This window comes from Serratia sp. CY32780 (assembly GCF_052169135.1).
GTDB classification, from domain to species: Bacteria; Pseudomonadota; Gammaproteobacteria; order Enterobacterales; family Enterobacteriaceae; genus Serratia; species Serratia sarumanii.
On record NZ_JBJNLI010000001.1, the window covers coordinates 1231363 to 1287971 of the forward strand.

At 60.5% G+C, this 56609-nt stretch carries 53 protein-coding genes and 1 pseudogene (2 of these 54 only partly in view); 23 read left to right on the forward strand and 31 right to left on the reverse strand.

The window, feature by feature from the left end:
- A protein-coding gene (locus ACJ8HH_RS06075; protein WP_033653892.1) for an MFS transporter crosses the window boundary here: on the reverse strand, window positions 1–1043 show its 5' portion. The gene continues 262 nt to the left of window position 1, outside the view; the window shows 1043 of its 1305 coding nt (coding positions 1–1043); it begins with the start codon at window positions 1041–1043; the stop codon falls past the left edge of the window.
- Between the two features lie 207 nt (window positions 1044–1250).
- Window positions 1251–2870 carry a phosphoenolpyruvate carboxykinase (ATP) gene (gene pckA / locus ACJ8HH_RS06080; protein WP_033653893.1) on the reverse strand — a complete coding sequence of 540 codons (1620 nt, stop codon included), beginning with the start codon at window positions 2868–2870 and terminating at the stop codon, window positions 1251–1253.
- Between the two features lie 431 nt (window positions 2871–3301).
- Between pckA and ACJ8HH_RS06085 the strand changes: the two genes are divergently transcribed.
- Entirely contained in the window at window positions 3302–4645 is a 1344-nt protein-coding gene (locus ACJ8HH_RS06085) for a 2-hydroxycarboxylate transporter family protein (RefSeq protein ID WP_033638272.1), read from the forward strand.
- A 47-nt stretch (window positions 4646–4692) separates the two neighbouring features.
- Window positions 4693–4905: pseudogene (locus tag ACJ8HH_RS06090) on the forward strand (M10 family metallopeptidase C-terminal domain-containing protein); the annotation flags it as partial.
- Window positions 4906–5178: 273 nt separating this feature from the next.
- On the opposite strand, the gene ACJ8HH_RS06095 reads toward ACJ8HH_RS06090, so the two are convergent.
- A complete protein-coding gene (locus tag ACJ8HH_RS06095) occupies window positions 5179–5388 on the reverse strand; it encodes a hypothetical protein (RefSeq protein ID WP_004931526.1) in 210 nt (69 codons plus the stop codon).
- Between the two features lie 157 nt (window positions 5389–5545).
- Between ACJ8HH_RS06095 and ACJ8HH_RS06100 the strand changes: the two genes are divergently transcribed.
- Window positions 5546–5698 (forward strand): hypothetical protein, encoded by a 153-nt coding sequence (locus ACJ8HH_RS06100; protein ID WP_162846222.1) that lies wholly within the window; start codon window positions 5546–5548, stop codon window positions 5696–5698.
- 38 nt (window positions 5699–5736) lie between these two features.
- Here the strand turns inward: ACJ8HH_RS06100 and yniD are convergent, their stop codons facing one another.
- Window positions 5737–5829 (reverse strand): small membrane protein YniD, encoded by a 93-nt coding sequence (gene yniD, locus ACJ8HH_RS06105; RefSeq protein ID WP_223307179.1) that lies wholly within the window; start codon window positions 5827–5829, stop codon window positions 5737–5739.
- 338 nt (window positions 5830–6167) lie between these two features.
- On the opposite strand from yniD, the gene ACJ8HH_RS06110 reads away from it, so the two are divergent.
- Both ACJ8HH_RS06110 and ACJ8HH_RS06115 read left to right on the forward strand, forming a co-directional pair.
- The gene (locus ACJ8HH_RS06110; RefSeq protein ID WP_033638276.1) at window positions 6168–6560 is read left to right on the forward strand and encodes an ASCH domain-containing protein; all 393 of its coding nucleotides are present in this window, start codon (window positions 6168–6170) and stop codon (window positions 6558–6560) included.
- Between the two features lie 4 nt (window positions 6561–6564).
- The gene (locus tag ACJ8HH_RS06115; protein WP_033646337.1) at window positions 6565–7164 is read left to right on the forward strand and encodes a hypothetical protein; all 600 of its coding nucleotides are present in this window, start codon (window positions 6565–6567) and stop codon (window positions 7162–7164) included.
- Window positions 7165–7219: 55 nt separating this feature from the next.
- Here ACJ8HH_RS06115 and ACJ8HH_RS06120 read toward each other — a convergent pair whose 3' ends face one another.
- The 10 genes from ACJ8HH_RS06120 to yebS form a co-directional block, all read right to left on the reverse strand.
- Window positions 7220–7459, reverse strand: coding sequence for a DUF1480 family protein (locus tag ACJ8HH_RS06120; RefSeq protein ID WP_004931517.1), 240 nt, complete (start codon window positions 7457–7459; stop codon window positions 7220–7222).
- A 135-nt stretch (window positions 7460–7594) separates the two neighbouring features.
- Window positions 7595–8530 carry a Csu type fimbrial protein gene (locus ACJ8HH_RS06125; RefSeq protein WP_033638278.1) on the reverse strand — a complete coding sequence of 312 codons (936 nt, stop codon included), beginning with the start codon at window positions 8528–8530 and terminating at the stop codon, window positions 7595–7597.
- 20 nt (window positions 8531–8550) lie between these two features.
- Window positions 8551–10971, reverse strand: a complete 2421-nt coding sequence (locus tag ACJ8HH_RS06130) for a fimbria/pilus outer membrane usher protein (RefSeq protein ID WP_197766187.1) — start codon at window positions 10969–10971, stop codon at window positions 8551–8553.
- A 67-nt stretch (window positions 10972–11038) separates the two neighbouring features.
- The gene (locus ACJ8HH_RS06135) at window positions 11039–11803 is read right to left on the reverse strand and encodes a fimbrial biogenesis chaperone (protein WP_033638279.1); all 765 of its coding nucleotides are present in this window, start codon (window positions 11801–11803) and stop codon (window positions 11039–11041) included.
- A 24-nt stretch (window positions 11804–11827) separates the two neighbouring features.
- Window positions 11828–12376, reverse strand: a complete 549-nt coding sequence (locus ACJ8HH_RS06140; RefSeq protein WP_195892014.1) for a Csu type fimbrial protein — start codon at window positions 12374–12376, stop codon at window positions 11828–11830.
- Window positions 12377–12381: 5 nt separating this feature from the next.
- The gene (locus ACJ8HH_RS06145; RefSeq protein WP_071883799.1) at window positions 12382–12885 is read right to left on the reverse strand and encodes a Csu type fimbrial protein; all 504 of its coding nucleotides are present in this window, start codon (window positions 12883–12885) and stop codon (window positions 12382–12384) included.
- Window positions 12886–12887: 2 nt separating this feature from the next.
- Entirely contained in the window at window positions 12888–13427 is a 540-nt protein-coding gene (locus tag ACJ8HH_RS06150; RefSeq protein ID WP_033638282.1) for a Csu type fimbrial protein, read from the reverse strand.
- Window positions 13428–13701: 274 nt separating this feature from the next.
- The gene (gene rsmF, locus ACJ8HH_RS06155) at window positions 13702–15138 is read right to left on the reverse strand and encodes a 16S rRNA (cytosine(1407)-C(5))-methyltransferase RsmF (protein WP_442520220.1); all 1437 of its coding nucleotides are present in this window, start codon (window positions 15136–15138) and stop codon (window positions 13702–13704) included.
- Window positions 15139–15240: 102 nt separating this feature from the next.
- Window positions 15241–17871 (reverse strand): PqiB family protein, encoded by a 2631-nt coding sequence (locus ACJ8HH_RS06160; RefSeq protein WP_048322070.1) that lies wholly within the window; start codon window positions 17869–17871, stop codon window positions 15241–15243.
- Window positions 17840–19087, reverse strand: a complete 1248-nt coding sequence (yebS, locus tag ACJ8HH_RS06165) for a membrane integrity lipid transport subunit YebS (protein WP_077039038.1) — start codon at window positions 19085–19087, stop codon at window positions 17840–17842. Before yebS ends, ACJ8HH_RS06160 begins: the two co-directional genes overlap by 32 nt.
- A gap of 255 nt (window positions 19088–19342) precedes the next feature.
- Between yebS and ACJ8HH_RS06170 the strand changes: the two genes are divergently transcribed.
- The 5 genes from ACJ8HH_RS06170 (at window position 19343) to ACJ8HH_RS06190 (ending at window position 24849) form a co-directional block, all read left to right on the forward strand.
- Window positions 19343–19840 (forward strand): GAF domain-containing protein, encoded by a 498-nt coding sequence (locus tag ACJ8HH_RS06170; protein WP_033638286.1) that lies wholly within the window; start codon window positions 19343–19345, stop codon window positions 19838–19840.
- 96 nt (window positions 19841–19936) lie between these two features.
- Complete coding sequence (gene proQ / locus ACJ8HH_RS06175) at window positions 19937–20647, forward strand: RNA chaperone ProQ (RefSeq protein ID WP_033638287.1); 711 nt, start codon at window positions 19937–19939, stop codon at window positions 20645–20647.
- A 19-nt stretch (window positions 20648–20666) separates the two neighbouring features.
- Window positions 20667–22715, forward strand: coding sequence for a carboxy terminal-processing peptidase (prc, locus tag ACJ8HH_RS06180; protein WP_033638289.1), 2049 nt, complete (start codon window positions 20667–20669; stop codon window positions 22713–22715).
- Between the two features lie 310 nt (window positions 22716–23025).
- Window positions 23026–23904, forward strand: coding sequence for a protease HtpX (gene htpX / locus ACJ8HH_RS06185; protein WP_033638291.1), 879 nt, complete (start codon window positions 23026–23028; stop codon window positions 23902–23904).
- 237 nt (window positions 23905–24141) lie between these two features.
- The gene (locus ACJ8HH_RS06190; protein WP_049196132.1) at window positions 24142–24849 is read left to right on the forward strand and encodes a hypothetical protein; all 708 of its coding nucleotides are present in this window, start codon (window positions 24142–24144) and stop codon (window positions 24847–24849) included.
- 100 nt (window positions 24850–24949) lie between these two features.
- Here the strand turns inward: ACJ8HH_RS06190 and ACJ8HH_RS06195 are convergent, their stop codons facing one another.
- Window positions 24950–26344 carry an MFS transporter gene (locus tag ACJ8HH_RS06195; protein WP_033646331.1) on the reverse strand — a complete coding sequence of 465 codons (1395 nt, stop codon included), beginning with the start codon at window positions 26342–26344 and terminating at the stop codon, window positions 24950–24952.
- A 231-nt stretch (window positions 26345–26575) separates the two neighbouring features.
- Between ACJ8HH_RS06195 and kdgR the strand changes: the two genes are divergently transcribed.
- On the forward strand, window positions 26576–27367 hold the full coding sequence (gene kdgR / locus ACJ8HH_RS06200) for a DNA-binding transcriptional regulator KdgR (protein WP_089187163.1): 792 nt from the start codon (window positions 26576–26578) through the stop codon (window positions 27365–27367).
- 46 nt (window positions 27368–27413) lie between these two features.
- Here kdgR and ACJ8HH_RS06205 read toward each other — a convergent pair whose 3' ends face one another.
- From ACJ8HH_RS06205 to phnR, 5 genes are all read right to left on the reverse strand, one after another.
- Window positions 27414–28217, reverse strand: coding sequence for an ABC transporter permease (locus ACJ8HH_RS06205; RefSeq protein WP_033653903.1), 804 nt, complete (start codon window positions 28215–28217; stop codon window positions 27414–27416).
- Between the two features lie 2 nt (window positions 28218–28219).
- Window positions 28220–29083: a 2-aminoethylphosphonate ABC transporter permease subunit gene (phnU, locus tag ACJ8HH_RS06210; RefSeq protein WP_060427719.1), complete on the reverse strand. Its 864-nt coding sequence runs from the start codon at window positions 29081–29083 to the stop codon at window positions 28220–28222.
- A 1-nt stretch (window position 29084) separates the two neighbouring features.
- Window positions 29085–30215, reverse strand: a complete 1131-nt coding sequence (gene phnT, locus ACJ8HH_RS06215; RefSeq protein WP_370739128.1) for a 2-aminoethylphosphonate ABC transport system ATP-binding subunit PhnT — start codon at window positions 30213–30215, stop codon at window positions 29085–29087.
- Between the two features lie 2 nt (window positions 30216–30217).
- Window positions 30218–31228, reverse strand: a complete 1011-nt coding sequence (locus tag ACJ8HH_RS06220; RefSeq protein WP_197766189.1) for a 2-aminoethylphosphonate ABC transporter substrate-binding protein — start codon at window positions 31226–31228, stop codon at window positions 30218–30220.
- Window positions 31229–31403: 175 nt separating this feature from the next.
- Window positions 31404–32123 (reverse strand): phosphonate utilization transcriptional regulator PhnR, encoded by a 720-nt coding sequence (gene phnR / locus ACJ8HH_RS06225; RefSeq protein ID WP_047567850.1) that lies wholly within the window; start codon window positions 32121–32123, stop codon window positions 31404–31406.
- 155 nt (window positions 32124–32278) lie between these two features.
- Here phnR and phnW point away from each other — a divergent pair, with 155 nt between their 5' ends.
- Together phnW and phnX are read left to right on the forward strand one after the other, a co-directional pair.
- Window positions 32279–33382: a 2-aminoethylphosphonate--pyruvate transaminase gene (phnW, locus tag ACJ8HH_RS06230; protein ID WP_033653908.1), complete on the forward strand. Its 1104-nt coding sequence runs from the start codon at window positions 32279–32281 to the stop codon at window positions 33380–33382.
- 9 nt (window positions 33383–33391) lie between these two features.
- Complete coding sequence (gene phnX, locus ACJ8HH_RS06235) at window positions 33392–34201, forward strand: phosphonoacetaldehyde hydrolase (RefSeq protein WP_033653909.1); 810 nt, start codon at window positions 33392–33394, stop codon at window positions 34199–34201.
- Between the two features lie 63 nt (window positions 34202–34264).
- On the opposite strand, the gene ACJ8HH_RS06240 is transcribed toward phnX, so the two are convergent.
- The 4 genes from ACJ8HH_RS06240 to ACJ8HH_RS06255 all read right to left on the reverse strand — a co-directional run bounded on the left by ACJ8HH_RS06240 (window position 34265) and on the right by ACJ8HH_RS06255 (window position 38821).
- Window positions 34265–35656 (reverse strand): L-cystine transporter, encoded by a 1392-nt coding sequence (locus tag ACJ8HH_RS06240; RefSeq protein ID WP_033653910.1) that lies wholly within the window; start codon window positions 35654–35656, stop codon window positions 34265–34267.
- A gap of 181 nt (window positions 35657–35837) precedes the next feature.
- On the reverse strand, window positions 35838–36386 hold the full coding sequence (locus ACJ8HH_RS06245; RefSeq protein ID WP_049212644.1) for a metal-dependent hydrolase: 549 nt from the start codon (window positions 36384–36386) through the stop codon (window positions 35838–35840).
- A 424-nt stretch (window positions 36387–36810) separates the two neighbouring features.
- Window positions 36811–37476, reverse strand: coding sequence for a hexitol phosphatase HxpB (hxpB, locus tag ACJ8HH_RS06250; RefSeq protein ID WP_033638306.1), 666 nt, complete (start codon window positions 37474–37476; stop codon window positions 36811–36813).
- Between the two features lie 64 nt (window positions 37477–37540).
- Window positions 37541–38821, reverse strand: a complete 1281-nt coding sequence (locus ACJ8HH_RS06255; protein WP_060426241.1) for an HdeD family acid-resistance protein — start codon at window positions 38819–38821, stop codon at window positions 37541–37543.
- Window positions 38822–39006: 185 nt separating this feature from the next.
- Here ACJ8HH_RS06255 and ACJ8HH_RS06260 point away from each other — a divergent pair, with 185 nt between their 5' ends.
- Window positions 39007–39567: a YniB family protein gene (locus tag ACJ8HH_RS06260; protein WP_033638308.1), complete on the forward strand. Its 561-nt coding sequence runs from the start codon at window positions 39007–39009 to the stop codon at window positions 39565–39567.
- Between the two features lie 35 nt (window positions 39568–39602).
- Here ACJ8HH_RS06260 and ACJ8HH_RS06265 read toward each other — a convergent pair whose 3' ends face one another.
- From ACJ8HH_RS06265 to ghoS, 6 genes are all read right to left on the reverse strand, one after another.
- Complete coding sequence (locus ACJ8HH_RS06265; protein WP_033642864.1) at window positions 39603–40472, reverse strand: fructosamine kinase family protein; 870 nt, start codon at window positions 40470–40472, stop codon at window positions 39603–39605.
- Window positions 40473–40711: 239 nt separating this feature from the next.
- Window positions 40712–41566: a metal ABC transporter permease gene (locus ACJ8HH_RS06270; RefSeq protein ID WP_033638310.1), complete on the reverse strand. Its 855-nt coding sequence runs from the start codon at window positions 41564–41566 to the stop codon at window positions 40712–40714.
- Window positions 41566–42426 (reverse strand): iron/manganese ABC transporter permease subunit YfeC, encoded by an 861-nt coding sequence (gene yfeC / locus ACJ8HH_RS06275; RefSeq protein WP_033638311.1) that lies wholly within the window; start codon window positions 42424–42426, stop codon window positions 41566–41568. Before yfeC ends, ACJ8HH_RS06270 begins: the two co-directional genes overlap by 1 nt.
- On the reverse strand, window positions 42426–43316 hold the full coding sequence (locus ACJ8HH_RS06280; protein WP_033638312.1) for a manganese/iron ABC transporter ATP-binding protein: 891 nt from the start codon (window positions 43314–43316) through the stop codon (window positions 42426–42428). The genes yfeC and ACJ8HH_RS06280 overlap by 1 nt, the downstream gene beginning before the upstream one ends.
- Window positions 43313–44257, reverse strand: coding sequence for a metal ABC transporter substrate-binding protein (locus ACJ8HH_RS06285; RefSeq protein ID WP_033638313.1), 945 nt, complete (start codon window positions 44255–44257; stop codon window positions 43313–43315). The genes ACJ8HH_RS06280 and ACJ8HH_RS06285 overlap by 4 nt, the downstream gene beginning before the upstream one ends.
- A gap of 131 nt (window positions 44258–44388) precedes the next feature.
- Window positions 44389–44688 carry a type V toxin-antitoxin system endoribonuclease antitoxin GhoS gene (gene ghoS / locus ACJ8HH_RS06290; RefSeq protein WP_033638315.1) on the reverse strand — a complete coding sequence of 100 codons (300 nt, stop codon included), beginning with the start codon at window positions 44686–44688 and terminating at the stop codon, window positions 44389–44391.
- Window positions 44689–44797: 109 nt separating this feature from the next.
- On the opposite strand from ghoS, the gene ACJ8HH_RS06295 reads away from it, so the two are divergent.
- From ACJ8HH_RS06295 to ACJ8HH_RS06320, 6 genes are all read left to right on the forward strand, one after another.
- Entirely contained in the window at window positions 44798–45463 is a 666-nt protein-coding gene (locus tag ACJ8HH_RS06295; RefSeq protein WP_004931439.1) for a transglycosylase SLT domain-containing protein, read from the forward strand.
- A gap of 307 nt (window positions 45464–45770) precedes the next feature.
- The gene (locus tag ACJ8HH_RS06300; RefSeq protein ID WP_041034845.1) at window positions 45771–46496 is read left to right on the forward strand and encodes a gluconate 2-dehydrogenase subunit 3 family protein; all 726 of its coding nucleotides are present in this window, start codon (window positions 45771–45773) and stop codon (window positions 46494–46496) included.
- A 2-nt stretch (window positions 46497–46498) separates the two neighbouring features.
- Window positions 46499–48280, forward strand: coding sequence for a GMC family oxidoreductase (locus ACJ8HH_RS06305; RefSeq protein ID WP_004931432.1), 1782 nt, complete (start codon window positions 46499–46501; stop codon window positions 48278–48280).
- 12 nt (window positions 48281–48292) lie between these two features.
- Window positions 48293–49630: a c-type cytochrome gene (locus ACJ8HH_RS06310; protein ID WP_060451512.1), complete on the forward strand. Its 1338-nt coding sequence runs from the start codon at window positions 48293–48295 to the stop codon at window positions 49628–49630.
- A 257-nt stretch (window positions 49631–49887) separates the two neighbouring features.
- Window positions 49888–51171 (forward strand): serine/threonine protein kinase, encoded by a 1284-nt coding sequence (locus ACJ8HH_RS06315; protein ID WP_033638320.1) that lies wholly within the window; start codon window positions 49888–49890, stop codon window positions 51169–51171.
- A gap of 150 nt (window positions 51172–51321) precedes the next feature.
- Window positions 51322–52455 carry an ABC transporter substrate-binding protein gene (locus ACJ8HH_RS06320; RefSeq protein ID WP_033646319.1) on the forward strand — a complete coding sequence of 378 codons (1134 nt, stop codon included), beginning with the start codon at window positions 51322–51324 and terminating at the stop codon, window positions 52453–52455.
- A 36-nt stretch (window positions 52456–52491) separates the two neighbouring features.
- Here the strand turns inward: ACJ8HH_RS06320 and ACJ8HH_RS06325 are convergent, their stop codons facing one another.
- Complete coding sequence (locus tag ACJ8HH_RS06325; protein ID WP_442520221.1) at window positions 52492–53181, reverse strand: MarC family NAAT transporter; 690 nt, start codon at window positions 53179–53181, stop codon at window positions 52492–52494.
- Window positions 53182–53563: 382 nt separating this feature from the next.
- On the opposite strand from ACJ8HH_RS06325, the gene ACJ8HH_RS06330 reads away from it, so the two are divergent.
- The 3 genes from ACJ8HH_RS06330 to thrS form a co-directional block, all read left to right on the forward strand.
- Window positions 53564–54613: a hypothetical protein gene (locus tag ACJ8HH_RS06330; RefSeq protein WP_039566428.1), complete on the forward strand. Its 1050-nt coding sequence runs from the start codon at window positions 53564–53566 to the stop codon at window positions 54611–54613.
- A gap of 239 nt (window positions 54614–54852) precedes the next feature.
- Entirely contained in the window at window positions 54853–55476 is a 624-nt protein-coding gene (locus tag ACJ8HH_RS06335) for a hypothetical protein (RefSeq protein ID WP_060451513.1), read from the forward strand.
- A 215-nt stretch (window positions 55477–55691) separates the two neighbouring features.
- Window positions 55692–56609, forward strand: partial view of a threonine--tRNA ligase gene (gene thrS / locus ACJ8HH_RS06340; protein WP_025159696.1) — the 5' end (the start) only. It continues 1011 nt past the right edge of the window; only the first 918 of its 1929 coding nucleotides appear in the window; it begins with the start codon at window positions 55692–55694; its stop codon lies beyond the right edge, outside the window.

Consider the following 56609-nt stretch of genomic DNA (forward strand, 5'->3'; position numbering starts at 1 on the left):
ACCACGGCGCCGGCGATCATGACCGCCAGCCCTTTGGCCCACAGTGAACTCTGCGCATCCTGCAACAGGTGCAGCAGCGGGAAGGTGAACAGGATCACCGCCGCCACCGCCGTCAGCATCACCGTTTTACGCCCCAGTTTGTCGCTGACAATGCCCGCCGGCAGAATGGTCAGGGCGAAGCCGACGTTGGCGAGCACCGTCGCCACCAGCGCCTGCTGGAAGGTGGCGTGCAATGAGGTTTGCAAATAGGAAGGCATCACCACCAGGAAGGTATAGCCGGCGGCCGACCAGCCCATCATGCGGCCGATGCCGATCAAAATGGTTTTCACCACGCCACCCAGCTTCGCTTCCGGCGGCGCGGCGGCGTGTTCCGCATGTTGCTGCGCCTGGGTGAACGTGGGCGTTTCCTCGAGCTTGAGCCGCAGCCACAGCGCCACCGCGCCCAGCGGCAGCGCCAGCAGGAACGGAATGCGCCAGCCCCAGTCATGCAGCTGCTGCACGCTGAGCAGCGCGGCCAACAGCGCCACCAGCCCGGCCCCGGCCAGCAGGCCGAGCGCGACGGTCAGCGATTGCCAGGCGCCAAACAGCCCGCGCTTGCCCTTCGGGGCGAACTCGGTCATCAGCGACACGGCGCCGCCGAATTCACCGCCGGCGAACAGCCCCTGAAACATGCGCAGCAGCGTCAGCAGCAGCGGGGCGGCGACGCCGATCGAGGCATAGGTCGGCATGACGCCGATCAGCGCGGTGGCCAGCGTCATCAGCAGCAGAACCGCAATCAGCGTCGGGCGACGGCCGATGCGATCGCCGATGCGGCCGAAGATCACCGCGCCGATCGGCCGACAGAAAAACGCCAGCGCGAAGGCGGCGTAGGTGAGGATCAGGCTGGTGATTTCGTTTTCACCCTGCAGCGTGAAAAAATTGGCGGCGATAACGGTGGCCAGGAACCCGTACACCCCGAACTCATACCATTCGATAAAGTTGCCGACCGAGCCGGCCAGCAACGCCTGACGCGAGCGGCGCGCGTCGAGAGTCTGTTGATTCATCCCCGTTCCCATACTTTTGAATTATTGTTCGTCAGTTCTAAATTTATACGACAAAACAATCAATTGATTTCAGCGGGAACTGTGAAGCGCTCAGCGCAGGCCGTCGATACGCCACCATTCGGGGCAAACATCGGCGAACGCAGGGGATGGCGGAAGAGTGAAAACAAAAAAGGGCCGACGAATCGGCCCTTGAGCGGGGGAATGCCGTTACCGTTTAGGCCCGGCGTTCACCAATTTTTCACCCGCCGGGGTGACGGTATATTTGGCGAAGTTATCGATAAAGCGCTGCGCCAAATCCTGCGCTTTCTCCTGCCACAGCGACTCGTCGGCGTAGGTTTTGCGCGGATCGAGGATCGACGGATCGACGCCCGGCAGCGCGGTCGGCACGTCCAGCCCGAAGATCGGCAGCGTGAACGTCTCGGCCTGCTCAATGTCGCCATTCAGAATGGCGTCGATAATGCCGCGCGTATCCTTGATCGAAATACGTTTGCCGCTGCCGTTCCAGCCGGTGTTGACCAGGTAAGCCTGGGCGCCGGCGGCCTCCATGCGTTTCACCAGCACTTCGGCGTACTGCGTCGGGTGCAGCGTCAGGAACGCGGCGCCGAAGCAGGCGGAGAAGGTCGGCGTCGGCGCGGTGATGCCGCGCTCGGTGCCGGCCAGCTTGGCGGTGAAGCCGGACAGGAAATGGTACTGGGTCTGCTCCGGCGTCAGGCGCGATACCGGCGGCAGTACGCCGAAGGCGTCGGCGGTCAGGAAGATGATCTTGCGCGCATGGCCGGCTTTGGACACCGGTTTGACGATGTTCTCGATGTGATAAATCGGATAGGAAACGCGGGTGTTCTCGGTCTTGCTGGCGTCGTCGAAGTCGATGCTGCCGTCGGCCAGCACGGTGACGTTTTCCAGCAGCGCATCGCGGCGGATCGCCTGATAGATTTCCGGCTCCGCCTGCGGCGACAGCTTGATGGTCTTGGCGTAACAGCCGCCTTCGAAGTTGAACACGCCGTCGTCGTCCCAGCCGTGCTCGTCATCGCCGATCAGCTGGCGCTTCGGATCGGTGGAGAGGGTGGTTTTGCCTGTGCCGGATAGGCCGAAGAACACCGCCACGTCGCCTTGCTCGCCGACGTTGGCCGAGCAGTGCATCGAGGCGATGCCCTTCAGCGGCAGCAGGTAGTTCATGATCGAGAACAGGCCTTTCTTCATCTCGCCACCGTACCAGGTGCCGCCGATCAGCTGCATGCGTTCCGTCAGGTTGAAGGCGACGAAGTTCTCCGAATGCAGCCCTTGCTGCTGCCAGTCCGGGTTGGTGCATTTGGCGCCGTTCAGCACCACGAAGTCCGGCTCGAAGTCCGCCAGTTCGGCGTCGCTCGGGCGAATAAACATGTTTTTCACGAAGTGCGCCTGCCAGGCCACCTCGGTGATGAAGCGCACTTTCAGGCGCGTGTCGGCGTTGGCGCCGCAGAACGCGTCCACCACGAACAAACGCTTGCCGGAGAGCTGGTTGCCCACCAGCGTTTTCAGATGCTGCCAGACCTCCGGAGAGAGCGGCTGGTTGTCGTTCTTGCCGGTGCCGTTGTCCGACCACCAGACGGTATCGCGCGTGGTGTCGTCGCGCACGATGTATTTGTCCTTCGGCGAACGGCCGGTGAACTCACCGGTCGCGACGTTGACCGCGCCGAGTTGGGTGAGGGTGCCGCGTTCCAGCGGCGGCAGGTCGGCGCGGGTCTCTTCGGCGAACAGCAATTCATAGCTGGGGTTATAGACGATGTCGGCGGCCTGATGGATGCCGTAGCGAGCGAGGGTTTGTGGGGTAACAGCGCGTGAAGACATATTCTACTTCCTTATGAGTCATATTATGCCTCTTTCCCGTGCGGTGCCGCGCGCAGGATTAAGGTTCGGATCAAGCTGACCGGATTCAGCTAATGCGTTTCCGGTTCTTTATTAATAAAACAGGGGGCTTTTTCGCCCTCCTATAGCATAGCAGCGAATTTAAGCCTGCTTACTTTAATTACAAAATGCTGACGATAATTAATTAAAACCAACCTTGGCGGAGGGTCACAATATTGAATTTCGCCGGCGTAATTTAGTTTTGCATTTTTATTTTTTATCATATCGTCAGGGCTGTCCACTGTTTTATTTCTTATTAGAAAAGCGAAATCCACAATAGGATTTTTCGTAATCATTTGTTTTTGCTTGGCTATGGCAGGACTGTTGCGCCAGGTGAATCTAACCGTACTGTACGCTTGTCAGCAGGGTGAATAATGAAACAGATAAATGCAGAACTGGCCTGTGATAAAAATGCGGCATCGTCCGAATCCTCAGGATTAATTAATCAACTTCGTCAAATAGATATCGGTGCGGTGCCGATCGCGTTGTTTATCACGATTTGCGCGATCGTGGCGATTTCCGCCTACGCCAACTTCCTGCCGAAGAATATGATCGGCGGCCTGGCGGTGATAATGACGCTGGGCTTTGCGCTGGCGCAGTTGGGAAAAAGCATTCCCGTGCTGCGCGATATCGGCGGGCCGGCCATTCTGTGTTTGATGGTGCCGTCGGTGTTGGTCTATTTCAATGTCTTCCAGCCTAACGTCATGGGCACCGTTCATCTACTGATGAAAGACGCCAACCTGCTCTATTTCGTCATCGCCAGTCTGGTGGTCGGCAGCATTCTCGGCATGAACCGGGTGATCCTGATTCAGGGGATGATTCGCATGTTTGTGCCCTTGGTGGTCGGTACGGTGACGGCGGTGATCACCGGGCTGCTGGTGGGCAAGCTGTTCGGCTTTACCTTTTATCACACCTTTTTCTTCATCATCGTGCCGATCATCGGCGGCGGCATCGGCGAGGGGATTTTACCGCTGTCGCTGGCCTATTCGGCGATCCTGGGCTCGACGCCGGACGTCTACGTCGCGCAGCTGGCGCCGGCGGCGGTGCTGGGCAACATCTTCGCCATCGTGACCGCCGGGGTGCTGGCGCGCATCGGCATGCAGCGCAAGGCGCTGAGCGGCGACGGCATGCTGATCCGCTCGGCGCAGGAGAACGCGATGTTCGCCATCAAGGAGCAAAGCGGCAACGTCGATTTCCAACTGATGGGCGGCGGGTTGCTGGTGATCTGCGCCTTCTTTATCGTCGGCGGCCTGTTTGAACACATCGTGCATATTCCCGGCCCGGTGCTGATGATCCTGTTCGCGGTGCTGTGCAAATACTGCCGGGTGATCCCGGCCTCGATGGAGACCGGTGCGCACAGTTTCTACAAGTTCGTCTCCACCGCGCTGGTGTGGCCGCTGATGATCGGTCTGGGCATGCTGTACGTGCCGCTGGAAAGCGTGGTGGCGGTGTTCTCGGTCGGTTATGTGGTGGTCTGCGGTTCGGTGGTGCTGTCGATGGGGCTGGTCAGTTTCCTGATTGCGCCTTACCTGAAGATGTTCCCGGTGGAAGCGGCGATCGTCACCTGTTGCCACAGCGGCCTGGGCGGCACCGGTGACGTGGCGATCCTGTCGGCATCGAACCGCATGGGGCTGATGCCGTTCGCCCAAATCGCCACGCGCATCGGCGGCGCTTCCACGGTCATTGGCGCGACGCTGCTGCTCGGTTGGTTAGTCTAAGTCCAGGGTTTCTTATGGATAGCCGGGGTTGGATTGCCCCGGTTTTTTATTTCGAGGACAGCCGCACCCACAGCGTGATGAGCTATTTCAGCGAAAGCAACATCGGGCAGGACTTTAAAGGCGCGTACTCATCCGGGCCATTGCTCAACGACATCACGGCGATCCCGCATTTCTACGGCGCCAACATGCACACCCGCATCGGCGATACGATCTACGGTTTCAATTCCAATACCGATCGCGACTTCCTCACCGCCACCGGCGGATTGGATCCGCGACTTCGTGCGCGGTGAAGACAAGAACGATCTGACGCTGTTCAACACCGGCAGCGATTTCCTGGTGAAAGTGGTGGGGCAGCCGCTGGATGCGGGTGATTTCGTGTTGGCGTAATGCAGGCAACAAAAATAGGGCGTTTTGGGCAAAAACCCGACAATTCCTATTAATTCCGTCATATTAGCGTGACATAGTAGCGCGCAGAAGGCCGGGCTTGCATACCTCGGGCTTCTGTCGGATCGCCAACCTTTTCGGTTGGCGATTCATTTTCCGCCTTTCAGCATGTTGATGGCGGCGCCGAGCAGGATGCGCCGTTCGATATCGTTGCTGTCCGCCAGCTGCCGCGCCAGATGTTTTTCCAGCGTTTCCACCGACAGCGCTTCGCCGCGATGGCGCAGCTGCATCACGCCGTCGCCGATCAGGCGTGCGACCTCATCCCATACGGGTTTAATCTCCTGTTCCGAGAACGTCATGGTCTACCTCGGCTGGTTGATTTTTGCCCAATGTAGCAGCTGAACTGCGGCTTCGCTACCGGCTGCCTAAAACAGGAAGCATAAAAAACAAGCCATCAGTATTTCTTCTGGTTTTTACGCTCAATACTTGCGGTGTCGAAAAGCAGGAGAAAACATCATGAACTGGGTCGAAACCTTTACGGAGTACTACCGCCTGAGCCGCACGGGTGAAACGCAGCATTGGCTGTGTCGCCGCTGGTTGCCGCAGGGAGAGGCGCGCTTGGCCTATTTGCGGGAGTTGCTGGAGCCGACCGCGCCGCGGCGGCGGTGAGCAGGGCGCCGGCGTTTGGCCGGCGTCGTTTCGCGGGATTAACCGAAGGCTATCGCCGCCCAACGCAACAGCAGCAACGCCAGGCAGATCAGCAGCAGCACCACCACCATTTTACTGAGCTTGGCGCCCATGCGTTTTGTTGCCACGTTGTTTCCCCTTTAGCTGAAATACCAACCACCGGCGAGGATGATGAGGAAAAGCGTCACTAACGCGACGCCGTTGAGTAAATCGCTGAAGGTATCGTCAGCATCGATGTCATTTTGCCGCATGTTGCCGCCTGGCGGTCGCCATTGGGTGAATAATGTTCACAGTATGCGCCCGACAGCGCGGCAGGCACAGCGAAGAACGGTAAAAACGCGTAAAGGCGGCGGTGGCGGAACGCGCAGTCGCGCTTGCGACGGATGCAGACGGCCGGCAATACGTTGTACTATCCTGTCTGCATTGATGCATTTTTCCTAAAGGTATAATCATGGCGACGGCAATTCCACAGAAATACGAGCACCTTGAGCGCTGGGCGTTCGGCGATACCGAGCAGCAGGCCGATGAAGTGGTGCAATTGATCCTCAATGGCACCAAAACGGCCACCTGTTCCAACCTCGACGGCGAGGGGATCCCGCAGGCCGGCGATCGGTTCCTGGTGGTGGACGGCAAGGGTGAGCCGGTCTGCGCGGTCGAGCTGACCGCGGTGGAAATGAAAACTTACGATCAGGTCGATGAAGCGCACGCCTTTGCCGAAGGCGAGGGCGATCGCTCGCTGGCGCACTGGCGCAAAGAGCTGCAGCGCTTCTTCGAAGAGTACGATCTGTTCTCGCCGGACATGACGCTGGTGCTGATGAATTTCAAAGTCGTCGACAAATTCTAATCTTATGCGCGCCGTTCCCTACGAGTGCCAGTGGGCCAGCCCGGAACTGGCCGCCGATCTGATCGCCGGCCGCGCGACGCTGGCGCAAGACGAAAATTGGGCGCGCAGCGGCGCCCGCGATCGGGCGGAGTACGTCGAGTGGGCCAATCACGTGTGCGGCATGGCCTGTCTGAAAATGGTGCTGGGCCACCGCGACGGCGAAGCGCCGCCGCTGCTGGAGCTGGCGCGGCGCAGCCTGCCTTACGGCGCCTATGTGCGCGAAGGGGAGCGGATAAAGGGGCTGATTTACGCGCCGTTCGTCGAGTTCGTACGCGAGCAGTTCGCGCTGCAAGCGGAGGTGAAGGTGGGGCTGGAGGCCGCTGACGTGCCGGCGCTGCTTCAAGAATGCCGTTACTTTATCGCCTCGGTGCATCCCTCCATTCGCCGGCCGGAGAGCATACCGCCGCAGCGGGGCGGGCATCTGGTGCTGATCACCGCCGCCGATGCGCAAAGCGTGACCTTCCACAATCCTTCGGGCGACAGCCCGGCGACGCGCGAGCGGGTGCACCTGCCGCTCAGCCGCTTCACCCCTTTCTTTGCCGGCCGCGGCATCGCCATCGCATAAAAAAACGCGCTGTTTCCGATGAAAACAGCGCGTCGTCAGCAGTTCTGATGCATTTTCATGCCAGCCGCATCACCCAGGCGTCCGCCTGCCGATCGTAGTGCTGCTTGTACAGCAGTGACTGTTTGCCGTCGAGGATCGCCGGAATGCTGGTGTGTTCATCCCAGCCGTCCAGCTGCATGCACAGATCCGGATCGGACTTGCAGGGAATGCTCAGGGTGCCGGCGCGGTCGGCGCCGGCGTGAAGATGCGCGTCATCGACCTCGAAGCTGCCAATTTTTACGACGGTTTTGCTCATGGGAACTCCTTGCTCAATGGTGTGGTAGGAGGTTAGACCAGTGCGGCCATCGGTAACAGCATAGCCAAGTGAGCAAAAAATGCCACATAAAAATTACATTTTGGAAACAATTTCCACGACGGCAAAGCACCGCGCCTAGTATTCCACCACAAAACTGAGATTGTCTTGATAGCTGCCGACCGCCACTTCCGTCTGCGCCGCATTGACCGCCGCCTTATACGGGATGCTTTGCGCCAGCCCGGTGCCGGCGCCGCTCTGTTTGTTGGTGCTATCCCAAACGGTCGTCGTATTGGGCAAGTAAATCTGATACTGCATGAAATTGCTGGTGCCGCTTTTCATACGCCGCCAACCGGAGACCGGGTTATTGCCGTTGGTGAAATAGGTGTTGTATCCCTCGGTTTTGGTGCAGGTCAGGGTGATGCTCTGATTGACAGGATTGAACTGCCCGACCAACGCCATGCTGCCGAAGTTGACGTTGGGCGCGGTGCCGATCAGGCAGTCTTTGGTGATGGCGACGCTGACGCTGACCGTGCTGGCCTTGTTGACGCCGTCCCACCAGATGCACAGGCCGAGCACGCCGAGGCCGCAGATATGGTAGTTCCAGATCAGGTTGATGGTGTCGGTATAGGTGCCCGAACGCACGTTGGCGCCGGCGGTGGTTTTGATATACAGCGGAAAGTTGACGTTGGAGGAGATCAGGATCAGCGACAACAGATTCAGTGAACTGTAGTCAATGGTCTGCCCGATGCTGTAGGGATATTGATAGTTGGCGTCGGGATAGATCAGGTAGGCGATTTTATCGCCGGAACCGTCGGTGTTGGCGACCGCCATGCCGTTGGTGGTCGACGCAACCTTGACCGTGACGGTGTTCTGCGACAGCAGCGATAGCCCGAGGCCGGTACAGTTGAGGCCGGCGGTGCCCTGGGCGTTGATCTGCCCGTTGTAGACCACGAAAGAGCTGCTTCCCGGTAAGGTGACGGTGCCGTTGGTGGTGGCGCAGTCGGCGAATGCGCGCTGACAGAACAGTAGCGAGAGGGTTAACAATAAGAAGGCTTTCAATCCCCGAAACATAGTGACTCTCCGTCGTTGAATTAGCGGCAGACAACCGGGCCGACGCGCTGGATGCCCTGAGGCTTCGCCAGGCTGAATTCCGCCTGACACGGCGGGCCGCCGTCGGCCGGGATCACGCTCAGCCGATTGTGCTGTTGCACCGGGTCGATATAGGTCATGCCATCCCAACCGACATAGCTTTGCTGATTGCTGCCAACCACCGCCACCTGGCTGCCGTTGGCCAACGGTTTGCCTTGTTCGTCAACCAGTTCGACGTCGGCGGCGGAGATGGGTTGGATGGGGAACTCAACCAGAAAACCGCTGTGATCGCGAATGGCGACGGTTTTTTCCACCGTCGGCAGCGCGACGTCGGCGGGCAGGCTGAGCGGATCAATCTGGAATTTCGCATGGTAGTAAGAGGTGACGGTCGGCACCAGTAAATAGCCCTGGGCGTCGGTCTTGCCGATCGGCTGGTTCTCATAGCTCACCGGAATGTCGGCGTATCCTTGCGTGGACACCAGCGCAAAGGCATCGTTGATGGTGTTGGTGGCGTACACGCCGCCGTTCATCGCCACCAGCGAACCGCTGATTTCTCCCCAGTGGTTGGTTTCATCGCGGGTGCCGTATACGCCCGCTCGGGCTTCGAGTCTGCGGGTGCGCCAGGTCAGATCGGCCTGGCGGTAATCGCCGCCGCTCGGGTTATTGGCGTAGGCCAGATTCCAGCCGAAACCGCCATTGGTCGGCGCGGCGCGGCTGTAGCTGACGCGTTCGCTCCAGCGGTTGTTGTTGTCGCGCGCGGCGCTGAAGCTGGCCGTGCCCCAGCTGTCGAACGGAATGGAGAGCTGCAGCTGGGCGCTGTAACCGCTGCTGCCGATTTCCCGGTTCAGCGAGGCATACAGGCTGCTGTTGCGCCAAAGCGACACGCTGTAGGACAGGTTCACCAGGCGGGTTCGCTGAGCGATGGCGTCGCGGACGTCAAAATAACCGGCGCCGAGGCTGCCGAGCCGGCCCAGGCTGACGCTGCCGGTCAACTGATCGGTGCGGCGGCTCAGGCGGTAGTCGCTTTTATACACGGAAATGTCGCCAAAATCGGCGCTGCGCAGGATGCGTTGGGCGTTGAGGCTGAAACGTTGGTTGCTGTAGGTGTAACCAAAGCTGCTCTGATCGCCGTGGTTGCCGGTGTAGCGATAGACGGGCTGGGGATCCGGCTGTTGCAACGGCCTGCCGGTCAGCGGATCGTAATAGGTGGGGGATTGTATCGCCCGTCCGCCGTTAAACGCTTCATCGCCGGCCTGGCTGACGCTGTAGGACGCGTTGAGAACCCCCCATTGCCCGACGCGAAGGTCGGCGCCGGCGCCGCCAACCGCCAACTCGGCTGCGCCTTCGGCGCGTCCTTCCAGGGTTAACCAATCAGTGACGCCGTAACGTAAGCTGGCGCTGCCGACCCATTGCCCGTAATCGGCAGAACTCAACCCGTAGTTGCGCCGCAGCAAACCGGTGGAAATGCTGAAATCGCTCATGCCGGTCTGCAGCAGGTTGCTGGCCACGTAGAACGGCACCGTGGTGCTGACCTGGCGGCCGAGGGCGTCGGTGGTGACGACGGTGGCCTGACCCGCGCCGTTAATGTAGGGCACGCTGTTGAGGGTGAACGGCCCGGGATTGATGTTGGTGGTGCTGTTTTTATAGCTGTTGATGTATAAATCGACGCTGCTGGGCAATGCCGCCTGGCCGGAAAATTGCGGCAGCGGGTAGGTGATAAGATCCGGGCGCACCGCGAAATTGCGCGCCAATTGCAAGCCGCCGATGCGCACGGCGCTGCTCCAGGGGAGCGAGCCGGTGGTAAGGTCACCGGCGATCACACTCAGCATCCGCTGGTCGTCGTTGAAACGCCAGTAGCTGTCGTATCGAATATAGCGCCCGCCATCGTCGTTCGGCCCGCCGTTAAACCCGCTGCGGTAGATGCCGGTGTTGGCGATGACGCCGAACCCGTCGAACAGCCGCTGTTCGCTCCACGCCGACAGGTAGCCCGGCCGGCCATTGCCGTTGCTTTGGCTGGCATAGATATCGTAGTTGAACAGCAAACCCAGACTGCTTTGCGCCGGCAAGCGCTGCAACGGTGAATGGGCGCCGATGGTTTGCTGCGGCAACCAGTCGTTGGGCACGTTGATCAGCAACTGCTGGCTCTCGCCGCTGTAGCTGACATCCACCTTCTCCAGCCGATCGACGGCGATCTCTTTCGCCTGCTTATCCGCTACCGGCAGCCCGGCGTCGAGCAGTTGCTGGGGCGTCATGTAGTAATGGCCGCCGCGGTAGTTGACCGGCACGACGTTGCCGGTTTGGCGCCCGTTGACGACCGGCTCCAGATACAGCGTGGTGTCCGGCATGCTGACGGCGCTGGGCGGCGGCGGCAGATCGTCGCCGAGCGCAAACGGCAGCCAGCCGCCGGCCGCCATGCTCAGCATGGCAAACGCCAGCGGCCTAAGGCTGAAACGCCGCGTCGATAGCCTCCCTGTCGGCTGCACCTGGGCCTCAATAAGACGGAATGGCTACGGGCTGTTTGTTGTCATTGACCGTGGCCATCAGCTTGCCGCTGCTGAAACCGCCGGCGGGCGGCAAGGCGAAGCGCATTTGCGAACCGGGCAGCACGTATCCCATCAGGCCGGGATTCAGGCTGCGGCCTTGCAGCGTCACTTTCGAAATGCGGGCATGCACTGCGCCTTGATTTCGCACCTCCAGCCAGCGTTCGCTGCTTTGCTGCTGTAGACGATAGCTGAGCTGAGGTTGGCTGGCGGTCGCGTAATCGCGCGGTTTTTCGCTGTCCTGTTTGGTCCAAATGCCCTTGCCGCTGACGAACAGCGGCACCGAGTAGCGCATCTGGAATTTCAGCCCCATCTCCGCACCGCCGGGGGCGGCGCCCGACGATTGTTCTTTCACCGGTACCTCATCGACCAAAATGCGGTAGGCGCGCTCCTGTCCCGCCGCCGGGGCCGACTGTTTGATCAGGCGTATCAGCTGGCGTTTGCCTGGCGCGATCGACGCCACCGGCGGGCTGGCGATCACGTCGCTTTGGTTGCTGTAATCGTCTTTGCCGGCGGTTTGCCGCCAACCCAACACGCGAATTTGCATATAGACCGGTTTGCTGTCGCGATTTTCCAGCCACAGCGCGGTGGCCTGTTGTTGATCTTCAATCACCGGATCGATAGGCCAAATGAGAATGGAGGCCGCGGCCAGGGCGTGCTGCTGGCTTGCCAGGAGCAGGGCTGCCGTTAACGGCAGGCGGAAGGGTATGCGCATAACTCATCCTTATTGCAAAAAAACTTAATAAGTGACCGTCAACAAGACCGTATCGCTGTAAACGCCACTGGTGGGCAGGGTACTGGTCGAAAACAGACGGGCGTAAACCTTGATTTCTTGCGTGCTGCCGGTGGCGGCGACGGTCTGCGCCGCGCCGCCGTTGGCGCCATCCCCCCAAAGGGTGGCGTAGTTGCTGTCTTGATAAAGTTGATACAGCAGCGTTTCCGACGTGGCGGCGTTTTGTAATTTTCTGCCGCCGGCGATGGATCCGGTCACATGATTGCCGACGCCGAGGGCCAGCGTAACGCTCAGCCCCGGGTTGCAGCGAAACAGCACCGAACCGGCGCCGCTGCTGGAGACGACGCTGATCGCGTTGCTCAGCGAGGACAGCTGGCCGAAGTTCAGGGTGCCGAAGGTGGTCACGTCGCTGACGCCGCTGCCCAATACGCAGCCTTTTACCACGGTTGCATTGACGGTGAACGGCTGGCTTTTGGTCAAGTCGTTGACGCCGGTATCGCTTTGGGCCGGGGAAAGCGGCAGGCAGAACAGCAAACCGCAAATGGAAGCGCGCATCGTCATTACCAATTGATCGTGACCTGTACCGTGTCGGTGTAGCTGCCTGTCGGGGGCGTGGACTGCGCCGGAATCATGCCATAGACCGGCAGCCAGTTGTCCGAACCGTTGGCGGTTTGTGACACGCCCGTCAGATTGTCCCAAATGGTGCTGTGGGCGGCGTTGGTGTACAGGTTGTAATTCACCCGTTGGCCGGCCGCGCTTTGCAGGTAGCGGGCCGCGGTATTGCCGCTTTGCCCGCCGCCAAGCAGAACGCTGTAGCTGGTGCCGTTGGTGCATTTCACCCGAATGGCGCCGGCGTTTTGCTGCCCGGCGACGCTGGTGGCGGTGCTGAGAAAATACAGCGTGCCGAAATTCAGCGTGCCGAAGCTGACGTTGCCGCCTGAGCTGCTGCCGGCTTCACAGGCGCTGAGCAAGGTCGCGCTGACGCCGAGGGTCGCCGTTTTACTGTCGGCCAGCGCCAACAGACTGCACGCCCATAATCCGCCGCAGCAAAGCGCGTGCCGCACCGTTACCAGGTGACCGTCATCGTGACGGTGTCGTTATAGGTGTCCGCCGCCGGGGTAGAACCGGCCGCCGGCACACGGCCATACACGATCAGCGGAACGGCGGCGCCGGTGCCGGTGCCGGTCAGCGCGTTGGCGCCGCTGCCCCAGGCGGTGGTGCGCGCGGCATCCTGGTAAAGGTTATAGCTGATGAATGCGCCTGCCGTGCTGGCCATGCGGCGTTGGGTGCCTGACGTGACGTGGAGCCCGTTGTCCAGCGCCACTGTGTAGTCTGTGCCGGTGGTGCAGGTCAATGACAGCGTACCGGCCCCCCCTGCGCCGGTGGCGCTGGCGTCGATAATGTTGGCCAGTGAAGAGTAAGTGCCGAAGCTGATGGAGCCGAAGTCGTTGACGGAACCGCTGCTGTTGCCGCCCCCCACGACGCAACCGGCGCCGATGGTCAGCGTCACGCCTAGCGTGCCTTGAATGGTGCCTGCTGCGTTAGCCGCGCCGTTGGCGCACAGCAGGGTTGCTACCGAGGTCAATGCCATCAGAGTTTTTTTCATCTTATATTCCTTGCCGTATGAGAGAAAGCCCGCAAAGACGCCACCCAGAGGTGGGTTGAACGTATTCATTTAGCTGCACTTTAATTAATAGAATAAGAATCGGGAATTGTCTTGATGAAAGCGAGAAACTTTTTATTCCCATCCCCCGGCTGACGGGGCTTACAGGTGAGGTATACCGATAAATTGAAATGATTAGAATAATAACGAACGGTGATGGGAATATTATTAGCGTTATTTTATCGCCGGGGCGTTTAATTCCCCGGCGCGGTATCGTTTACAGGTGGAAATCCAGCGCGCCGTCGCGCACCAGCTCGCGCGGCAGGTTGTTCTTGATACGGCTGCCGATGCGCTTGGCGATGCCCAGCGGCTGCCCCTGGTAGGTGACGATGCATTCATCGCCCGCCGGCGGCAGTTCCGGGTAGAGATCGCGGCCGTGATACCACTCCTGCGCCAGCGCGGCGTCCAGCTCGAAATGCGCTTTGCCGCCGGTGCCGGCCAGCGCGACCGCCGCCTCGTGCTGCCAGCGGAAACCTTTAGGGAAACGCTCCGCCAGTTTGAGGCCGATGCGCGAGAAGCGCACCTTGCCGAACAGCGGTTCCAACTCGGCCGGGAACAGCCAGATCTCTTTGTCGCGCTCCCATAGCCAGCCGTCATCGCCCCAGGTTAAGCCGGATGCGGCGGCGGCTTGGGCGACCTGCGCCGCTTCTTTGCCGGACAGCGGGCTGAACGGGAATTTACCGACTTTGTAGGTCGGCTTCGGCAACGGCGCCACGGCGCGCCGTTTGCGCAGGCGGGCGACGAAAAAGCCTTCGCTGTCGTAAATCTGCGGGAAGACGTGTAGGAAACCTTCGGCGGTCAGCGCCTTGTCGGCGCCGGGGAAGAGCCCGCCCAGCGGCTCGATGCTGACCGCGTCGCCGTAGGTGTCCAGCAGCCAACGCACCACCTGCTGGTTTTCCTGCGCATTGAGCGTGCAGGTGGAGTAAACCATCACGCCGCCCGGCGCCAGCGCATGAAACGCGCTGTCGATCAGTTCGCGTTGGGTGGCGGCGATCTCGGCCACGCTTTCCGGCGACCAGTTGCTCATGGCGTCCGGATCCTTGCGCACCACGCCTTCGCCGGAGCAGGGGGCGTCGAGCAGAATGGCGTCGAAGCTCTCCGGCAGCGCGGCGCCGAACACCCGGCCGTCGAAGTGGGTCAGCGCGGTGTTCTTCACGCCGCAGCGGCTGATATTGGCGTGCAGCACTTTCACCCGGCTGGCGGAGTATTCGTTGGCGACGATGCCGCCCTGATTGCCCATCAGCGCGGCGATCTGGGTGGTTTTGGATCCCGGCGCCGCCGCCACGTCCAGCACCCGAGTCGGCGCCGCGCCGCCCGCGAACAGTGCGCTGACCGGCAGCATCGAACTGGCTTCCTGAATGTAGAACAGGCCGCTCAGGTGTTCGGCGGCGCTGCCCAGGCGCAGCTCTTCATCGTCGCGCTCGATCCAGAACCCTTCCGCGCACCAGGGAATGGGCTCCAGTCGCCAGTCGTAATCCTGCACCAGCGCCAGGAAATCGGCGACGCTGATTTTCAGCGTATTGACGCGCAGGCTGCGGCGCAGCGGGCGCTGGCAGGCGGCGATAAAATCGTCCATCGCCAGCTCGGCGGGCATGATGGCGCGGGTGGCGTCAAGGAAAGCGGGGGGCAGAAAAACGGCGGTGGATTTGGCCACGGGGCGAACTCTCAGGGTGCAATAAAGATAAGGGCGAGAGTTTATCACAAAGCGGAAAAAAACAGGGCCCGGCGATGCCAGGCCCTGAGGAAAATGCGAAATTTAATCGCGCGGAATGGCGGTGCCCCAGGTTTTCCAGTCCTTAGGCTCTTCCGGATTCAGCAGGAAGTGTTTGTTCGGCGTGGCTTTCGGCGCCAGCGGAATAGTCGGCGGCGTGGCGAAGGCGATACCGCCGCGGATGAACTGCTGGAAGGTGCCGCTCTTGATCACGCCGCCGGTCAGGCCGAACTGCAGGTTGTAACCCGAAGCCAGCCAGAACACGCTGTTGTTGCGCACCAGATGCTGATATTTCTTGCTGATGCGCAGCGCGACGTGCACCCGATCGGACATGGCGCCAAGGTAGAAGCCGGTGATGGTACCGACCTCTACGCCGCGGAACAGCACCGGCGTGCCGATCTGCAGCGAGCCGGTTTCGGCGGCGTCGAGCACTACGCTCAGGCCGTCGAGATAGCGCGAGTCGGTGATGCTGGCCTGCTGCAGCTCGAAGGTGCGCAGCTCGCGGCCGCGCCCCGGCTCCACGTTGATATAAGGCTGGAGCAGGGTATCGAGATTGCTGACGCCGGCGGCGGAGATCTCCGGCGAAACGATCGAGAAGCGGCTGCCCAGACGCGCGAAAGTGTGCACATATTCCGGATACAGCACCGCTTTGGCCAACACTTCGTTGCGCTCCGGCGCCAGCTGCAGCGACTCCACCTGGCCGACGTCGATACCGAGGTAGCGCAGCGGCATGCCCGCCGACAGCTTGCTGGCGTCGTAGGTTCGCAGCATGATTTGGCTGCCCACCGCGCGGGCGGCGGTTTCGCTGGCGTACAGCACGCGGTTGGCGCCCTTGTTGAGCGTCACGCCCTGCAGGTTGTCGAAGCTGATGGCGCCTTTCAGCGCGCGGTTAAGCGGCGAAGCCTGCACCGTCAGCCCGCTGCCGTTGAGCTGCACCTTGGCGCCGCCTTCGGCCCAAAAGATGCTTTCGCGGGTCAGCAGCTTGCGGTATTCCGGGCTGATGTAGACGTCCACCTCAAACTCGTTGGCCTTCGGCCGAACGTTGACGATCTCGCCCACCTGGAATTTGCGGTACAGCACCACCGAACCGGCCTGCACGTCCGGCAGGCTGGTTGCGCTGAGGGTCAGGGTGGTGGAAGGGGCGTTGCCGACGATGCCTTCCTCGGCTTTCTCGCTGTTGGCGTACAGCGGGTATTGGCCGCCCGGTTCCCCCTTGCTGCCGGGAATAATGCGCACGCCGCCGTCTACCCACTCCTGGGCGCTGGCGCCGAGCACTTCCATGCCGTCGATGCCCAGCTTAACGTCGAGGCGGCTGTTGACCACGAATTTGCTGTCTTTGTGCAGCAGGCCGCGGTACTGCGCGTCGATGGCGGCGGTGAACACCACGCCGCCGGCGGTCAGGGTGCGGCTCAGGATCTGGCCGACTTTCACGCCGTGCACCACCAGCGGTTGCCCAACGTCGATGCCGTAGCTTTGCGGCGCATTCAGCGTGACGGTCAGCACGCCAGGCTGCTGCAACAGCGTTTCGCTGCTGTCCAGCACGTTGAAGCGCTGCTGCGGCTCACCTTCGCCCGGCACCAGCTCCAGCGTGGTGCCGGTCAGCAGTTGGCTGAGCTTGGCGTCGTTGAGGCTGATGCGCGGGCTGCGCATCACGATGCGGGTGCCGCTGCGCATCAGATCGACCACCGAAGGATCGATGGTCAGTTCACCGACCACTTTGCTGTCCTGTTGCAACGTCAGCTTGGTGAGGGTGCCGACCTGCAGCCCCTGGTACATCAGCGGCGTGCGGTTTTCACTCAGGCTGTTGCCGTTCGGCAGATCCAGCAGGATATTGACGCCGCGCTGGCTGTGGGCCAGATCCGGATACAGGGTATAGCTCTGATCGCCCTTGGCCTGCTGGCCATCGGCCGGCGAATCGAAGGCGATGGCGCCGTTGACCAGCGCCGCCAGGCTCTCCATTTGTACCGTCGCGCCGGACAGGCTGAAATCGCCCTTGAAACCGGAGACATTCCAGAAGCGGCTGTTGCTCTTCACCAGGTTGGCGAAACGGCGGTCGATCAGCACGTCGATGGTCACGCCCTTGTTGCCTTCGCTGATGGTGTAGTCATACACCTTGCCGACCGGGATTTTACGGTAGTAGACCAGCGAGCCGCTGTTGAGTGAGCCGAGATCGTCGGCGTGCAGGTGGATCATCAGCTCGCCGGTGTTCAGGCGGTATTTCGGCTGGGTATCGAGCGCGGTGAAGTGAGTTTGCTCCTTGCCGCTGCCGGGCATCATGCCGATATAGTTGCCGCCGACCAGGGCATCAAGCCCGGAGACCCCGGCCAGCGAGGCTTTGGGCGTCACCAGCCAGAACTGAGTGCCTTCGCGCAGCGAGTCTTCCAGATCGCTTTTGATGCTGGCCTCCACCACGATGCTGCGCAAATCTTTGCTCAGGCTGATTTTCTGCACCGTGCCGACCTCTACGCCCTGATAGCGTACCGGCGTGCGGCCGGCGACGATGCCCGCCGCCGATTGGAAATCGATGGTGACGGTGGTGCCGCGCTCCTGGACATTGTTATAGACCAGCCACCCGGCGATCAGCAGGGCGATGAACGGCAGTAACCAGAACGGTGAAATGCGGCGCTTGTTCTTGACCCGCGCTTCAGTCGGTGTAGTCGGCGTTTCCTGTTGCATGTGCATCCCAAATCAATCGGCTATCCAGCCACTCAACGGCAAGAATAGTCAAAATGACCGCCGAGCCAAAGTAAAACGCGGCCGGTCCCATAGTAAAAGATAACAGCTGGTCGCGGTTTACCAGCGACATCATCAAGGCGATAACGAACAGATCGAGCATCGACCAGCGGCCGATCCAGGCGACCAGACGCAGCAGACGAATGCGCGTCTTCAGGCTGTGCGAGGTTTTGAAGTGAATGCTGAACAACAGCGTGATCAGCACGATCACTTTGGTAAAGGGCACCAGCACGCTGGCGATGAACACGATGGCGGCGATCGGCACGTTGCCGGAGGTGGCCAGCGAGACCACGCCGGAGAATATGGTGTCTTCGAGGCGCACGCCGTTGGCGTAAATGATGGAAATCGGCAGCAGGTTGGCCGGTATCAACAGGATCATCGCCGCGATCAGCGCCGCCCAGCTTTTCTGCAGGCTGTAAGGCTGGCGGTGGCACATCGGCACGTGGCAGCGCGAACAGCGGCCGCGCGCGTCGGGGTAGCCGGTATAGTGGCAGGACAGGCAAATGTGCAGCGCCGCCGGCGGGCCTTTCGGCTGTTCCTGCGGATAGTAGCGCTCCCACAGCTGCTCCAGGTTGGCGTGGATCAGCGTCAGGATGCTGAGCAGGGTGAGCGACAGGTAGGCGATCAGCGCGCTGCCCGCCTGGATGTCGGCGTAATCCTGCACCTTGATCGCCGCCACCGCCATGCCGATCAGATAGATGTCCAGCATCACCCACTCTTTCAGCCGCTCCAGCATCAGCAGCACCGGCCGCAGGTTCATGCCGAGCGCGTGGCCGAAGCGCAGGTACAGCAACGACAGCGCCAGCGTCAGCGGGGCGCCGATGGTGCAGAACGCCACCATGCTGGCGGTAAGCGGGTCGCCCTGACGGCTCATCTGCCAGATGCCTTCCAGCAAACTGGCGTCGATGCGCGTGCCGAGCAGGCGGATGCTGATCAGCGGTTCGGTGAAGGCGAACGGCATCAGCAGCAGCATGGCGATCGCCATGGCGGTCAGGCGCGTCATCGACCAGTCGCGGCCGTTCACCACCTTGGCGTTGCAGCGCGGGCAATAGGCGGCCTGGTTGCCGCTGAGCGGCGGCAGCACGAACAGCAGATCGCACTCGCAGCAGCGCTGGTGGCGCGCTTTGGAAAGGGGGGCGGTGATCGCGTGTATTTTCATCTTTGACAAGTCGCTGCCCTTGAGCCCGCCGGAACTGTCAGCGTAGCTGAAAAATAAACCGGCCGCGTCACTGGCGATCGGGCGCCGGACGGTAAAACGAGGTAAACCGGGATTCTGAGCGGCAAACATACCCCGAGCGACAGGGTTTTGTGAAGCAACAGATGATTAACCTTGTGGCTATACGCATTTAATGCTTATTTTATAGGGCCTAAGCTTTGGGCTTCTGGCCATCTTCACTGTTTCAATGGTTATCACATGACAAAAGAACAATTCTACGCGGAATTAAAACGTGACCTGAGCGCGTTGCTCGGCGGGGAAACCAACTTTATCGCGGCGTTGTCCAACGCCAGCGCGTTGCTCAACGAGCGTCTGGATGACGTGAACTGGGTCGGTTTCTATCTGATGGATGGCGGCCAGCTGGTGCTGGGGCCGTTCCAGGGCAAGATCGCCTGCGTGCGTATTCCGGTGGGCAAGGGCGTGTGCGGCACGGCGGTGGCGGAAAATCGCGTGCAGCGCGTCGGCGACGTGCATGCGTTCCCGGGCCATATCGCCTGCGATGCGGCCAGCAACGCGGAAATCGTGCTGCCGCTGGCGGTTGGCGGCCGAGCGATCGGCGTTTTGGATATCGACAGCACGGTTTATCAACGCTTCGACGAACAGGACGAAGCGGGCCTGAAAGCCGTGGTGGCGGGGCTTTGTGAGCAACTGGAACAGTGCGACAGTGCGAAATATGTGACTGTGGCGGCAAGTTGATCGACGGTTAACGTGGCAATTACCGATGGCGTCATTATAATGACGCCTGTTCATGCCTGTGGCTTGTTGGCAATACCGTTGTAATCAGGAAATTTCATGGAAAATCAACCTAAGTTGAACTCTAGTAAAGAAGTCATTGCTTTTCTTGCCGAGCGTTTTCCGCTCTGCTTTAGCGCCGAAGGCGAAGCTCGTCCGCTGAAAATCGGTATTTTTCAGGATTTGGTAGAGCGCGTGCAGGGGGAAGAGAATCTCAGCAAAACGCAATTGCGTTCTGCCCTGCGCCTGTACACCTCAAGCTGGCGTTACCTGTACGGCGTCAAAGTCGGCGCGCAGCGCGTCGATCTGGACGGCAATCCGTGCGGTGAACTGGAGCAGCAGCATGTCGATCATGCTCGCCAGCAGCTTGAAGAAGCCAAAGCGCGCGTTCAGGCACAGCGTGCCGAACAAAACGCCAAAAAACGTGAAGCCGCCGGTGAATCCGCCGATGCCGCGCCACGCCGTCCGCGCCCAGCCGGTAAAAAGCCCGCTGCACGTCGCGAAGGCGGAGCCGCGCCGGAGAACCGCAAGCCGCGCCCACAAACTCGCCCACAGCCAGCTCGTCAACCTCGTGCAGCAAAAGAGGAAAACCAGCCGCGTTATGCGCCAGTCACGGATATCTCTAAACTGCAAATTGGCCAGGAAATCAAAGTCAGAGCAGGCAAGAGCGCGATGGATGCTACCGTACTCGAAATCGCTAAAGATGGCGTACGTGTGCAGCTCTCTTCCGGTCTGGCGATGATTGTGCGCGCAGAACACTTGCAGTTCTGATACGGAGGCCAACCCAGGCATGAACAAATTCGTCAGATTAACAGCGATTGCAGGGCTGCTGTGGGCGGGTGTCAGTTACGGCGCGGAAACAGCCAACATCCGCATCGGCCAACTGCCTCAACTGCAACAGGAACCTCAGCACGCTACGGTGAGTGAGCGCGTCACCTCGCGCTTCACTCGCTCTCATTACCGCCAGTTTGCCCTCGACGCGGAGTTTTCAGGCAAGATCTTCGATCGCTACCTGAACATGCTGGACTACAGCCATAACGTGTTGCTGGCCTCCGACGTGGCGCAGTTCGCCGGCAAACGCAATCAGGTTGGCGAAGAGCTGAAAACCGGCAAGCTGGACACCTTCTACGCGCTGTTCAATCTGGCGCAGAAACGCCGCTTTGAGCGTTACACCTATGCGTTGTCGTTGCTGGACAAGCCGATGAACTTCACCGGCAACGGCACTATCGATCTCGACCGCAGCAAAGCGCCGTGGCCGAAAGACAAGGCCGAGCTGGATAGCCTGTGGGATGCGAAAGTCACCTATGACGAGCTGAACCTCAAGCTGACCGGCAAGACCGACAAAGAAATCCGCGACACGCTGACCAAGCGCTATCAGTTCGCCATCAAGCGCCTGACGCAAAGCAACAGCGAAGACGTCTTCCAGCTGGCGATGAATGCCTTTGCGCATGAAATCGACCCGCACACCAACTATCTGTCTCCGCGCAACACCGAGCAGTTCAACACCGAGATGAGCCTGTCGCTGGAAGGCATCGGCGCGGTGCTGCAGATGGATGACGACTACACCCTGATAAACTCGATGGTGCCGGGCGGCCCGGCGGCGAAGAGCAAGGCGATCACCGTGGGCGATCGCATCGTCGGCGTCGGCCAGGCCGGCAAACCGATGGTGGACGTGATCGGCTGGCGCCTGGACGACGTGGTGTCATTGATCAAAGGGCCGAAAGGCAGCAAGGTGCGCCTGGAGATCCTGCCGGCAGGCAAGGGCACCAAAACCCGCGTGGTCACCCTTACCCGCGAGCGCATCCGCCTGGAAGACCGCGCGGTGAAAATGACCATCAAGACCGTCGGCAAAGAGAAGGTGGCGGTGTTCGACATCCCCGGCTTCTACGTCGGTCTGACCGATGACGTGAAAGTGCAGCTGCAGAAGATGGCCAAGCAGAACGTCAAGAGCGTGATCATCGATCTGCGCACCAACGGCGGCGGCGCGCTGACCGAAGCGGTGTCGCTGTCCGGCCTGTTCATTCCGAGCGGCCCGGTGGTGCAGGTGCGCGACAACAACGGCAAAGTGCGCGAAGACGCCGACACCGACGGCGTGACCTACTACAAAGGCCCGCTGGTGGTGCTGGTCGATCGCTTCAGCGCCTCCGCCTCCGAGATCTTCGCGGCGGCGATGCAGGATTACGGCCGTGCGCTGATCGTCGGCGAGCCGACCTTCGGTAAAGGCACCGTGCAGCAGTACCGTTCGCTGAACCGCATCTACGATCAGATGCTGCGCCCTGAGTGGCCGGCGCTGGGGTCGGTGCAGTACACCATTCAGAAGTTCTACCGCGTCAACGGCGGCAGCACCCAGCGCAAAGGGGTGACCCCGGACATTCTGATGCCGACCGGCGTCGATCCGGCGGAAACCGGCGAAGCGTTTGAAGACAACGCCATGCCGTGGGACAGCATCAATGCGGCGACCTACAGCAAGACCGGCGATATGGCGCCGTTCGAGCCGGAGCTGCTGAAAGATCACCAGCAGCGCATCGCGCAGAATCCGGAGTTCCAGTACATCGCGCAGGATATCGCGCATTACAAGGCGCTGAAGGATAAACGCAACATCGTGTCCCTCAATCTGGCGGTGCGCGAGAAAGAGAACCACGACGACGATGCGACCCGTTTGAAACGCATCAACGAGCGCCTGGAACGTGCGGGCAAGAAGCCGCTGAAATCGCTCGACGATTTGCCGAAGGATTACCAGGAACCGGATCCGTACCTGGATGAAACCGTGCATATCGCACTGGAGCTGGCTCATCTGGAAAAAGATCGGCCCGCTCAGCAGCCAACGCCGGCCAAATAAGGCCGCGTCCGGCAGGATGAAAAACGCACCCTCGGGTGCGTTTTTTTATGGTGACGCGAAGGCCTGCTTCCCTGCAGGGGGAATGGGGGCGGGCTTATGCGTCGCCTGACAAATTTATGGCAAAAAACCCCTCCGCCTTACGCAACAATCGTTTACAATTTGCCAAATCCTGGTCGCGCGCCGTTTTTGTAAAGTTTCGTATTTTTAGTAGGTTAATGACGCGCGACTCTTGAAACTGTGACGAATGCCCATACGATCTAGGGTATCTTCGACAGCGTTTTGTTAACATTTATGAGGAAGTAAACATTTTATGATGCGTATAGCTCTGTTCCTGCTCACCAACCTGGCGGTGATGTTGGTTTTCGGGCTGGTGCTCAGCCTGACAGGAATCCAATCCAGTAGCGTTCAGGGCCTGATGATCATGGCCGGTCTGTTCGGCTTCGGCGGCGCTTTCGTGTCGTTGCTGATGTCCAAGTGGATGGCGCTGCGCTCCGTCGGCGGGGAAGTGATTGAACAACCGCGTAACGAAACCGAAAACTGGCTGCTGGAAACGGTGCGCCGTCAGTCGCAGCAGGCGGGCATCGCCATGCCGCAGGTTGCTATCTACCACGCGCCGGACATCAACGCCTTCGCCACCGGCGCGCGCCGCGACGCCTCGCTGGTCGCCGTCAGCACCGGCCTGCTGCAGAGCATGAGCCGCGACGAAGCGGAAGCGGTCATCGCGCACGAAATCAGCCACGTCGCCAACGGCGATATGGTGACCATGACCCTGATTCAGGGCATCGTGAACACCTTCGTCATCTTCATTTCGCGCCTGATCGCGCAGGTCGCCGCCGGCTTCCTGGGCAACCGCGACGGTGAAGGGGAAGGCAACGGCAACCCGATGATTTATTTCGCGGTGTCGATGGTGCTGGAACTGGTGTTCGGCATCCTGGCAAGCATCATCACCATGTGGTTCTCGCGTCACCGCGAGTTCTACGCCGACGCCGGTTCCGCCAAGCTGGTGGGCCGCGAGAAGATGATCGCCGCCTTGCAGCGCCTGAAAACCAGCTACGAGCCGCAGGAAGCGGGCAGCATGATGGCGTTCTGCATCAACGGCAAATCCAAGTCGTTCAGCGAGCTGTTCATGTCGCACCCGCCGCTCGACAAGCGCATCGAAGCGCTGCGTTCCGGCCAGTACCTGAAGTAATCGGCTGAATGAAAGGAAAAACCCCGGCTCGCCGGGGTTTTTTTATGGCATGACGAAATCGCTTTTTCAGGTGGAGGATGCTGATTCAAGTGTCAGATTTCGCGATTTGAATACGGCCTTTCCGCCTCTCGCGGTACGCTAGCCGCTGCAGGCTACCATGCCTGACGCCTTCGCTTGCTTGGTTTGGGAAGCTCATGCTATATGCTTTGGCACCATAACGTCTGTCCCTGAGGCCCTATGAAAATCAACGCTCTTCCCTTGCTCGGCTGTGATGAGGCGCTGGCGCGCCTTACCATATTGGCGGGCGGCGTCGCCGATGCGTCTGCAGAGTTGTTAAACCGGAATGGTTACGATTCTGAACAGCCAGCTATACGCTGGCATTCAGGCGACCTGCACCTCCCATCGTTTTTCCCAGACGAGAACGACAGGCACGATTACGATTATCTGGTCGTAGAAGGAGATTTGATCGTAGAGGGGTGCATGGCGGTGTCACCCCAGCGGGAGGATGGCGGCATCATTGTGCTGGGGCGGCTGCAGTCGGATACGCTGATTTGTTTGGGCGAGCTGCTCGTGCGTGACGATGCCCGCATACGCCATGCCTATTGCAGCTCTGGAAACGACGGCGCGTTTGTGGTGGGGGGAAATCTGGCCGTGCTCACCCTGGTAGAAACGGGGGAATTTATCCATGTACATGGCGATCTCGACGCGCGATGTCTCGCCTCATTGCAGAACTTCGTTCAGGTTGACGGAGAGACGCGCTGCGACTGTCGAATCGACAGCGCGCAGTCCGCTGAACCGATCACGCGCATGTTCGCTTCAGACCTGCTGAAGGCCTTTGAGGGGGAGGATAACGACGGCCAACACATTGTTGGCTGGTATCCGGATGACGATGCCTATTTAGCGTGTTTGCAACAAGGCCGCAGCCCGTTGAGGAGCGGCGACTGACGCCAAGCGTATCACACCAGGCGCGGCGTGATTCAGGCCGGCCGCATTGCTGGAACCGCCGGCTTTAGAATCGATGGGGTTTCGGCTGTTTCTATGGCCGCTATTTCACCTCGCGGCTTGGCTGCGCCGTTTGCGCCGTCGATTGGGTGATGCGCAGGCTGCTGACCGCCGCCGCCAGAGTGGCGAACACGCCGGCCAGGACCAGCGATGCGTGGGTGCCGGAGGTGGGGAACAGGTTGAACATCAGCGCCACCAGCGCGGCCCCCGAGGTTTGCCCCAGCAGGCGAGCGGTGCCCAGCATGCCGCTGGCGCCGCCGCTGCGGTTACGCGGCGCGGCGGAGATGATGGTGTGATTGTTGGGCGACTGGAACAGGCCGAAACCGGCGCCGCACAGCACCATGCGCCAGATGATGTCCCCATTCGACGGGTCCGCGGGCAACAGCGCCAGCGAGAACAGCCCGAGCGCGAACACCGCCAGCCCAATGCAGCCCAGCAGGCCGGCGTGCACGCGCTCCACCAGCCGGCCGGCGATCGGCGCCATGACGACGATCGCCAGCGGCCACGGCGTCAGCAGCAGCCCGGTCGCCACTTCGTCGCGGCCCAATGCGCTTTGCAGGAAGAACGGCAGCGATACCATCGCCAGCATCTGCGCGGCGAACGAGCAGATTGAGGTGCCCATCGACAGGGCGAAAATCGGGATGCGCAGCAGGTCGACCGGAAGCAACGGAAATTCCTGGCGCAGCTGGCGGCGCACGAACACCGCGCCAATCGCCAGCAGCGCGGCGATCTCGCTGAAGATCAGCGTCAGGCTCTGGCCCTGGGCGAAGCCGCTGATGGCGGTGATCAGCAGGCCGAAGGTCAGCGCGTTCAGCACGGCGCTGGTGGGATCGAAACGGCGGTTATCGCTTTTTTGGCCGTTGGCCGGCAGAAACTTCATGCCCAGCAGCAGCGCGACGAGGCCGATCGGCAGGTTGATGGCGAACAGCCACTGCCAGGAAGCGACCGACAGGATCGCCGCCGCCACCGTTGGCCCGGCCGCCGAGGAGCAGGCGACGATCAGCGAGTTGATGCCCATGCCGCGGCCGAGAAAACGCTGCGGATAGATGATGCGGATCAGCGCGGTGTTGACGCTCATGATGGCGGCGGCGCCAAAGCCTTGCAGCACGCGGGCGATGGTCAGCGTGAGCAGCGAGTCGGACAGGGCGCAGAACAGCGAGGTGATGCTGAACACCAGCAGCCCGGCCTGATAGATGCGGCGATAACCGATCAGATCGCCGAGCGACGCCAGCGACAGCAGAGAGACGGTGATCGCCAGCTGATAGGCGTTAACCACCCAAATGGAGCTGGCCGGGCTGGCGTTGAGATCGCGCGCGATGGTGGGCAGCGCCACGTTGGCTATCGCGCCGTCGAGCACGGATACGGTAATGCCGAGGGCGATGGCGAGGATCGCCCCATAGCGTTGCGGGACGGGGAGGCCGTCGGAACAAGGACGCATGTTGGTCTCAGCGGTATTTATTCAGGGGAGTATTATCATGCTAATCATATTCGCCCATGATTGCATGCCCCTTGTCCGCTGAATTGTAAACGGCGGTGAGCGGGCCGGCGGTTATCCATTTGGCTTCAATCGCTTAGCGTTCAACTGCGTTGCGCGTCGCGATCTGTTCCGATTATACTGAAACCCTTGTTTAAATTTCCTGAAACAGAACCGTTAAGTAGGGTATTCGCCATGGCTAACGCAGATTCAGACAAGCAACCGGATGCCGTCTCATCCGTAATGAAAGTGTTCGGTATTTTGCAGGCGCTCGGCGATGAGCGCGAGATTGGCATTACTGAACTGTCCCAGCGGGTGATGATGTCCAAAAGCACCGTCTACCGTTTTCTGCAGACCATGAAAGCGCTGGGCTACGTTTCGCAGGAAGGCGAGACGGAAAAATATGCGCTGACGCTCAAGCTGTTCGAGCTGGGCGCCAAATCGTTGCAGAACGTCGATCTGATCCGCAGCGCCGACGTGCAGATGCGCGAACTGTCGAACCGCACCCGCGAAACCATCCACCTTGGCGCCCTGGACGAGGACGGTATCGTCTATATCCACAAGATCGACGCGATGTACAACCTGCGCATGTATTCGCGCATCGGTCGCCGCAACCCGTTGCACAGCACCGCCATCGGTAAAGTGCTGCTGGCCTGGCGCGATCGGGATGAGGTGGCGCAGATCCTGTCGCAGATTGAATTTACCCGCAGCACCGAGCATACCCTGACCAGCGCCGCCGAACTGCTGCCGGTGCTGGAGCGGGTGCGTGAGCAGGGATACGGCGAAGATGCCGAAGAGCAGGAAGTGGGGATCCGTTGTATCGCGGTACCGATATTCGATCGGTTTGGGGTGGCGATCGCCGGGTTGAGCATCTCCTTCCCGACGCTGCGCTTTTCCGAAGCGGCGCGGGAGGAGTATGTGGCGCTGTTGCACGTCGCCGCCCGGCGCATCAGTGAACAGCAGGGCTATCACGACTATCCGTTCTGACCCTTCGCTTCCATGAACAAGGCGCTGCCATGGCAGCGCCTTGTGGCTATTTCACGCCCGGCGTCAGCCGCTGCGAAATCCGTTCCAGCACTAACATCAGCAACAGCGTGGCCGCCACCAGGATCATGGTCAGCGTCGCGCCGTTGGCGATGCTGCCGCGATCGGTCAGGCTGAAGATAGTGACCGGCAGCGTTGCCCAGCTCGGCGGGTAGATCATCATGGTCGCGCCCAGCTCTCCCATCGACAGCGACAGGCTGAGGGCGAAGGCGGAGATCATATAGGGGGCGATCATCGGCAGGGTGACGTGGCGCAGGCGGAACAGCGGCGAAGCGCCCAGGCTGGCGGCGACGTTCTCGTAGTCGCCAGGCAGCCGGGCCAGCCCGGCCATCACGTTGCCGAAGGTGAAGGCGGAAATCAGCACGAAGTGCGCGACGGGCACGATCAGGAAGGTGCCGTTCATCTGCAGCGGCCCCTGGCTGAACGCCACCAGCATCCCGAGACCGATCGACACCGAAGGCACCGCGCTGGGAATGAAGAACAGCGTGCTCAGCAGGCGCTGGCCGCGCCCCTGATGGTGGCGCAGTGCCAACGCCGCCCAGGTGCCGCACAGCAGCGCGAACAGGCTGGCGCTGAAACCGATAGCCAGGCTGGCGACCAGCGCGTCCCAGGAGGCGCCGCCAAAGGCCTGGCGGAAGTGGCTGAAGGTGAAACCGCTCGGCAGCACGCCGTTCCACTGTTCGCTCAGGCTGGACATCAGGATCACCGCCAGCGGCAGGCAGAAGAACAGCGCGAACAACGTGACCGCCAGCGTGCAGGTCAGGGTGCGGCCGGTGCGAGACCAAATCAACATCGTCAGTTCCTCAGCCCGGCGCGCGCCGCGGCGTAGCGGTAAAGGGAGAACAGCCCGAGTGACAGCGCGATATTCACGACGGCGATCGCGCAGGCGACGGCGTAATCCGACTCCAGAATCGCTTTGGAGTAGACCATCATCGGCAGCGTGGTGACGCCCTTGGCGCCAATAAACAGCACGATGCCGAACTCATTGGTGGTCAACAGCAGGCACAGGCTGCCGCCGGCCAGCAAGGCCGGCAGCGCGGCGGGTAAAATTACCTGGCGCACCACGCGCCCCGGCCGGGCGCCGAGGATGCTGGCGGCTTCGAGCTGGCTGCGATCGATCTGCGACAGCGCCGCCATCAGCGGACGCATCACCAGCGGCGTAAACACGGTGATTTCCGCCAGGATCACGCCCCAGATGGAGTAAAGAAAGTCTACCGGCGGCAGGGTGAAACCGAAGGTCGCCATCAGCGTACCGTTCAGCAGGCCGGCGGAGCCGTAGATAAAGGTGAAGGCCAAGGTGATCAGGAAGGTCGGCATGGCGATAAAGGTATCGATCACCCAGGCGATCAGCCGGCTGCCGGGGAACGGCGTGAACACCAGCAGCAGCGACAGCAGGGTGCCGAGCACCAGGCAGCCCAGCGTCGCCAGCAGCGCAATCTGCAGCGTATTGAGCAGGGCGCTGACAAAGCGTCGGGATTCGAACACCTGCTGCAGCGCGGCGGCGCTGAACAGCCCCTGATCGTCGGTAAACGCCTGTTTGACGATCAGCGCCAGCGGATAGAAAAACAGCGTCGCCAGCACCAGCAGCGGCAGCAGGATCCATAAACGGCGCGGTGAACGCGGCCGCCGGGCCGGGCGAATAAGCGTAGAGTCGGTCATGTCAGTCCTCGATCAGTACCGCGTCGTCAGGGGCGAAATAGAGCGGCACGCGCTCGCCGATCTGCGGCATCCGGCTCTGATGGGTGGTGACCACGCGCAGCGGGTGGCCTTGTGCGTCGAACTGCAGGTGCGTCAACTCCCCCTGCCAGTGAATATCGCGCAGCGTGCCGACGATACAGTTGCTACGCTGGGCATCGGCATCGAGCGCAATATGCTGCGGCCGAATGCACAGCAGTTTGTCGAAGCCGCGTTGTGCGCCGTAGGTGAAACAGCCGATCACTTTTCCGGCGCAGCTGACGGTGGTCATGCCTTGGCCGGCGGTGGTTTCCAGCGCGGTGGCCGGCAGCAGGTTGGCGCGGCCGAGGAACTCGGCGGCGAAGCGGTTTGTGGGATGACGGTACAACGCGCGGGTCTCGCCGTGGGCGATCAGGTGTCCGTCGCGCATGATGCCAATCTTGTCCGCCAGCGTCAGCGCTTCGCCCTGATCGTGGGTGACGTACAGGATGGTCAGCTCCGGCAGCTCGCGGTGCAGGCGGGCGATCTCTTCCACCATGCTGTGGCGAATCTGCGCGTCCAGCGCCGACAGCGGTTCATCCAGCAGCAAGACTTTGGGGCGCACCGCGATGGCGCGGGCGATCGCCACGCGCTGCTGTTGGCCGCCGGAGAGCTGGCTGGGATAACGCCTGGCGTAGGCGGACATGCCGACGATGGCCAGCGCCTCCTCGACGCGCTCGGCGGTGAGGCCGCGCGGCTTGCCCTGGGCGCGCAGGCCGAACGCCACATTGTCCTCGACGCGCATATGCGGAAACAGCGCGTAGTTCTGTACCACCATGCCCAGACCGCGCTCATAGGGCGGCACGTCGGTGACATCGACGTCACCGATGGCAATACGCCCGGCGGAAGGCTGCACGAAACCGGCGATCGCCCGCAGCACGGTGGTTTTGCCCGAGCCGGAGGGGCCGATCAGCGCCAGCACTTCGCCGGGGGCGATGGTGAGCGTCAGGGGTTTCAGCACTTCGGTGCCGCGATACGACACGCTGACGCGGTCGAGTTGGATGCCCGACGGCCCGGCGATGTCGAGGCTGTTATCCTGTGCCTCGGCGCGGGAAGAGAGGGTAGAAGGCATTGTCAGCGTCATTCGGTCACCTTGTGCCAGCGTGAGATATCGGCGGACAGGCTGCTTACCACCTGATTCCAGTCCGGCGCCCAGATGTCCACGCCTTCCAGCGCCGCCTGCGACCGCTTGAAGTTATCGTCGTTCGGGATGACGTCCTTACGCACCGGCATGCCGTAGGACATGGCGCTAACGCTGCTCTGCGCTTCTTTGCTCAGCAGGAAGTCGATCAGCTTTTTGCCGTTGGCGCTTTGCGGCGCGCCTTGCACCAGGCCGACATAGTAAGGCAGCGCCAGCGTGCTGCGCTTGCCGTCCGGCCCGGCCGGCCAGAACACCTGCACGTTCGGGTTGCTGCGCATCTGCGCCAGGTTCATCTGCAGATCGCCGTTGGCCACCAACAGCTCGCCTTTATTGACCAGCGCGGTCAGCTTGCCGGTGGAAGCGGAAGGGCCGACGTTGTTGCTTTGCAGCTTGCCGAGGTAGTCGAAACCGGCGTCCTTGCTACCGAAGCTGTGAAACGCCTGCAGCAATACTGCGGTGCCGTCACCGGCCTGGCCCGGCGTGGAGTACTGCAGCTTGTTGCGGAACTGCGCGTCCAGCAGCTGTTGATAGCTGGCGGGCGCCTGCGGCAACAGTTTGGCGTTATAGATGAAGCTCAGGTAGTTGTTTACCAGCGGCACGAACTGCGGCTGAGCGTCGGCGATCTGCGCCGCATCCTGCGGGGTGAAATCCTGCAGCAGTTTTTCCGCGGCGGCGCGCTGGATGAACGGCGGCGGCGTCACAAGCACGTCGGCCTGCGGGTTGCTGCGCTCTTTCGACAGCCGCTCTACGATGGCGCCGGAACCGCCTTCGACGTATTGCACCTTGATGCCGGTTGCCTGAGTGAAGGCGCCGAACTGGGTTTGATACCAGCTGTGATCGCCAGCGTGCAGACCATCGGCGGAGTAGACGGTCACCACCGCGTCGGCGGCCCAGGCCGGCGCGGAGCCGAGTGCGATGGCGGTCATCACGACCAGACGAGAAAGTTTCATAGCTTCAGCCTCACTGTTGCGGATTTATGCGTAACTGGTATACACCAGATATGCGGCCACGCTAATCGGCGAATATGACAAACAAATGAAAGCGGCAAAATATATTTGCCGGCAACGGGGAATTGGGCGTGGGGGAGAAAGGCGGGGCGGCGGGCGCAGCCCCTGTCATGCGGGGTTAAAGCGTATCGACTTCGATGCGCAGGCTGTCGTGGCGCCAGTACTCGATATCGAAATCAAGAATGCGGCCGTGCTGGTCGTAATTCAACCGGCGCAGCAATAAGGCGGGCAGGCCGACCATGGCGCCGAGCGCGTTGGCGGCGCGGTAAGGCAGGGCCGTCGGGTAGAACGACAGGTGCATGTTGCTGTAAATCAACGCGTAATGCTGTTGATAGACTTCGGTCAGGCTGCCGTTGAGATCGTGGCTGAGCAGTTCCGGCACCCGCTGCGGCAGGCAGTGGTTTTCGCAATAACAGATGGCGCGGCCGTCGGCGTAGCGCACGCGGCGCAGCAGATACACCTGGTCGAAGGGTTCGAGCGCCAGCGGCTGCATCACGTCGAGCGGCACCGTGGTTTTTTCGCCGGACAGCAGCGCGGTGCGCGGCACGCGCCCCTGCTCCTGGCACAGGCGGTGGAAGTTGGTGTTCTGCGTCGGATCCAGCCACAGCCGTTCCGGCGTGACGAACCAGCCGCGGCGATCGGCGCGATAGATGGCGCCGGTGGCCTCCAGCTGCGCCAGGCTCTCGCGAATGGTAACGCGGGTGGTGGAGAAGATGGCGCACAGCTCGCGCTCCGAAGGCAGCTTGTCGCCCGCCTGCAGCGCGCCGCGGGTGATGCGCGCCTGAAGCTGATCCTTGATCTGCAGGTAGTGGGGCATTTCGCCCTGATGTTCTTTCATTTCATCTCGCTATGGCATCGGCCCGTCATTCCGGCACGCGCTTATTATACATAGCCAGATGAATTTTTTGTTTCACCGCGCTTTGTCGTTTGACCAGGGAAGGAATTTTCCGCCACAATGCCTGCAATCTGGTATAGACCAAATAGGTGAATAACATGTCCGATCGTAACTACCTGCTGTTGACCCCCGGCCCGTTGACCACGTCGAAAACGGTAAAAGAGGCGATGCTGTTCGACAGTTGCACCTGGGATGAAGATTACAACCTGGGCGTGGTGCAAAGCATCCGGCAGCAGTTGGTGGCGCTGGCGACGCCGTCCGCCGGTTACACCTCGGTGTTGCTGCAGGGCAGCGGCAGCTTTGCGGTGGAGGGCGTGCTGGGCACGGCCATCGGCCCGCAGGACAAGCTGCTGATCGTCAACAACGGCGCCTATGGGGCGCGGATGATCGAAATGGCGCGGCTGATGGATATCGACCACCACGCTTTCGACTGCGGCGAGGTCAATGAGCCGGACGTGACGGCGATGGAGGCGGTGCTGAAAAGCGATGCGCGCATCAGCCATATCGCCATGGTGCACTGCGAAACCACCACCGGCATGCTCAACCCGCTGCAGAAGGTCGCCGGCCTGGCGGCGCGCAACGGCAAGACCTTTATCGTCGACGCCATGAGCAGCTTCGGCGGCATCCCGCTGGATGTAGACGCGCTGGGCATCGATTTTCTGATCAGCTCCGCCAACAAATGCATTCAGGGCGTGCCGGGCTTCGCTTTCGTCATCGCCCGCCGCAGCGAACTGGAGAAATGCGCCGGCCGCTCGCGCTCGCTGTCGCTGGATCTGTATGCCCAGTGGCGCTGTATGGAAGACCAGGCCGGCAAATGGCGCTTTACGTCGCCGACCCACACCGTGCTGGCCTTCGCGCAGGCGCTGAAAGAGCTGGAACAAGAGGGCGGCATTGCCGCGCGCCACCGCCGCTATCAAACCAATCAGCGGCGGCTGGTGGCGGGCATGCGCGAGCTGGGCTTTGAGACTCTGCTCGATGATGCGTTGCATTCGCCGATCATCACCGCATTCTATTCGCCAAAGGCCGACACTTACCGCTTCGCCGAATTTTATCAGCGCCTGAAACAGCAAGGGTTTGTGATCTATCCCGGCAAAGTGTCGCAGAGCGACTGCTTCCGCATCGGCAACATCGGGGAAATTTATCCGCAAGATATCGAACGTTTGCTGGCGGCCGTCGGGCAGGCGATGTACTGGAATCAATAAGGATTGACCATGAAACAGATCAACGCAGTGATCCTCGACTGGGCCGGCACCACGGTGGACTTCGGCTCCTTTGCGCCAACGCAGATTTTCGTCGAGGCGTTCAAACAAACCTTCGATATCGACATCAGCCTGGCGGAGGCGCGCATTCCGATGGGGCTGGGCAAATGGCAGCACATCGAGGCGCTGGGCAAGCTGCCGGCGGTCGACGCGCGCTGGCGGCAGAAGCTGGGCCGCTCGATGAGCCACCAGGACATCGACGCGCTGTATCAGGCGTTTATGCCGCTGCAAATCGCCAAAGTGATCGACTTCGCCGATCCCATCGAGGGTGTGCCACAGGTGATTGCCGGGCTGCGCGAACAGGGCATTAAAATCGGCTCCTGCTCCGGTTATCCGCGTGCGGTGATGGAGGTGCTGGTGCCTGCCGCCGCGCAGCGTGGCTACGCGCCGGATTACTGGGTCGCCACTGACGATCTCGCGGCCGGCGGGCGGCCGGGGCCGTGGATGGCGCTGCAGAACGCCATCGCGCTGGGCATCGATGCGGTGGCGCACTGCGTGAAGGTGGACGACGCGGTGCCGGGCATTCATGAAGGGCTGAACGCCGGGATGTGGAGCGTCGGGCTGGCGCTGTCCGGCAACGAGTTTGGCGCGACCTGGCAGGAGTACCGCCAAATGGCGGCGGCAGAGATCGAGCTGCGCCGTACGGCGGCGGCCGATAAGCTGTATGCGGCGGGCGCACATTATGTGATAGACACGCTGGCGCAATTGCCGGGCGTTATCGCCGACATCAACCGGCGGCTGGCGGACGGCGAGCGGCCGTAACGACCGGGCGCGGGGCATAAAAAAACCGGGGAGAATCCCCGGTTTTTTCGTTTTGAGACGGCGTTAACGGTGAGCCAATTCGACTTCGTCTTCGCTGTCCATCACGGTTTTGTCGGTTTGCTTCATCAGCTGGCTGGTGATGGTGCCCGCCGCCATGGAGCCGTTGACGTTCAGCGCGGTACGGCCCATGTCGATCAGCGGTTCGACCGAGATCAGCAGCGCGACCAGCGTCACCGGCAGGCCCATCGCCGGCAGCACGATCAGCGCGGCGAAGGTGGCGCCGCCACCCACGCCCGCCACACCGGCGGAGCTGATGGTGACGATGCCGACCAGGGTGGCGATCCACACCGGATCCAGCGGGTTGATGCCGACGGTCGGCGCAACCATCACCGCCAGCATTGCCGGGTAGAGGCCTGCACAGCCGTTCTGGCCGATGGTGGCGCCGAACGACGCCGAGAAGCTGGCGATGGATTCCGGCACGCCCAGGCGACGGGTCTGCGCTTCCACGTTCAATGGAATGCTGGCGGCGCTGGAGCGGCTGGTGAAGGCGAAGGTGATCACCGGCCACACCTTGCGGAAGAATTTCAGCGGATTAACGCCGGTGAAGGCCAGCAGGGCGGCGTGAACCACGAACATGATGCCCAGGCCGATGTACGAGGCCACCACGAAGCTGCCGAGCTTGACGATGTCGTGAATGTTGGAACCGGCAACCACTTTGGTCATCAGCGCCAGCACGCCGTACGGCGTCAGTTTCATGACCAGACGCACCAGCTTCATCACCCAGGCTTGCAGGGTGTCGATAGCCACCAGCACGCGCTCGCCTTTCGGCTTGTCGTCTTTCAGCAGCTGCAGCGACGCCACGCCGAGGAAGGTGGCGAAAATCACCACGCTGATGATCGACGTCGGGCTGGCGCCGGTCAGATCGGCGAACGGGTTTTTCGGGATGAACGACAGCACCATCTGCGGCACGGTCAGGTCGGCCAGTTTACCCACGTAGTTGGTCTGGATTGCCGTCAGGCGCGCGCTTTCCTGCGCGCCCTGCACCAGGCCTTCGGCGGTCAGGCCGAACAGGTTGGTGACCAGTACGCCCACCAGCGCCGAGATCAGCGTGGTGAACAGCAGCGTGCCGATAGTCAGGACGCTGATTTTGCCCAGAGAAGAGGCGTTATGCAGCTTGGCCACCGCGCTCAGGATCGAGGCGAACACCAGCGGCATGACGATCATTTGCAGCAGCTGCACATAGCCGTTGCCGACGATGTTGAACCAGCTGATGGATTCTTTCAGTACCGGGTTGTCGGAGCCGTACACCAGCTGCAGGCCCAGGCCGAACACCACGCCGACCACCAGGCCGACCAGCACTTTTTTCGCCAGGCTCCATTGCTTGTGGCGGGTTTGCGCCAGCAGCAACAGGAGCGCGACAAACACCAGCACGTTAATCACGAGCGGAAAATTCATCCCCAATGTCTCCAATCATCTTTCTTATAAAAACGACTACGCATCACGTATGTCGCGATGTAAATATCGTAACAGTTTGCCGAGTGGCCCACTTATATCCAAATGGAATTTGATATAGCTTTTTGTGTGTTTTTGTTCGTTTTATATACACGAAGGTGATTGGTTGAGCGGATTTTTGTGATCAGAGTCTAATATTTCTGATTTGCTCGACATAGGATTGCACCGGCAGGGTGAAATCACCTTGCCAGCAGATGGCAAACGCCACCAGGCATAGACACAGCACACGCTCGAGCTGGTTGCCTTTTTGCGAGTTGAGCAGGGGCAGGCGAAAACGCCAGCGGCACGGCCACAGCAGCGGCACGCCGGCGGGGGTGAGCATATCGGCCAGCAAATGGCTGAAGTAGCCGATGATCATGGCGTGCAGCGCGTCGGCCGGGATCGGCCAGCTGCGCGGCACGTCCAGCTGGAACAGCGCCATGCCGCCGGCGATCGCCAGCAGGCTGTGGGTGAAACCGCGGTGGCCGAATGCGCGGGCGATGGGAATGGCGAGCCAGCGCAGACGCTGGCCCAGCACCGACTTGGGGTGATCGATGTCCGGCAGCAGCGAGGTCAGCAGCGCGGCGGGTATGATGTGCCACCAGTCGCCGGTAGCCAGCTCTGGCGTCACTTCCGCCTTCTTGGCGAAGATCGCGCAAGCGACAGAGAATATAAGGTGTCCTTCCGCGGTCATGCTGTTGCGATTCCGACTGGTAAACTGTTAATTTATCCAGTATATGGGAAAATTCCCAGTAGTGGAAGCAGTTACCCTGTAACCAATTGTTTATTTTCCCCTGTTTTACAACGGGTTGTTACGGCAATGCGTAACAAATCATCGATTTTGACCGGTGAGAATTAACGGCGGGCGATGGGCGGGTGCGGAACGGAAAGAAACGAGGGCGGTTGTTTGGCGTGCGGCGGGAGGAAGCGGCGGCCTTGAACAGCGCTGCGTGGCAGTGACAACGCTCCGCGGGCCGTCGCTTTCCCTGCCGCCCAGCATAATAATAACAACATGCCAATTCAATAATAATGAAACACTGTTTCGTTTGTTTTGCGGCGCGGATCCCCTTTATGCCGCAGAGCGGCAAAGCCAGGGCGCCGGTGGCCGGCGCCGCAGGTCAGGCAAAATGGGCGGGGGTGAGCTGTTCCAGGGTCTCCAGCTGGTGGTCCGCCAGCGCCCAGCGCGGATCGTGGCGGTATTCGGCGGCCGGGATGACGATGGAACGCATGCGCGCGGCCTTGGTGGCGATCATGCCGTTAAAGGAGTCTTCCAGCGTGATGCAGCGCAGCGGATCGCTGCCCAGGCGCTCGGCGGCGATCAGGTAGACCTCCGGATGCGGTTTGCTGTACGGCAGGTATTCGGCGGAAACCAGCTGATCGAAGTAGCCCTCAAGATCGAACATCTTCAGCACCTGCCGTTGCATGTGCAGCGGCGAGGCGGAGGCGAGGCCGATGTTCAGCCCCTGCTCGCGGCACAGCTCCAGCGCCTGCCGGACGCCCGGCAGCAGCGGGCGCGTCTCGTGCACCAGCTCGATGGCGCGTTCGATAATCCGCGCCGACACCTCATCGAGCGATACGCCTTGCCACGGCATCGCCTGGTACCACATCTTCACCACCAGATCGATGCGCAGCCCCAGGGTGTCCGGCAGCTTGTGGCGATCGGACAGATCCAGACCCAGCGCGCCGAAGATATCCAGCTCGGCCTGCAGCCACAGCGGTTCCGAGTCGATCAACAAGCCGTCCATATCAAAAATTGCGGTTTCAATGCGTTGCGAATAAGCCATTAACGATTAACTCCTGCCGGCGCGGGTGAATGTGCCCGATACTCTATCATCGCCGGTGGCGAGACTAAAATCTTTGCCTGCGCGTTTGGCTTTTGCCAAAGCGAAGGATATTCCACACCTCGCGTAATTTTAACCACCAGCGTTGGTGTTGGCGCTCGGTGACCTGTTGCAACATGCGGGCATAGTCCAGCACCAGCCCCGGCGTCCAGGTCATGCTTTCGCCACGGCTGCGCAGCACCGCCAGCATCCACAGATTGGGATCCAGCACCAATAACAGAAAACGGCGCCACAGATGTTTATCGCCCAGCACGCCCTCCAGCGCGCTGTCGAGCGCGCCGATGACCGTGGTGGAGCAGTTGCGCCGAGTCAGGTTGTAAGTCGCGTCCTGCCGATACCGCCGCCAGAATGCGCGCAGCGCCGCCGGGTTATAGCGATAGAACTGAATTTTCTTGTCCGGCGGGCACCAGGCGGCGATCTCGCCCGGCAGGTCGGGCAGGAAACGCCCGTCGACGTTGTTCTGTTCGCCGGCATGCAGCAACTGGCGGAAATCCTGAACGGAATGGCTGATGTCGTTGAGCGGGTAGTGACTGATATACACATCCGGCGCGAGCGCCAGGGCGGCATGACCGGTGGAGATATTGCCGCCGCCGTCGACCGCCGCGATGTATCGGTCGACGATGTAACGCCGGCGTGGATCTTTAGCCGCACCAATCGGTGTCCAGACATACACCGTGAGCGGCGTAGCCTCGTCCGCCGGGGGCGGTGGCTGCCGCGCGGGGTGCTGATTCAGAGAGAAGCTTGCCAGCCTCCGGGCGATACGCAATAAAGCCCAGCCGGAAAGTACCATCATCACGCCGAGGCAAAAGGGCACCGTCATCCGGTGCGGCGCCGGCCAGCCGACAAAAATCATCAACGAAAGCAGGATCTCGCCGCCGCCCGCCAGCGCCACGGCTTTCCATCGACTGTGTTGAATCACCGTGGAGGAGGCGATGCGCACGGCGCCGTCAAGCAGCAGCGCGCTGCCAAACACCACGGTGGCGACGATGTTATCGTCTGCGGGCACGTCCAACATTAAAAAGGCCATAAACACGAAGCCCAGCCCCTTCAGCAGCACCGGTCTGCTGGCGGAAGAGCCAATCACCAGCGCGGCGGATATCGCCACCAGCCCCTCCAGCGCCAGGATGACCGCCAGCGCATCCAGCGCCAGCACGGATCGGCCATCCTGCAGTATGTCGAACAGCACCAGCGCCCCTGCGGCTATCCACAGCCAACCGAACAGCACTAGCAGGCGGCGCTGGCCGTGCAGCGCCTGCGCGCCCAGCAATAAGATAATCAGTCGAATCATGGCGGCCTCTGCCCGAATGGATAACTTTATCTCTTCAATGATAGTGCCCGGACGGCGTTAAGCAGTTGATTTCGGCGAATTCGGCTAAGCTTGTAGCACAGCGGGAATGAAGAAAACGGTGGGCGAGCTTTGCCAACTGCAGGTAGACTTAGCCGATTCGGTTACGTCGCTAACAAGGGGAACACATGACGTATCAACAGGCCGGGCGTATCGCCATTTTGAAACGCATTCTCGGATGGGTGGTTTTTATCCCGGCGTTGCTGTCTACGCTGATTTCCGTGCTGGGCTTTGTCTATCAGCACAGTGAAAAAACTAAGGGCATCAACGCGGTGATGCTGGATTTTGTCCACGTGATGGTGGACATGGTGCGTTTCAATACGCCGTTCCTGAACCTTTTCTGGTACAACTCCCCGGTGCCTGACGTGGATAAAAGCCTGTTCAGCGGCGCCAATCTGATGTTCATCATCATCTACATACTGATCTTCGTCGGGCTGGCGCTGCAGGCTTCCGGCGCGCGCATGTCGCGCCAGGTCAAGTTCATCCGCGAAGGGTTGGAAGACCAGATGATCCTGGAGCAGGCCAAGGGCAGCGAAGGGCACACGCGCCAGCAGCTGGAGGAGCGCATTACGCTGCCGCACCACACCATCTTCCTGCAATACTTCCCGCTGTACATCCTGCCGATCGTGATTGCGGTGATCGCCTGGTTCGTGATCCGCCTGTTGGGGCAGTTGGCCGGCGCGGCCTGAGGCATGAACGGGGCGCCGAGCGGCGCCCCGGAACGTTACGACGCCTCGGGCTGCAACAGCGCCTCCACCGCGCGTTGCGCAGCCACCAGATGCTGGCCGCCGAACAGGTTGCTGCGGTTGAGCAGGTAGTACAGCTGATACAGCGGCTGGCGCTCGATAAACCCGGCACCCAGCGGCCACACGCTCTGATAGCCGTCGTAGATCTGCGGCGGCAGCTCCGGATACAGCGGCAGCATCGCCAAATCGCACTCTCGGTCGCCCCAGTAGCTGGCCGGGTCGAACAGAATCGGCCCGTTGGCGGTCATCGCGCAGTTGCCCGGCCACAGGTTGCCGTGCAGCAGGGAAGGCTGCGGCTGGTGGTGCTGCAAGCGCAGATACACCCGATCGACGATGTCGTCGATATCGCCGAAGGTCATGCCTTTCTCCGCCGCCAGCTGCAGCTGCCAGCCGATGCGCTGCTCGGCGAAAAATTCCGACCAGCGGCGCTGCCAGGCGTTGGGTTGCGGGGTGGTGGTCAGATCGCTGTCGAAGTCGAGACCGAACTGCGGTTGCTCGCTCCACTGGTGCAGATGCGCCAGCTGCTGGCCCAGGCAGTAGGCGCCGTGGGCGTCGAGGGGTTTCAGCTGCTGATACTCCAGCAGCAGGAAGCTGTAGTCGCGATCGCTGCCGACGCCGTACACTTCCGGCACCCGCACGCTTTTGCTGCGTGCCAGCAACGCCAGCTGATCGGCCTCGGCGGTGAATATCGGCAGTTGTTCCCGGGCGTCGCATTTCACGAACACCTCGTTGTCACCGTAACTCACGCGCCACGCCGGGTGAATGTCGCCCCCGGGCAGTTCAATCCTTTCGCGTATCTCTGCGCTGCCAAGATGTTCACTTAACAGACGGCTAACGGCTTGCCACATGGTATCTCCCCCTCTGTGCTGCCTGATAATTCATTAGGTTAGCGTCTTTCCCGTGGTGAAAACACGACGCGGCGCACAGCCGGCGTCAAAGGTGGCGATTTTTTCAGCGTCTCGCCAGCTCAAAGTATATACCCTATTGATTAATTTAAGCGCAATACCGGTTGCAACTTGATGACAACAACGCAATGAGCGGGGGCAGGCGATGCGGCGAGCAGAGGGCATCGCCGCATCGAAGGGAATTAACCGCCGGTGAGGGCGGTTTGGTTACGCTGTAACGGACGCAGCTTGCTGTACAACAAGGCGATAACGAACAGCACGGCCTGTACGATGACGATGCAGGGCCCGGTGGCGCCGTCGATGTGGAAGCTGATCAGGGTGCCAAGCACGCAGGAGAACACCGACACCACCGTCGCCACCACCAGCATGCGTTCGAAGCGGCGGCACAGCATAAAGGCGATGATGCCCGGGGCGATCAGCATGGCGATCACCAGGATCACCCCCACGGCCTGCAGCGAGGCGACGATGGTCATCGCCAGCAGGCACAGCAGCCCGTAGTGCAGCAGCTTGACCGGCAGGCCAATCACCCGCGCATGATGCGGATCGAAGCAGTACAGCATGAAGTCTTTGCGCTTGAGCAGCACCACCGCCAGGGTGATGCCGGCGATGAGCAGTGTTTGCTTCAGCTCGCCGTCGGTAATGCCCAGCATGTTGCCGAACAAAATGTGGCTCAGGTGCTGGTCGGTATCGATGCGCGAGAACAGCACCAGGCCGAAGGCGAACATGCCGGAGAAGACGATGCCCATCACCGTGTCTTCTTTCACCCGGCTGTTCTCTTTCAGGTAACCGGTGGCTACCGCACAGAAGATGCCGGAAAGGAAGGCGCCGATCGCCAGCGGAATGCCGACCACGAACGCCACCACGATGCCGGGCAGCACCGCGTGCGAGATGGCGTCGCCCATCAGCGACCAGCCTTTGAGCACCAGATAACAGGAGAGCACGGCGCACACTACGCCGGTGACGATGGCGGCGACGATCGCCCGCTGCATGAACGGGTAGGCGAAGGGTTCGCTGAGCAGTTGATACAGGGTGTCCATCAGCGGCCTCCGGTTTGCGAATGCGCCACGCGGCGCCGAGACGCCAGCAGGCCGTGTTTCGGCGCGAAGAAGAACGCCGCGAGGAACACCAGCGTTTGTAGGGTGACGATCACCCCCCCGGTGGCGCCGTCGAGGAAGAAGCTCAGGTAGGCGCCGATGCCGCTGGTCAATGCGCCGATGATGATGGCGATGATCACCAGCCGGCTGAAGCGATCGGTCAACAGATAGGCGGTAGCGCCCGGCGTGATCACCATGGCGATGACCAAAATGGCGCCGACGGTTTGCAGCGCGGCGACGGTGCAGGCGCTGAGCAGGGTGAAGAACAGGATCTTCAGCCGCAGCGGCGACAGGCCGATCGACACCGCGTGGCTTTCGTCGAAGAACACCGCCAGCAGGTCTTTCCACACCAGGCACAGGATCAGCAGCGAAACGCCGATAATGATTTCCACCTGCAGCACGTCTTCATCGGCGATGCCGAGGATGTTGCCGAAGATGATCGACTGCACGTTGACCGAGGTGGGGTTGAGCGACACGATCAGCAGGCCGACGGCGAAGAAGGTGGAGAAGATAAAGCCGATGATGGCGTCTTCGCGCAGCCGGGTGATGTGGCGCACCAGCGTCATCGCCAGCGCCGCCAGCATGCCGGTAAAGAAGGCGCCGGCGGCGTAGGGCAGGCCGAGGGCGTAGGCGCCGGCCACGCCGGGCACCACCGAGTGCGACAGCGCATCGCCCATCAGCGACCACCCTTTCAACATCAGGTAGGCGGAGAGGAACGCGCAGGCGGCGCCGACGATGGCGCTGACCCAGATGGCCTTCACCATGTAGTTGTAACTGAAAGGTTGCAGCAGAAGGTCCAGCATCAGGATTGTTTCTCCCTGGCCTGGCTGTTGGCCGGCGGATCGCTCTTGGTGTGGCCGTAGAACACCGCCGGGCGCTCATCGTCGGTCAATACCGTAACGGTGCGCGGATCGTTGTCGTCGTGCAGATCCGGGCCGGAGAGGTTGATATGGCGCAGCACGCCGCCGAACGCCTGCTCCAGATTGCTCTGGGTGAAGGTGGTTTCGGTCGGGCCGGCGGCCAGCACCGTGCGGTTGATGAGGATCACCCGATCGCAAAACTCCGGCACGCTGCCGAGGTTGTGGGTGGAGACCAGGATCAGGTGCCCCTCGTCGCGCAATGCGCGCAGCAGATCGATAATGGCATTCTCGGTTTTCACATCCACGCCGGTGAACGGTTCATCCAGCAGCAGCACGGTGCCCTGTTGCGCCAGCGCGCGCGCCAGAAACACGCGCTTCTTCTGGCCGCCCGACAGCTCGCCGATCTGCCGGCCGCGCAGCTCGCTCAGGCCGACGCGCTCCAGCGCCTTGTCGACCCGCAGCCGATCCTCGCGCGACGGAATGCGCAGGAAGTTCATCTTGCCGTAGCGGCCCATCATCACCACGTCTTCCACCAGCACCGGGAAGTTCCAGTCGACGTCTTCGGTCTGCGGCACGTAGGCGATCAGATTCTTTTTCAGCGCCTCCGCCACCGGTTTGTCGCTCAGCGACACCCGGCCGGCGGTGGGCCTGACCAGGCCCATGATGCTTTTGAACAACGTCGACTTGCCGCTGCCGTTGACGCCGACCAGCGCGCAGATCGAACCGCCGCTCAGGGTAAAGCTGGCGTTGTGAATGGCGGTGTGTCCGTTGTTGTAGGTCACTGTGACGTCGTCCACGTTCAACTCAGGGCGGACAAACGGTTCATGGGTCATTGATCGAATCCTTTGGCGATGGTTTGCACGGTGGTGTTAAGCAGGTCGATGTAGGTCGGCACCGGACCGTCGCGGGTGGACAGCGAGTCTACGTACAGCACGCCGCCGTATTTGGCGCCGGTTTCTTTCGCCACCTGTTTGGCCGGCTTGTCGGAAATGGTGCTCTCGCTGAACACTACCGGAATATGGTGGGCGCGCACTGCGTCGATCACCCGGCGCACCTGCTGCGGCGAGCCTTGCTCATCGGCGTTGATCGGCCACAGATAGACTTCTTTCAGCTGATAGTCCTGCGCCAGGTAGCTGAAGGCGCCTTCGCTGGTCACCAGCCAGCGCTGTGCGGCCGGAATGCGCGCCAGGCGTTCGCGCAGCGGGGCGTCCAGCGCGCCGATTTTCTCTGCGTAGGCCTTGGCATTGCGGTTATAGGTTGCCGCGTTGGCCGGATCGTGCTCCACCAGCGCTTTGCGGATGTTCTCGATATACACCAGCGCGTTGCTCGGCGACATCCAGGCGTGCGGATTAGGGTTGCCGTTATACGGCCCTTCGCGGATCGGCAGCGGGGTAATGCCTTCGGTGACTACCGCCGCCGGCACCTGCTTGATGTTTTCGAAGAAACGCTGGAACCAGCGTTCCAGGTTCATGCCGTTCCACAGGATCAGGTCGGCGTGCTGCGCTTTGACGATATCGCGCGGGGTCGGTTGATAGTCGTGGATCTCGGCGCCCGGCTTGGTGATGGACTCTACCACGGCGGCATCACCCGCCACGTTCTGGGCGATGTCCTGAATGATGGTAAAGGTCGTCACCACGCGCAGCTTTTTTTCCGCCAGCGCGTTTTGGCTGACCAAGGCGGCACCGAGCAGCAGGCAGGCGAGCGTGAAAGGGCGTAACAGTGTGGCAGCGCGGAAAGGGCGACTGCGACGAAAAGCGCAACTTATCAATGGCATGATGACGTCTCCTGGTTCAAATGAAAATGATTATCAATATCAATTGAAGCGAAGTCAAGCGTCACTTGCCCACCGCCGGCGGGGTACATCTCCAACTGAAAAAATAATACCCTCCGGGAAGTTATAGCATTTTATGTATCAGTATGTAACCGCTGAAGGTAGTCCTTACAGGCGCATATCGCCACCTCCGGCTGTTTTCCCAATGCCAACTGCCCGAACCCCTGCGCCAGGCGCTGTACATCCTCTTGATCCAGCGCGGTTATGAACGCAAAACTGTTGCTGCCGAGCTCATGGTGCACGCCATTTTCGTCTGTCACCGACGTGACAAAACCTTCGCGCGTCAATTGCCCGGTCAGCTTCGCCAGGTCGGTTAATCCCTCTTCCTGATAGCGAAAAGTCACCACAAAGCAGTTTGTTGCAGATTGACTCATAAATCACCTCTTGGTATATGGATAGCTTGAGATTAGCCCAAAAAATTACTGCAGGTGTCCTTACAAGTTGTATATGCTACGCAACTCATTGAAAGGAGTGAGGGATTCTGTGAAAACAAAAATAGGTTGCCTTACGGCAATTTTGCTTTTGTCGGGGTGCGCCAAAGATCCGCAAACGGCAAGCAATATTTCAGGCAGTGGCACAACGCGCGGCGGTTGGTTAAAACCCCCTCCGCAGGCACCGGTAAACCGCACAGGCACGCCGGTTGCCTATAACGATTACATTCGTCAGGCCGCCAGCAACTACGGCGTTGACGAAACGCTGATTAAAGCGATTATTCAGGTGGAGTCCGGGTTTAACCCGAACGTGGTCAGCACCTCGAACGCAGTGGGATTGATGCAGCTTAAGGCTTCTACCGCCGGCCGCGACGCCTATCGCATGAAAGGACGAAGCGGGCAACCCAGCTCGCGTGAGCTGAAGGATCCGGCGGTCAATATTGATCTGGGAACGGCCTATATCAATATTCTTCAAAGCCAGCAGCTAGCCGGGATCAACAACCCACAGACTTTGCGTTATGCCACCATCGTTTCGTACGTGAACGGGGCGGGCGCCATGTTGCGCACCTTCTCATCGGACAAGCGCGTGGCGGTCAATCGCATCAATCAGATGAGCCCGGATGAGTTTTATCAGCACATCCAGAAAAAGCATCCGGCGCCGCAGGCACCGCGCTATTTGTGGAAGGTGACCACCGCCTATCAGGCGATGTCGCAGTAACCCTCTCTCTTGTCTAATCGGCCGCTGAATGCGGCCGATTTTGTTTCCGGCACCGTTCCAGCGCGCGAGCTGCTTCTCATTTTTCGTTATTTCCTCACCGCTTATCGGAAAAACCGCACGAAAAGTTAAATTTACGTTAGCAGATAAATCTTTACGTTCATTCAATAAGTTACCGGTAACATTTTTGCGCTTGGATGCATTCTGACCTTCAATAAATATACAAATAAGTAACAAATTATTTTAAAAACCCGTATCGATCGCAAGGTTGCGGTTAAATAGTTGTGACTATCTTTGGATGGAATGTGACATGTCGAATCATAAAACCAACAATTCGCGGCGCGATTTCTTGTTGAAATCGATGACCTTAATTCCTGCGGCGGTAATTGGTGGCAGCGGCGTTGGCGCGCTGACGGCACCGACACCGGCGGTCGCGGCCTCGAACACCTCAACGCAGAACGATTACCAACCGACCTTTTTCACCCCGGAAGAGTGGGCCTTCATCAAGGCCGCCGTGGCGCGCCTGATCCCGGCCGACGAGCGCGGCCCCGGCGCACTGGAAGCCGGCGTGCCGGAGTTTATCGATCGCCAGATGAATACCCCGTACGCCACCGGCGCCATCTGGTACATGCAGGGGCCGTTCAACCCCGATGTGCCGAAGGAGATGGGCTATCAGCTGCCGCTGGTGCCCAAGCAAATCTACAACCTCGGCATCAGTGACGCCGACGCCTACAGCAAGAAAACCGCCGGCAAGCCCTTCGCCGAACTGGATGGCGCGCAGCAAGACGCCATACTGCAAAAGTTCGAGTCCGGCGAGGCGGAGTTCCCGCAGCTGCCGTCGAAACTGTTCTTCTCCTATCTGCTGCAAAACACCCGCGAAGGTTTCTTCAGCGATCCCATCCATGGCGGCAACAAAGACATGGTGGGCTGGAAGCTGATTAATTTTCCGGGCGCGCGCGCCGATTTTATGGACTGGGTTGAGCGAGGGGAGCGTTATCCCTTCCCGCCGGTCTCGATTCGTGGGGAGAGGGGCTAAGCATGGCAACGGTAATGAAAAAAGTAGACGCGGTGATCGTCGGCTTCGGCTGGGTGGGCGCGATCATGGCCAAAGAGCTGACCGAGGCCGGCCTCAACGTGGTGGCGCTGGAGCGCGGCCCGATGCGCGACACCTATCCGGACGGGTCTTATCCGCAGGTGATCGACGAGCTGACCTATAACATCCGCCGCAAACTGTTCCAGGATCTGTCGAAAAGCACCGTCACCATTCGCCATAACAGCAGCCAGACCGCGGTGCCTTACCGCCAGCTGGCGGCGTTCCTGCCGGGCACCGGCGTCGGCGGCGCCGGTTTGCACTGGTCGGGCGTGCATTTCCGCGTCGATCCGATCGAACTGCGCATGCGCAGCCACTATGAAGAGCGCTACGGCAAAAACTTCATTCCGAAGGACATGACCATCCAGGACTTCGGCGTGACCTACGACGAGCTGGAACCGTTCTTCGACAAGGCGGAGAAAGTGTTCGGCACCTCCGGCACCGCCTGGACCATCAAAGGGCAGAAAGTGGCGCAGAAGGGCGGCAACCGCTTTGCGCCGGATCGCTCCGACGATTTCCCGCTGCCGGCGCAGAAAAATACCTACTCCGCCCAACTGTTCGAGAAGGCGGCGCTGGAGGTGGGTTACCACCCTTACAACCTGCCGTCCGCCAACACCTCGGATTCTTACACCAACCCGTACGGCGCGCAGATGGGCCCGTGCAACTTCTGCGGTTTCTGCAGCGGCTACGCCTGCTACATGTATTCCAAGGCCTCGCCGAACGTCAACATCTTGCCGGCGCTGCGCATGGAGAAGCGCTTCGAGCTGCGCACCAACGCCAACGTGCTGAAGGTCAACCTGACCGACGACAAGTCCCGCGCCACCGGCGTGAACTACGTCGATGCGCAGGGGCGCGAGATTGAACAGCCGGCCGATCTGGTGATCCTGGGCGCGTTCCAGTTTCACAACGTGCATCTGATGCTGCTGTCCGGCATCGGCAAGCCTTACGATCCGGTGACCGGCGAGGGTGTGGTCGGGCGTAACTTCGCCTACCAGAACATGACCACCATCAAGGCGTTCTTCGATAAAGACGTGTTCACCAACCCGTTTATCGGCGCCGGCGGCAACGGCGTGGGCGTGGACGACTTCAACGCCGACAACTTCGACCACGCCAAAGAAGGCTTCGTCGGCGGTTCGCCGTTCTGGGTCAACCAGGCGGGCACCAAGCCGATCTCCGGTCTGCCGACGCCTCCGGGCACCCCGGCCTGGGGCAGCAAATGGAAAGCGGCGGTGGCGGATGCTTACACTCACCACGTTTCGATGGACGCCCACGGCGCGCACCAGTCGTACCGCAACAACTATCTGGATCTCGATCCCAACTACAAGAACGTCTTTGGCCAGCCGCTGCTGCGCATGACGTTCGACTGGCAGGAGAACGACATCAAGATGGCGCAGTTCATGTACGACAAGATGGCGCCGATCGCCAAGGCGATGAACCCGAAACTGATCGCCGGCAGCCCGAAAAACGCCAACAGCCACTTCGACACCACCAGCTACCAGACTACCCACATGAACGGCGGCGCGGTGATGGGGGAAGATCCGAAGACCAGCGCGGTCAACCGCTATCTGCAGAGCTGGGACGTGCACAACGTGTTCTCGATCGGCGCATCGGCCTTCCCGCAGGGGCTGGGCTACAACCCGACCGGCACAGTGGCGGCGCTGGCTTACTGGTCTGCCCGCGCCATTCGCGAGCAGTATCTGAAAAACCCAGGCCCATTGGTGCAGGCATAAGGACGGCGAACGATGAAAGCATTTGTACCGGCACTGGTTCTCAGTGCAGTGAGTTTTTCCGTTTGGGCGCAGGACGCCACCGTCAGCAGCGAGCTGATCAAGCGCGGTGAATACCTGGCGCGCGCCGGCGACTGCGTGGCCTGCCACACCGACGGCAAGAGCGGCAAAACCTTCGCCGGCGGCCTGGCGATGGAGACGCCGATCGGCACCATCTACTCCACCAACATCACGCCGGACAAGAAAACCGGCATCGGCGATTACAGCTTCGAGGATTTCGACAACGCGGTGCGTAAGGGCGTAGCCAAAAACGGCAGTACCCTGTATCCGGCGATGCCGTACCCGTCGTTCGCGCTGGTGAAAGAAGACGACATGCGCGCCATGTATGCCTATTTCATGCACGGCGTGCAGCCGGTGGAGCAGGCCAACAAGGATTCCGACATCCCGTGGCCGCTGTCGATGCGCTGGCCGCTGAGCATCTGGCGCGGCATGTTCGCGCCGTCGCCGGCGGACTTCGTCGCCGACGCCAAGGCCGATCCGATCATCGAGCGCGGCCGCTACCTGGTGGAAGGCCTGGGCCACTGCGGCGCCTGCCATACCCCGCGCAGCATCACCATGCAGGAAAAAGCGCTGAGCAACAGCGAAAGCGACGATTACCTGTCCGGCAGCAACGCGCCGATCGACGGCTGGGTGGCTTCCAGCCTGCGCGGTGATAACAAGGACGGCCTGGGCAGTTGGAGCGAAGCCGAGCTGACCGAGTTCCTGAAAACCGGCCGTAACGACAAGGCGATCGTATTCGGCGGCATGAGCGACGTGGTGGAGCACAGCCTGCAATATCTGAGCGATGACGATCTGACCGCTATCGCACGCTACCTGAAATCGCTGCCGCCGAAAGACGGCAAGCAGCAGGCGGCGCCGGTCGAAGACAGCGTGGCCAAGGATCTGTGGCGCGGCGACGACAGCAAGCCCGGCGCGGCGCTGTATGTCGATAACTGCGCGGCCTGCCACCGCACCGACGGGGTGGGCTACAAGCGCGCCTTCCCATCGCTGAAGGGCAATCCGGTGGTGCAGACCGAGGACGCGACCTCGCTGATCCACATCGTGCTGACCGGCAACACCACGCCGGCGGTGCAGGGGGCGGTGTCCAACATCACCATGCCGCCGTTCGGCTGGCGTCTGAACGATCAGCAGGTGGCGGACGTGGTGAACTTCATCCGCACCAGCTGGGGCAACAGCGCCAAACCGGTGAGCGCCACCGACGTGGCCGACGTGCGTAAAGACCGCTCGATGATCCGCGACGAGAAGGAGATGGGCAGCGCCGAGGTGCCGGACCATCCGGACGCGAAGAAGTAAACCGTTTAAGGGCTCCGCAAGGAGCCCTTAGTTTTTACTGGGCGCGCCGGTTTTTTCAGCATTTCCTGTTCGCAAATCGTTCGTTCGGCCGATAAAACATAGACCCGCAACGGATTTTTCATTATCCTTTGCCGTCCTTTCATCAGGCGCAAGTATGAAATATCGCTTTAATTCACTGATTATTATTAAAAAATTCGCGGAGAAGGATATCCCGTTAGGCGCAATCGTTGGCGCCGCAGATTAAGGTAGACTGTCTCATGAGTACGATTTCTCCCGATTCAGGCACGCTGACGGCCGCTCAGCCCGCCAAATGGAACAAAACCGACACCGTCTGGATGTTCGGTCTCTATGCCACCGCGGTGGGCGCCGGCACGCTGTTCTTGCCGATCAACGCCGGCCTGAACGGCCCGCTGGTGCTGCTGTTGATGGCGCTGTTCGCTTTCCCGCTGACCTATTTGCCGCACCGCGCGCTCAGCCGCTTCGTGCTTTCCGGCTCCAGCCGCGACGGCAATATTCACGATGTGGTGGTCGAACACTTCGGCGTACTGGCCGGCAAAATCATCATGATGCTGTATCTGATGGCGTTTTTCCCGATCGTGCTGGTGTACAGCATTTCGATCACCAATGCGCTGGACAGCTTCCTGATCCACCAGTTCCACGTGGCGCCGCTGCCGCGCATCTGGCTGAGCCTGGCGGTGGTGGTGGTGCTCAATCTGGTGCTGCTGCGCGGCAAAGACAGCATCGTGGCGGCGATGGGCATGCTGGTGTTCCCACTGTTGGTGTTCCTGATGGGCATTTCGCTGTACCTGATGCCGAGCTGGAATACCGCCAATTTCGTGCACGGCCTGGCCGCCACCCGCTTCGACACGCCGGGGCTGTGGCATTCGCTGTGGTTGGCGGTGCCGGTGATGGTGTTTTCCTTCAGCCATGCGCCGATCATCTCTTCCTTCGCCTCGACCCAGAAGAGCCTGTATGGCGATAAGGCGGAACGCCGCTGCGCGCGCATCATGCGCTACAGCTATGTGCTGATCTGCGTCACCGTGCTGTTCTTCGTGTTCAGCTGCGTGCTGAGTTTGTCCCATGAAGACATGCAGCAGGCGAAAGATCAGAACATCACGGTGCTGACCACCCTGGCCAACAAGTTTTCCAACCCGCTGATCGCCTATCTCGGCCCGGTGATGGCGATGCTGGCAATGGCGAAATCCTATCTCGGCACCTCGCTGGGGGTCACGGAGGGGGCGACCAGCCTGATCGACGGCGTCACGCGCGCGGTCGGCAAACCGCTCAGCTCGCGCATGACGCACCGCATCTCGGCGGTTTCGCTGTTCCTGCTCACCTGGGCGGCGACGGTGTGGAACCCCAGCGCGCTGCACATCATCGAAACCATCAGCGGCCCGCTGATTGCGGCTATCCTGTTTATCCTGCCGATGTACGCGGTGCGCGCGGTGCCGGCGATGCGCAAATACCGCGCGGCGAGCAACGTCTTCGTGCTGGTGATGGGCCTGATCGCGCTGTCGGCCCTGATTTACGGCCTGGTGTGATCCCCTGGGCGCGCCGCCTTCGGCGCGCCTCTCAATCCTGCGTTACACATCCCTTTGCAATTAATCGTCGGGTTGCCGGGCGTTATCTTTGATAATGCAAGCCATTCTCATTAGTATTTCCTGATTGCGTTCATGACTAAGGAGTCTTTCGTGCACCGTCGAATCACTTTGCCGGCGCTGATTTGCGCCGCCTTACTCGCCTCTCCGGCGATGGCCACCACCTATCCGCTGACCCTGACCGACACCTCCGGCCAGACGCTCACCCTCCAGCAAGAACCGAAACGTATCGTGGTGCAGGACGGGCGCGACATTCTCACGCTGGCGCTGCTCGATCGCGCCAACCCGTTCGGCCGGCTGGTGGCCTGGAATAACCTGCTGAAGAAAAGCGACGCGGCGACCTGGGATATCTTGCAGAGCAAATGGCCGGCGGCGAAAAACATCATCGATATGGGATTCAGCGACAAAGGTGAAGTGAATCTGGAGAGCGTGATCGCCAAGCGGCCCGATCTGATGATCGCCCAGCTGCGTTCCAAACCTTCGCTGAGCCAAACCGGCGTGCTGGATAAGCTCAAGGCGCTGAATGTGCCGGTGCTGTTTATCGACACCATGCTCAAGCCGGTGGAAAACACGCCGAAAAGCGTGACGCTGCTGGGGGAAACCCTCAACCGGGAAAGTGAAGCCAAGCAATATACCGATTATTATCAGCAGCATTATCAGGCCATTCTGGCCAAGACGCAGGCGGTGGAACCCAAGCCGCTAGTGTTCTTTGAAGCCAAGGCCGGCCTGAACGGGCTGGAGTCCTGCTGCTTCACCCATGCGCACGTCGGCTGGGGCGCGTTGGTGGAAGCGGTCGGCGCGCGCAACATCGGCTCTGCGCTGTTGCCGGGCGCGACCGGCGACGTGGCGCTGGAAAAGGTGATCGCCATGAAACCGGATGCCTACATCGTTTCCGGCTCGCAGTGGGCCAGCAAGACCAACGCCGCGGTGCCGTTCGGCTATGGCGTCACGCAGCAGCAGGTGGATGAGGCTTTCAATCGCATGAAACAGCGCCCGGGCTTCGCGCAGGTGTCGGCGGTGAAAGAAGGGCGGTTCTACGGCATCTACCATAACTTCTACAACCATCCGTACAACATTGTCGGGTTGGAGTATCTGGCGAAGTTTATCTATCCGGCGCAGTTCCCGGATCTGGATCCGGCCAAGACCTACAGCGAGATCCTCAGCCGCTTTACCGAAGTGCCGGAAGGCAAAGGCATTTTGGGCGCGCAGGCGCCGACGGGGAAATAACGGCAACGGGCGCGACGACGCGCCCGTTTTTGATCTTTAAGCGGCGGCCGGCGTATAGGTGGAGATGATCTCCAGCACGCCGTTGATGATGAACTGCACGCCCATGCACACCAGCAGGAAGCCCATCAGGCGCGAGATCGCCTCGATGCCGCTTTTCCCCACCAAGCGCATGATGGCGCCGGAACTGAGCAGGCAGCCCCACAGGATCACCGCGACCGTCAGGAAGATGGCGACCGGCGCCACCGCCAGCACCCAGGGTTCAAAACCCAGCGTGTTATCTTTGACGCTCGACGCTGAGCTGATGATCATCGCGATGGTGCCCGGCCCGGCGGTGCTCGGCATGGCGAGCGGCACGAAGGCGATGTTGGCCGAGGTCTTATGGCGCAGCTCGTGCGACTTGCTCTCCACCTCCGGCGCCTCATCGGCGCTTTGTTGCGGGAACAACATGCGGAAACCGATGAAGGCGACGATCAGGCCGCCGGCGATGCGCAGGCCGGGGATCGAAATACCGAAGGTGTTCATCACCACCTGCCCGGCGTAAAACGCCACCGTCATGATGCAGAACACATAAACCGAGGCCATCAGCGACTGCTGATTACGCTCTTCGCGCGTCATATTGCCGGACAACCCGAGCAGCAACGCCACCGTGGTCAGCGGGTTGGCCAGCGGCAACAGCAGCACCAAACCCAGTCCGATGGTCTGGAATAACTGCAAAATACCCGTCATAAAAAACTCCCTGTGCAACGTTCAAGCCGCCACGCGGCGGCCCATGAGCTGAACAGCCTAGCCTGCCGTGCGCCTGGCGGCAATGGGGACAGCTCGTAACGTTAATTAACCGTCGGCCGACGTTTCATCACTGCCGTTGCACTCGTCGGTGAGCTTCGGTCCATCCTCGCACCCCAGTGGCGCTTCATTGACCGCAATCGCCCGCGGTACCGAACGCTAGCCAAAATGCACCCGCCCATACAGCGTCGTTAATACTGGGCACATATTATTAATTATTTTTAACTGTTTTTACCGTTTAACCGCTTAAGAGATTAAACGCTTCTATACTGGTAAGGCTTTGTGGCATTTCTTCATAATCGAAAAGCTTAAAAGGAGTTTTACTATGGAAGTGGCAAAAGAATGGGTAGCGGCGAAAAAAATCTCCTGGGGCAGCGTCATCGGTGGTGTGATCACCGTATTGGCTGTTTCACTGTTGCTGTCGACGTTGGGCACCAGTTTGGGATTTTCCATCGTGGATCCGACATCAGACGATCCGATCAACGGAGCCGGTACCACCGTAGTGATTTGGTCCGCTGTTTCAATCATCATTAGCTTGGCTGCCGGCGCTTTTATTGCCGGACGTTTGGCTGCTAATGACGGCCTTATTCATGGCTTCCTGGTATGGGCTACGTCACTGATTGTGGCGGCGGTGTTGGGTGGAATGCTGGTCGGGTCTGCAGTGAAGGCCACCGGTAATGCGCTGGGTGCTATCGCTTCGACCTCTGGCAGTTTGCTTTCCGGCGCCGGTTCCGCGATTGGCAAAGGTGCAACCGGGTTGGCAGACGTGGGCGGTAAGGTGTTTGACAAGTTGGGTATCGACACCACGTTGGAACCTGAACAGCTGCATGGTGATGTGGTTACGGCGCTCAAAAAAAGTGGTATTCCGTCATTGCAGCCTGAATTCATGCAGCAACAGTTGAATGCGGCCAAGACTGATTTGGCAGACGCAGTAAAAGCCCTGGCACTTCAGCCTGACAATAGCGATGCGATTATTAAGCAACTGGTCGACAAGCTTAAAAAACATGGTGAGGCCATCTCGCAAGATGTGGATCAAGACACACTGAAAAAAGCTCTGGTTGAAAATACCAATATGACGCCGCAGGAAGTGGACCAGACGGTGAAGAATTTGGTCGACGCCAAAAATAAAACTGCGCAGCTGGTTAATCAGCGCTTGGATGAAGCCGAAGCAAAAATCAATCAGGCAAAACAGGAGTATGCTGAGCTGAAACAGAAGGCGCGCGAACAGGCTGCCGCGGCTGCGGACGAATTGTCTCGGGCTGCCCTGTGGTCATTCTTTGCGTTGTTGATTGGCGCAGTGGTCAGTGCATTGGCAGGCTTGTGGGGCGTTAACACCAATGCCCGACGTGTAACCGTATCATCTCCGCAGGCGTAATCTCCAGGCTCGTTTGCGCGTCTCGATGATATAGGGATGAGAGCCTGAAATACCGACGACGATGAAATGACAGCCAGGAAAGACTGGCGCCTACCCCGGCCATGTGCCGGGGTTTTTATTGTTTGCGGCGTGATTAATGACCACCTTAATCGCTGTGTAGGGTATTAGGCATCAATTGCCACGATCCCTGGGGACAGGTGGATAACATAGATGCGCTGTAAATAATAATGAGTGTGATTATGAAACAAGAACTGCATATTTTGCTGGGGAAAGCCGTTGCCTTTCTGCTCTACTGCGCTTTTTTGGCGGCCTTGGTCGGCCTGGTATTTATCGACGTACACTGGCTGCATAATTTCGTGCATGAAACCTCGCTGACCGAAGCGGCGCAGGAGCTGTTGCTGCTCGCCATCTCCGGCGGTTTCTTCGCCGCGGCCCGGCGGCAGGCTGAACGCCGCTCCGCCTGGATGCTGGTCGGCGGTTTCTTTCTCTGCATGCTGATCCGCGAGATGGATTTCGCCTTCGATGCGCTGTGGCACGGCGCCTGGGTGTGGTTCGCGCTGGCGGTCGCCTTGGCCTGCCTGGTGCATGCAGCGCGACACATCGCGGCGACGGTGCGCGGCCTGGCCTATTTCGTGACGCATCCCGCCTACGGCATGATGTGCGCCGGCCTGCTGTGCATTCTGGTGTTTTCACGCCTGTTCGGCATGAGCGCGCTGTGGCAAACGCTGATGCTGGACGGCTACAACCGGGTGGTGAAAAACATGGTGGAAGAGGGCTGCGAACTGCTGGGCTACGGCCTGTGCCTGCTGGCCACCCTCAGCTACATGAAAACCGTTTTTACGCCGGCTGACGCGAAAGCGTGAGGGCGGCGCTTTATTTATCCGGAACAATTTTAGTGATACTATTCGCTTAGCCGAATGTGGCTGAGAAGGTATGCGTTCCATTCTGTATACCCAGTGAGGTTTCAATCTGGCAATTGTGGGCGAGATCTGAAACCTGGCTGACCAAACCCAAAATCCAATTTTCGTACTGCATGTGATCTGTCGTGTGGGTCACCACTGTAGATAAGGAATTATTAATGCCTGTTATTACCCTTCCTGACGGTAGTCAGCGTCATTTCGATCACCCCGTTTCCCCGATGGATGTCGCGCGCGATATCGGCCCTGGCCTGGCGAAAGCCTGTATCGCCGGCCGCGTCAACGGCGAGCTGGTCGACGCCGGCGATCTGATCGAATCGGATGCGCAGCTGGCCATCATCACCATCAAAGATGAGGACGGCCTGGAAATCATGCGCCACTCCTGTGCTCACCTGCTGGGTCATGCGATCAAGCAGCTGTGGCCGGATACCAAAATGGCGATCGGTCCGGTGATCGACAACGGTTTCTATTATGACGTGGATATCGACCGCACCCTGACGCAGGAAGACCTGGATCTGCTGGAAAAGCGGATGCACGAGTTGGCCGATAAGGATTACGACGTCATCAAGAAGAAGGTCAGCTGGCAAGAAGCCCGCGACACCTTCGCTGAGCGCGGCGAAATCTACAAAGTGGCGATCCTGGATGAGAACATCAGCCATGACGATCGTCCTGGCCTGTACCACCACGAAGAATACGTCGACATGTGCCGCGGCCCGCACGTGCCGAACATGCGTTTTTGCCACCATTTCAAGCTGCAGAAAACCTCCGGCGCTTACTGGCGCGGCGACAGCAAAAACAAAATGCTGCAGCGTATCTACGGCACCGCCTGGGCAGACAAGAAGCAGTTGAACGCCTACCTGCAACGCCTGGAAGAAGCGGCCAAGCGCGATCACCGCAAGATCGGCAAACAGCTCGACCTGTATCATATGCAGGAAGAAGCGCCGGGCATGGTGTTCTGGCACAACGACGGTTGGACCATCTTCCGCGAGCTGGAAGCCTTCGTGCGCATGAAGCTCAAAGAGTACCAGTACCAGGAAGTGAAAGGTCCGTTCATGATGGACCGCGTGCTGTGGGAAAAA

Excerpts from the sequence above, each read along its gene's own strand:
- pckA (WP_033653893.1), bottom strand. The coding sequence starts at position 2,870 with ATGTCTTCACGCGCTGTTACCCCACAAACCCTCGCTCGCTACGGCATC.
- ACJ8HH_RS06085 (WP_033638272.1), top strand. The coding sequence starts at position 3,302 with ATGAAACAGATAAATGCAGAACTGGCCTGTGATAAAAATGCGGCATCG.
- ACJ8HH_RS06095 (WP_004931526.1), bottom strand. The coding sequence starts at position 5,388 with ATGACGTTCTCGGAACAGGAGATTAAACCCGTATGGGATGAGGTCGCA.
- ACJ8HH_RS06100 (WP_162846222.1), top strand. The coding sequence starts at position 5,546 with ATGAACTGGGTCGAAACCTTTACGGAGTACTACCGCCTGAGCCGCACG.
- yniD (WP_223307179.1), bottom strand. The coding sequence starts at position 5,829 with ATGGGCGCCAAGCTCAGTAAAATGGTGGTGGTGCTGCTGCTGATCTGC.
- ACJ8HH_RS06110 (WP_033638276.1), top strand. The coding sequence starts at position 6,168 with ATGGCGACGGCAATTCCACAGAAATACGAGCACCTTGAGCGCTGGGCG.
- ACJ8HH_RS06115 (WP_033646337.1), top strand. The coding sequence starts at position 6,565 with ATGCGCGCCGTTCCCTACGAGTGCCAGTGGGCCAGCCCGGAACTGGCC.
- ACJ8HH_RS06120 (WP_004931517.1), bottom strand. The coding sequence starts at position 7,459 with ATGAGCAAAACCGTCGTAAAAATTGGCAGCTTCGAGGTCGATGACGCG.
- ACJ8HH_RS06125 (WP_033638278.1), bottom strand. The coding sequence starts at position 8,530 with ATGTTTCGGGGATTGAAAGCCTTCTTATTGTTAACCCTCTCGCTACTG.
- ACJ8HH_RS06130 (WP_197766187.1), bottom strand. The coding sequence starts at position 10,971 with ATGCTGAGCATGGCGGCCGGCGGCTGGCTGCCGTTTGCGCTCGGCGAC.
- ACJ8HH_RS06135 (WP_033638279.1), bottom strand. The coding sequence starts at position 11,803 with ATGCGCATACCCTTCCGCCTGCCGTTAACGGCAGCCCTGCTCCTGGCA.
- ACJ8HH_RS06140 (WP_195892014.1), bottom strand. The coding sequence starts at position 12,376 with ATGCGCGCTTCCATTTGCGGTTTGCTGTTCTGCCTGCCGCTTTCCCCG.
- ACJ8HH_RS06150 (WP_033638282.1), bottom strand. The coding sequence starts at position 13,427 with ATGAAAAAAACTCTGATGGCATTGACCTCGGTAGCAACCCTGCTGTGC.
- ACJ8HH_RS06160 (WP_048322070.1), bottom strand. The coding sequence starts at position 17,871 with ATGCAACAGGAAACGCCGACTACACCGACTGAAGCGCGGGTCAAGAAC.
- yebS (WP_077039038.1), bottom strand. The coding sequence starts at position 19,087 with ATGAAAATACACGCGATCACCGCCCCCCTTTCCAAAGCGCGCCACCAG.
- ACJ8HH_RS06170 (WP_033638286.1), top strand. The coding sequence starts at position 19,343 with ATGACAAAAGAACAATTCTACGCGGAATTAAAACGTGACCTGAGCGCG.
- proQ (WP_033638287.1), top strand. The coding sequence starts at position 19,937 with ATGGAAAATCAACCTAAGTTGAACTCTAGTAAAGAAGTCATTGCTTTT.
- prc (WP_033638289.1), top strand. The coding sequence starts at position 20,667 with ATGAACAAATTCGTCAGATTAACAGCGATTGCAGGGCTGCTGTGGGCG.
- htpX (WP_033638291.1), top strand. The coding sequence starts at position 23,026 with ATGATGCGTATAGCTCTGTTCCTGCTCACCAACCTGGCGGTGATGTTG.
- ACJ8HH_RS06190 (WP_049196132.1), top strand. The coding sequence starts at position 24,142 with ATGAAAATCAACGCTCTTCCCTTGCTCGGCTGTGATGAGGCGCTGGCG.
- ACJ8HH_RS06195 (WP_033646331.1), bottom strand. The coding sequence starts at position 26,344 with ATGCGTCCTTGTTCCGACGGCCTCCCCGTCCCGCAACGCTATGGGGCG.
- kdgR (WP_089187163.1), top strand. The coding sequence starts at position 26,576 with ATGGCTAACGCAGATTCAGACAAGCAACCGGATGCCGTCTCATCCGTA.
- ACJ8HH_RS06205 (WP_033653903.1), bottom strand. The coding sequence starts at position 28,217 with ATGTTGATTTGGTCTCGCACCGGCCGCACCCTGACCTGCACGCTGGCG.
- phnU (WP_060427719.1), bottom strand. The coding sequence starts at position 29,083 with ATGACCGACTCTACGCTTATTCGCCCGGCCCGGCGGCCGCGTTCACCG.
- ACJ8HH_RS06220 (WP_197766189.1), bottom strand. The coding sequence starts at position 31,228 with ATGAAACTTTCTCGTCTGGTCGTGATGACCGCCATCGCACTCGGCTCC.
- phnR (WP_047567850.1), bottom strand. The coding sequence starts at position 32,123 with ATGAAAGAACATCAGGGCGAAATGCCCCACTACCTGCAGATCAAGGAT.
- phnW (WP_033653908.1), top strand. The coding sequence starts at position 32,279 with ATGTCCGATCGTAACTACCTGCTGTTGACCCCCGGCCCGTTGACCACG.
- phnX (WP_033653909.1), top strand. The coding sequence starts at position 33,392 with ATGAAACAGATCAACGCAGTGATCCTCGACTGGGCCGGCACCACGGTG.
- ACJ8HH_RS06240 (WP_033653910.1), bottom strand. The coding sequence starts at position 35,656 with ATGAATTTTCCGCTCGTGATTAACGTGCTGGTGTTTGTCGCGCTCCTG.
- ACJ8HH_RS06245 (WP_049212644.1), bottom strand. The coding sequence starts at position 36,386 with ATGACCGCGGAAGGACACCTTATATTCTCTGTCGCTTGCGCGATCTTC.
- hxpB (WP_033638306.1), bottom strand. The coding sequence starts at position 37,476 with ATGGCTTATTCGCAACGCATTGAAACCGCAATTTTTGATATGGACGGC.
- ACJ8HH_RS06255 (WP_060426241.1), bottom strand. The coding sequence starts at position 38,821 with ATGATTCGACTGATTATCTTATTGCTGGGCGCGCAGGCGCTGCACGGC.
- ACJ8HH_RS06260 (WP_033638308.1), top strand. The coding sequence starts at position 39,007 with ATGACGTATCAACAGGCCGGGCGTATCGCCATTTTGAAACGCATTCTC.
- ACJ8HH_RS06265 (WP_033642864.1), bottom strand. The coding sequence starts at position 40,472 with ATGTGGCAAGCCGTTAGCCGTCTGTTAAGTGAACATCTTGGCAGCGCA.
- ACJ8HH_RS06270 (WP_033638310.1), bottom strand. The coding sequence starts at position 41,566 with ATGGACACCCTGTATCAACTGCTCAGCGAACCCTTCGCCTACCCGTTC.
- yfeC (WP_033638311.1), bottom strand. The coding sequence starts at position 42,426 with ATGCTGGACCTTCTGCTGCAACCTTTCAGTTACAACTACATGGTGAAG.
- ACJ8HH_RS06280 (WP_033638312.1), bottom strand. The coding sequence starts at position 43,316 with ATGACCCATGAACCGTTTGTCCGCCCTGAGTTGAACGTGGACGACGTC.
- ACJ8HH_RS06285 (WP_033638313.1), bottom strand. The coding sequence starts at position 44,257 with ATGCCATTGATAAGTTGCGCTTTTCGTCGCAGTCGCCCTTTCCGCGCT.
- ghoS (WP_033638315.1), bottom strand. The coding sequence starts at position 44,688 with ATGAGTCAATCTGCAACAAACTGCTTTGTGGTGACTTTTCGCTATCAG.
- ACJ8HH_RS06300 (WP_041034845.1), top strand. The coding sequence starts at position 45,771 with ATGTCGAATCATAAAACCAACAATTCGCGGCGCGATTTCTTGTTGAAA.
- ACJ8HH_RS06305 (WP_004931432.1), top strand. The coding sequence starts at position 46,499 with ATGGCAACGGTAATGAAAAAAGTAGACGCGGTGATCGTCGGCTTCGGC.
- ACJ8HH_RS06310 (WP_060451512.1), top strand. The coding sequence starts at position 48,293 with ATGAAAGCATTTGTACCGGCACTGGTTCTCAGTGCAGTGAGTTTTTCC.
- ACJ8HH_RS06315 (WP_033638320.1), top strand. The coding sequence starts at position 49,888 with ATGAGTACGATTTCTCCCGATTCAGGCACGCTGACGGCCGCTCAGCCC.
- ACJ8HH_RS06325 (WP_442520221.1), bottom strand. The coding sequence starts at position 53,181 with ATGACGGGTATTTTGCAGTTATTCCAGACCATCGGACTGGGTTTGGTG.
- ACJ8HH_RS06330 (WP_039566428.1), top strand. The coding sequence starts at position 53,564 with ATGGAAGTGGCAAAAGAATGGGTAGCGGCGAAAAAAATCTCCTGGGGC.
- ACJ8HH_RS06335 (WP_060451513.1), top strand. The coding sequence starts at position 54,853 with ATGAAACAAGAACTGCATATTTTGCTGGGGAAAGCCGTTGCCTTTCTG.